This is a genomic window from Fimbriimonadaceae bacterium, assembly GCA_019638775.1.
Classification (GTDB): domain Bacteria; phylum Armatimonadota; class Fimbriimonadia; order Fimbriimonadales; family Fimbriimonadaceae; genus JAHBTD01.
In genome coordinates this window covers 456,885-514,555 of the sequence record JAHBTD010000001.1, presented here as the reverse complement: position 1 = coordinate 514,555, position 57,671 = coordinate 456,885, and the positions used below count along the sequence as shown (strand labels likewise).

At 52.4% G+C, this 57,671-nt stretch carries 55 protein-coding genes (1 of these 55 only partly in view); 36 read left to right on the top strand and 19 right to left on the bottom strand.

Going from position 1 to position 57,671, the window contains the following annotated elements:
• Window positions 1-7: 7 nt before the first annotated feature.
• The 3 genes from KF784_02385 to KF784_02375 all read right to left on the bottom strand — a co-directional run bounded on the left by KF784_02385 (window position 8) and on the right by KF784_02375 (window position 2,030).
• Entirely contained in the window at window positions 8-958 is a 951-nt protein-coding gene (locus tag KF784_02385; protein ID MBX3117885.1) for a putative sulfate exporter family transporter, read from the bottom strand.
• Complete coding sequence (locus KF784_02380; GenBank protein MBX3117884.1) at window positions 955-1,527, bottom strand: cysteine dioxygenase family protein; 573 nt, start codon at window positions 1,525-1,527, stop codon at window positions 955-957. The genes KF784_02385 and KF784_02380 overlap by 4 nt, the downstream gene beginning before the upstream one ends.
• 86 nt (window positions 1,528-1,613) lie before the next feature.
• Window positions 1,614-2,030, bottom strand: a complete 417-nt coding sequence (locus KF784_02375; protein MBX3117883.1) for a DinB family protein — start codon at window positions 2,028-2,030, stop codon at window positions 1,614-1,616.
• A gap of 284 nt (window positions 2,031-2,314) precedes the next feature.
• On the opposite strand from KF784_02375, the gene KF784_02370 reads away from it, so the two are divergent.
• Both KF784_02370 and KF784_02365 read left to right on the top strand, forming a co-directional pair.
• Entirely contained in the window at window positions 2,315-2,932 is a 618-nt protein-coding gene (locus KF784_02370) for a hypothetical protein (protein ID MBX3117882.1), read from the top strand.
• Between the two features lie 77 nt (window positions 2,933-3,009).
• On the top strand, window positions 3,010-3,351 hold the full coding sequence (locus tag KF784_02365; GenBank protein MBX3117881.1) for a hypothetical protein: 342 nt from the start codon (window positions 3,010-3,012) through the stop codon (window positions 3,349-3,351).
• A 1-nt stretch (window position 3,352) separates the two neighbouring features.
• On the opposite strand, the gene KF784_02360 is transcribed toward KF784_02365, so the two are convergent.
• The 5 genes from KF784_02360 to KF784_02340 form a co-directional block, all read right to left on the bottom strand.
• A complete protein-coding gene (locus tag KF784_02360; protein MBX3117880.1) occupies window positions 3,353-4,402 on the bottom strand; it encodes a galactose mutarotase in 1,050 nt (349 codons plus the stop codon).
• A gap of 108 nt (window positions 4,403-4,510) precedes the next feature.
• Window positions 4,511-5,218 (bottom strand): 50S ribosomal protein L1, encoded by a 708-nt coding sequence (gene rplA / locus KF784_02355; GenBank protein MBX3117879.1) that lies wholly within the window; start codon window positions 5,216-5,218, stop codon window positions 4,511-4,513.
• Between the two features lie 141 nt (window positions 5,219-5,359).
• Window positions 5,360-5,671 (bottom strand): hypothetical protein, encoded by a 312-nt coding sequence (locus tag KF784_02350; GenBank protein ID MBX3117878.1) that lies wholly within the window; start codon window positions 5,669-5,671, stop codon window positions 5,360-5,362.
• On the bottom strand, window positions 5,661-5,939 hold the full coding sequence (locus tag KF784_02345) for a hypothetical protein (protein ID MBX3117877.1): 279 nt from the start codon (window positions 5,937-5,939) through the stop codon (window positions 5,661-5,663). Before KF784_02345 ends, KF784_02350 begins: the two co-directional genes overlap by 11 nt.
• Before the next feature lie 131 nt (window positions 5,940-6,070).
• Window positions 6,071-6,736: a LexA family transcriptional regulator gene (locus KF784_02340; GenBank protein MBX3117876.1), complete on the bottom strand. Its 666-nt coding sequence runs from the start codon at window positions 6,734-6,736 to the stop codon at window positions 6,071-6,073.
• Window positions 6,737-6,817: 81 nt separating this feature from the next.
• Here KF784_02340 and KF784_02335 point away from each other — a divergent pair, with 81 nt between their 5' ends.
• From KF784_02335 to KF784_02305, 7 genes are all read left to right on the top strand, one after another.
• A complete protein-coding gene (locus KF784_02335; GenBank protein ID MBX3117875.1) occupies window positions 6,818-7,024 on the top strand; it encodes a hypothetical protein in 207 nt (68 codons plus the stop codon).
• Between the two features lie 87 nt (window positions 7,025-7,111).
• The gene (locus KF784_02330) at window positions 7,112-7,441 is read left to right on the top strand and encodes a hypothetical protein (GenBank protein MBX3117874.1); all 330 of its coding nucleotides are present in this window, start codon (window positions 7,112-7,114) and stop codon (window positions 7,439-7,441) included.
• A gap of 106 nt (window positions 7,442-7,547) precedes the next feature.
• Window positions 7,548-8,048: a hypothetical protein gene (locus KF784_02325; protein ID MBX3117873.1), complete on the top strand. Its 501-nt coding sequence runs from the start codon at window positions 7,548-7,550 to the stop codon at window positions 8,046-8,048.
• Window positions 8,049-8,237: 189 nt separating this feature from the next.
• On the top strand, window positions 8,238-8,513 hold the full coding sequence (locus KF784_02320; GenBank protein ID MBX3117872.1) for a hypothetical protein: 276 nt from the start codon (window positions 8,238-8,240) through the stop codon (window positions 8,511-8,513).
• Between the two features lie 250 nt (window positions 8,514-8,763).
• Window positions 8,764-9,753, top strand: a complete 990-nt coding sequence (locus KF784_02315) for a hypothetical protein (GenBank protein ID MBX3117871.1) — start codon at window positions 8,764-8,766, stop codon at window positions 9,751-9,753.
• Window positions 9,754-9,965: 212 nt separating this feature from the next.
• A complete protein-coding gene (locus KF784_02310; GenBank protein ID MBX3117870.1) occupies window positions 9,966-10,202 on the top strand; it encodes a hypothetical protein in 237 nt (78 codons plus the stop codon).
• Window positions 10,168-11,292, top strand: a complete 1,125-nt coding sequence (locus KF784_02305) for a hypothetical protein (GenBank protein ID MBX3117869.1) — start codon at window positions 10,168-10,170, stop codon at window positions 11,290-11,292. Before KF784_02310 ends, KF784_02305 begins: the two co-directional genes overlap by 35 nt.
• On the opposite strand, the gene KF784_02300 is transcribed toward KF784_02305, so the two are convergent.
• On the bottom strand, window positions 11,276-12,346 hold the full coding sequence (locus KF784_02300; GenBank protein ID MBX3117868.1) for a hypothetical protein: 1,071 nt from the start codon (window positions 12,344-12,346) through the stop codon (window positions 11,276-11,278). The two genes, KF784_02305 and KF784_02300, sit on opposite strands and share 17 nt — an antisense overlap.
• A 124-nt stretch (window positions 12,347-12,470) precedes the next feature.
• Here KF784_02300 and KF784_02295 point away from each other — a divergent pair, with 124 nt between their 5' ends.
• Entirely contained in the window at window positions 12,471-12,773 is a 303-nt protein-coding gene (locus tag KF784_02295; protein MBX3117867.1) for a hypothetical protein, read from the top strand.
• 103 nt (window positions 12,774-12,876) lie between these two features.
• Here the strand turns inward: KF784_02295 and KF784_02290 are convergent, their stop codons facing one another.
• The gene (locus KF784_02290) at window positions 12,877-13,908 is read right to left on the bottom strand and encodes a hypothetical protein (GenBank protein ID MBX3117866.1); all 1,032 of its coding nucleotides are present in this window, start codon (window positions 13,906-13,908) and stop codon (window positions 12,877-12,879) included.
• A gap of 311 nt (window positions 13,909-14,219) precedes the next feature.
• Between KF784_02290 and KF784_02285 the strand changes: the two genes are divergently transcribed.
• From KF784_02285 to KF784_02255, 7 genes are all read left to right on the top strand, one after another.
• Window positions 14,220-14,462 (top strand): hypothetical protein, encoded by a 243-nt coding sequence (locus KF784_02285; GenBank protein ID MBX3117865.1) that lies wholly within the window; start codon window positions 14,220-14,222, stop codon window positions 14,460-14,462.
• 340 nt (window positions 14,463-14,802) lie between these two features.
• Entirely contained in the window at window positions 14,803-15,048 is a 246-nt protein-coding gene (locus tag KF784_02280) for a hypothetical protein (protein MBX3117864.1), read from the top strand.
• Window positions 15,049-15,052: 4 nt separating this feature from the next.
• The gene (locus KF784_02275; protein ID MBX3117863.1) at window positions 15,053-15,346 is read left to right on the top strand and encodes a hypothetical protein; all 294 of its coding nucleotides are present in this window, start codon (window positions 15,053-15,055) and stop codon (window positions 15,344-15,346) included.
• 347 nt (window positions 15,347-15,693) lie between these two features.
• Entirely contained in the window at window positions 15,694-16,356 is a 663-nt protein-coding gene (locus KF784_02270; GenBank protein MBX3117862.1) for a hypothetical protein, read from the top strand.
• A complete protein-coding gene (locus tag KF784_02265; GenBank protein ID MBX3117861.1) occupies window positions 16,353-18,782 on the top strand; it encodes a hypothetical protein in 2,430 nt (809 codons plus the stop codon). Before KF784_02270 ends, KF784_02265 begins: the two co-directional genes overlap by 4 nt.
• A gap of 1 nt (window position 18,783) precedes the next feature.
• The gene (locus KF784_02260; protein MBX3117860.1) at window positions 18,784-19,197 is read left to right on the top strand and encodes a hypothetical protein; all 414 of its coding nucleotides are present in this window, start codon (window positions 18,784-18,786) and stop codon (window positions 19,195-19,197) included.
• 380 nt (window positions 19,198-19,577) lie between these two features.
• Window positions 19,578-20,441 (top strand): hypothetical protein, encoded by an 864-nt coding sequence (locus KF784_02255; protein MBX3117859.1) that lies wholly within the window; start codon window positions 19,578-19,580, stop codon window positions 20,439-20,441.
• 607 nt (window positions 20,442-21,048) lie between these two features.
• On the opposite strand, the gene KF784_02250 is transcribed toward KF784_02255, so the two are convergent.
• Window positions 21,049-23,235, bottom strand: coding sequence for a DUF2961 domain-containing protein (locus KF784_02250; protein ID MBX3117858.1), 2,187 nt, complete (start codon window positions 23,233-23,235; stop codon window positions 21,049-21,051).
• A 107-nt stretch (window positions 23,236-23,342) separates the two neighbouring features.
• Between KF784_02250 and KF784_02245 the strand changes: the two genes are divergently transcribed.
• From KF784_02245 to KF784_02235, 3 genes are all read left to right on the top strand, one after another.
• Window positions 23,343-25,121 (top strand): hypothetical protein, encoded by a 1,779-nt coding sequence (locus KF784_02245; protein ID MBX3117857.1) that lies wholly within the window; start codon window positions 23,343-23,345, stop codon window positions 25,119-25,121.
• Window positions 25,122-26,219: 1,098 nt separating this feature from the next.
• Complete coding sequence (locus tag KF784_02240) at window positions 26,220-27,068, top strand: hypothetical protein (GenBank protein MBX3117856.1); 849 nt, start codon at window positions 26,220-26,222, stop codon at window positions 27,066-27,068.
• 277 nt (window positions 27,069-27,345) lie between these two features.
• Complete coding sequence (locus KF784_02235; protein MBX3117855.1) at window positions 27,346-27,597, top strand: hypothetical protein; 252 nt, start codon at window positions 27,346-27,348, stop codon at window positions 27,595-27,597.
• Window positions 27,598-27,790: 193 nt separating this feature from the next.
• Here KF784_02235 and KF784_02230 read toward each other — a convergent pair whose 3' ends face one another.
• Window positions 27,791-28,762 carry a hypothetical protein gene (locus KF784_02230; protein ID MBX3117854.1) on the bottom strand — a complete coding sequence of 324 codons (972 nt, stop codon included), beginning with the start codon at window positions 28,760-28,762 and terminating at the stop codon, window positions 27,791-27,793.
• Between the two features lie 23 nt (window positions 28,763-28,785).
• Here KF784_02230 and KF784_02225 point away from each other — a divergent pair, with 23 nt between their 5' ends.
• A complete protein-coding gene (locus tag KF784_02225) occupies window positions 28,786-30,264 on the top strand; it encodes a hypothetical protein (GenBank protein ID MBX3117853.1) in 1,479 nt (492 codons plus the stop codon).
• A gap of 85 nt (window positions 30,265-30,349) precedes the next feature.
• Entirely contained in the window at window positions 30,350-31,339 is a 990-nt protein-coding gene (locus tag KF784_02220) for a hypothetical protein (GenBank protein ID MBX3117852.1), read from the top strand.
• 86 nt (window positions 31,340-31,425) lie between these two features.
• Here the strand turns inward: KF784_02220 and KF784_02215 are convergent, their stop codons facing one another.
• Window positions 31,426-32,307 carry a DUF4349 domain-containing protein gene (locus KF784_02215; GenBank protein MBX3117851.1) on the bottom strand — a complete coding sequence of 294 codons (882 nt, stop codon included), beginning with the start codon at window positions 32,305-32,307 and terminating at the stop codon, window positions 31,426-31,428.
• 160 nt (window positions 32,308-32,467) lie between these two features.
• Window positions 32,468-33,454 carry a YHYH protein gene (locus KF784_02210; GenBank protein ID MBX3117850.1) on the bottom strand — a complete coding sequence of 329 codons (987 nt, stop codon included), beginning with the start codon at window positions 33,452-33,454 and terminating at the stop codon, window positions 32,468-32,470.
• 201 nt (window positions 33,455-33,655) lie between these two features.
• Here KF784_02210 and KF784_02205 point away from each other — a divergent pair, with 201 nt between their 5' ends.
• The 3 genes from KF784_02205 (at window position 33,656) to KF784_02195 (ending at window position 38,066) form a co-directional block, all read left to right on the top strand.
• Window positions 33,656-34,477: a DUF1449 family protein gene (locus KF784_02205; GenBank protein MBX3117849.1), complete on the top strand. Its 822-nt coding sequence runs from the start codon at window positions 33,656-33,658 to the stop codon at window positions 34,475-34,477.
• Window positions 34,478-34,500: 23 nt separating this feature from the next.
• On the top strand, window positions 34,501-36,318 hold the full coding sequence (locus KF784_02200; protein ID MBX3117848.1) for a hypothetical protein: 1,818 nt from the start codon (window positions 34,501-34,503) through the stop codon (window positions 36,316-36,318).
• 137 nt (window positions 36,319-36,455) lie between these two features.
• Window positions 36,456-38,066, top strand: a complete 1,611-nt coding sequence (locus KF784_02195; GenBank protein ID MBX3117847.1) for a hypothetical protein — start codon at window positions 36,456-36,458, stop codon at window positions 38,064-38,066.
• Between the two features lie 71 nt (window positions 38,067-38,137).
• On the opposite strand, the gene KF784_02190 is transcribed toward KF784_02195, so the two are convergent.
• Entirely contained in the window at window positions 38,138-40,633 is a 2,496-nt protein-coding gene (locus KF784_02190) for an NTP transferase domain-containing protein (protein ID MBX3117846.1), read from the bottom strand.
• An 84-nt stretch (window positions 40,634-40,717) separates the two neighbouring features.
• The gene (locus tag KF784_02185) at window positions 40,718-41,671 is read right to left on the bottom strand and encodes an FkbM family methyltransferase (GenBank protein MBX3117845.1); all 954 of its coding nucleotides are present in this window, start codon (window positions 41,669-41,671) and stop codon (window positions 40,718-40,720) included.
• Window positions 41,672-41,769: 98 nt separating this feature from the next.
• Between KF784_02185 and KF784_02180 the strand changes: the two genes are divergently transcribed.
• From KF784_02180 to KF784_02135, 10 genes are all read left to right on the top strand, one after another.
• Window positions 41,770-42,132, top strand: a complete 363-nt coding sequence (locus KF784_02180; GenBank protein ID MBX3117844.1) for a hypothetical protein — start codon at window positions 41,770-41,772, stop codon at window positions 42,130-42,132.
• A gap of 8 nt (window positions 42,133-42,140) precedes the next feature.
• The gene (locus KF784_02175; protein ID MBX3117843.1) at window positions 42,141-44,198 is read left to right on the top strand and encodes a hypothetical protein; all 2,058 of its coding nucleotides are present in this window, start codon (window positions 42,141-42,143) and stop codon (window positions 44,196-44,198) included.
• 85 nt (window positions 44,199-44,283) lie between these two features.
• Window positions 44,284-44,859, top strand: a complete 576-nt coding sequence (locus KF784_02170) for a helix-turn-helix transcriptional regulator (protein MBX3117842.1) — start codon at window positions 44,284-44,286, stop codon at window positions 44,857-44,859.
• On the top strand, window positions 44,856-45,749 hold the full coding sequence (locus KF784_02165; GenBank protein MBX3117841.1) for an SRPBCC domain-containing protein: 894 nt from the start codon (window positions 44,856-44,858) through the stop codon (window positions 45,747-45,749). Before KF784_02170 ends, KF784_02165 begins: the two co-directional genes overlap by 4 nt.
• Before the next feature lie 122 nt (window positions 45,750-45,871).
• Entirely contained in the window at window positions 45,872-48,070 is a 2,199-nt protein-coding gene (locus KF784_02160) for an ABC transporter ATP-binding protein (GenBank protein ID MBX3117840.1), read from the top strand.
• A 127-nt stretch (window positions 48,071-48,197) separates the two neighbouring features.
• On the top strand, window positions 48,198-48,815 hold the full coding sequence (locus KF784_02155; protein ID MBX3117839.1) for a hypothetical protein: 618 nt from the start codon (window positions 48,198-48,200) through the stop codon (window positions 48,813-48,815).
• Window positions 48,816-48,902: 87 nt separating this feature from the next.
• Complete coding sequence (locus KF784_02150) at window positions 48,903-49,988, top strand: Gfo/Idh/MocA family oxidoreductase (GenBank protein MBX3117838.1); 1,086 nt, start codon at window positions 48,903-48,905, stop codon at window positions 49,986-49,988.
• Between the two features lie 4 nt (window positions 49,989-49,992).
• The gene (locus tag KF784_02145; GenBank protein ID MBX3117837.1) at window positions 49,993-50,961 is read left to right on the top strand and encodes a glycosyltransferase family 2 protein; all 969 of its coding nucleotides are present in this window, start codon (window positions 49,993-49,995) and stop codon (window positions 50,959-50,961) included.
• Between the two features lie 60 nt (window positions 50,962-51,021).
• On the top strand, window positions 51,022-51,411 hold the full coding sequence (locus KF784_02140) for an OsmC family protein (protein MBX3117836.1): 390 nt from the start codon (window positions 51,022-51,024) through the stop codon (window positions 51,409-51,411).
• A gap of 130 nt (window positions 51,412-51,541) precedes the next feature.
• Window positions 51,542-51,802, top strand: coding sequence for a hypothetical protein (locus tag KF784_02135; GenBank protein MBX3117835.1), 261 nt, complete (start codon window positions 51,542-51,544; stop codon window positions 51,800-51,802).
• A 50-nt stretch (window positions 51,803-51,852) separates the two neighbouring features.
• Here KF784_02135 and KF784_02130 read toward each other — a convergent pair whose 3' ends face one another.
• From KF784_02130 to KF784_02120, 3 genes are all read right to left on the bottom strand, one after another.
• Window positions 51,853-52,824 (bottom strand): hypothetical protein, encoded by a 972-nt coding sequence (locus tag KF784_02130; GenBank protein MBX3117834.1) that lies wholly within the window; start codon window positions 52,822-52,824, stop codon window positions 51,853-51,855.
• A 10-nt stretch (window positions 52,825-52,834) separates the two neighbouring features.
• Window positions 52,835-54,553 (bottom strand): DUF1957 domain-containing protein, encoded by a 1,719-nt coding sequence (locus KF784_02125; protein MBX3117833.1) that lies wholly within the window; start codon window positions 54,551-54,553, stop codon window positions 52,835-52,837.
• A 74-nt stretch (window positions 54,554-54,627) separates the two neighbouring features.
• On the bottom strand, window positions 54,628-55,656 hold the full coding sequence (locus KF784_02120; GenBank protein MBX3117832.1) for an FAD-dependent oxidoreductase: 1,029 nt from the start codon (window positions 55,654-55,656) through the stop codon (window positions 54,628-54,630).
• 141 nt (window positions 55,657-55,797) lie between these two features.
• Between KF784_02120 and KF784_02115 the strand changes: the two genes are divergently transcribed.
• Window positions 55,798-57,671: the 5' portion of a hypothetical protein gene (locus KF784_02115; protein ID MBX3117831.1), read on the top strand. The gene runs 694 nt beyond the window's last position; 1,874 of the gene's 2,568 nt are visible here — the first part of the coding sequence; the start codon lies at window positions 55,798-55,800; its stop codon lies beyond the right edge, outside the window.

Genomic DNA, 57,671 nt, shown 5'->3' with positions numbered 1-57,671 from the left:
GCCCCTTTCATTGCGCTAGGAAGTTGAGACATGCGAGAGTCGTTAGGCTGATGAATGCCCAGAGCGCGATGCCCATCGCAAGTGGCCGCCAGCCGACTTTCTTTAAGGCTTCACGGGAGATGCCTCCGCCGATTAAGAACAACGTTAGCGTAAATCCGGCGACAGCGATGAGTTCTACCGGCTTCGTGTAGCTCTGCAATGCGGGCACGAGTGAGCGCAGGCCCGATGCAGCAACAAACATCAGAATAAACCAGGGGAATTTGAATCCACCCGATTGCCCTTCTTGATCTGATCGGCTTCGTGACCAGATGTATCCGATGGCGATTGCCATCGGCGCTATCCATAGGGCGCGGCTGAGTTTAACGGGCATTGCGATCTCAAGTGCATTCTGACCGTAGGCGGCGGCTGATCCAGCAACACTTGAGATGTCATGGATTGCGATGCCCGACCAGATGCCGAACGCATGCCCATCCAGTGCAAGGAGATGTCCGAGGGGAGGGAAGATGAACAGGGCGATTGCGTTTAGGAGGAAGACCGTTCCGATAGATACTGCGACATCCTCATCTTTTGATGAGAGCGTTGAGCTTACGGCGGCGATTGCTGAGCCTCCGCAGATTGCTGTGCCGGAAGAGACTAGGATTCCGATCTCTTGGGGGACTTTGAGCCACTTCCCAATAAGCCAGCCCAACCCGAATGTCGCGAGGATGGTGATGAGTGCGAATATAAAGCCTTGAGCGCCGACCTGGAGGACGGGCATGAGGTCGAATTTGAAACCCAGAAAGACGACGCTTGCCTGTAGGAGAGTCTTAGACAGCTTGCCCGAGGCTTTTGCCAGCGGGTTGCCGAAACAAAGCGCTATGGCGATTCCAGCCGCCAAGGCGATGCCTGCAGATGCCCATGGACTTACTGCGTAAGCGATAGCTAGGGTGAAGACCGCGTAGGGCCAGTATGTCTTCACTCGGTGTAGCAGAGTTCCTTTCGAACTCGTCGGAATGTGTTTTCGCCAGCAGGTTCAAACACGTTGCACCAAGTTAATTCGCCGCTGTAGACATGGATCGTCACGGTCGGCTCTTGTTCTGTATTTTCGATCGTGTGGTACTCGTAAGGTGGGATCAGGGCTCCAGCTTCGCCGACGCCAGCGTAAATCTCTTGTTGTGGCGCAAAGTGCAGCATGTCTCCATCCTCGCGGACGAGGTCGTAAGAGACGACTCGAATCCGTCCTCGATAGACGCATTCGACGCACCACTTGCCAGCGTGATCGTGGAGCTTGGTCCCTTGGCCCTTACCCCATACCATCGCAAGGATGGTGTAGCGCCCCTCTGGGTCGTTGTGCACGAGTCGTCGAGCGTATGACTCAGGGTGGGGCTTGAGGAGTTCGGCAGGGATGAAATCTTCGCCACAAGCCACGATCTGCTCTAGTGCGTCTTTAACTCGGTGGCATAGAGTGGAGCACTGCGCTTCGGCGACGGCATCGTCGAGGAGCGCGATCATTTCGTTGAGCTTCGAGTTTGGAGTAGTCGCTGCCATGGTTTACCGCCAGTAAGTTCGTCTCTTGATTATGAAGGCATTGATCGAAAGAGAAAAGCAGACACTTGAAAATCAAGCGGGAAGCACTACCAAGTTCCGACGATTTCACGCTCAATTACGTCGGCGAGCTGTTCGATGTGATAGAGGTCGTGACCTAGTAAGAGATTAGCTTGATCGGCGAGGCTTTGTGGCCCGCGCTCGGCATGCACCGCCGTCAGGTTCCAATCCTCAGCTGTGAGTGTTTCGAGCCACTTTTTCGTTTCGGCGCGAAGGGCAATGTAGCGATCAATCTCGACTCGCCAATCTTTTTGTGCGTAGTCCATGTCTAATGCACGTTGTCCTTCATCGTAGGGGACGATGGTCGATCCGGGCTGGTCTTTCGTCTGCTGCATACGCGCTCGGAGGATGGGCTCCCAGTCGGCAAGGTGAGCCACAACTTCACGGGGAGTAAATCTTCCGTCATGCGTTGGCAGGTCAATCTTTGAGGAGTGAATTTCGCTCATCAGAGCGCGAATGCCCCTGGGGCCCGCTAAAAGACCGGGCATTAGATATGGATTCATTGCTTTCACCGTAGGAACGAGTGTGGGCATTGCACGAGGAGACTGTGCCGCCCCCGCATCGTTACTGGTAGTCTACTATCAGACCGACCCGTCATGGGGGGAAGATGTCCAAAGTGAAACCAACCTATTCACGCCGTGAAGTTTTAGCAGCTGGGATGATAACCGCAGTTGCAGGACCTGCCCTGGCGCACGCGATAGGAAAGCAGAATTCAGTAGAGGAAAGAAATATGGAAACCACAATCGTTGCACCCGAACTCGTCCAAGTGCCTCAGGCAATTCCTGACAAGGTGTATACAACGGAGCGTGTTGGCATCAGTCGCAAGACGCATGACGAGCACCTCAAGCTTTGGCAGGGATATGCCAATCAGACAAACAACCTACGTAAGGCTATGTCTGAACTGGACACCGATCCAGCGAAGGCCAATCAGATCTACAGCATGATGCGCGCCTTGAAGGTTGATTACACCTTCGCTTATGAGGGCTTTATCAATCACACGGTGTACTTTGATACGCTGGGTGGCAATGGTGGCGCGGCCACTGGGAAGATCGGCGAACTGATCACGGCTGCGTATGGCAGCTTTGAAAAGTGGGCAGCCGACTTTAAGTCGACTGGCATAGCGGCCCGTGGCTGGGTTTATCTGGCATATGACCACGCCGAGAAGCGCGTGTTCAACTATATTGGCGATGCGCAGAACAGCTATCCGATATGGAATCACTCCTTGGTTTTGGCGATGGACGTGTATGAGCATGCCTATTTCCTGGACTTTGCGGTCGCCCGAGCCAAGTACATCGATGCGTATATGCAGGTGATCGACTGGGATGCGGTCAATAAGCGCATTCCTTAGGTTCGCCTAGCGGATTGTGCTGACGTATCATAGAGTCCAAGGGTGTTCCCCTTGGACTTTTTTCGTGCGAGGAGTCGATGTGGCGGGTTAAGAGCGAGGAGCCAAAAGAATATGTGGTGACTGTCGGCTTAGTAGGGCTTGAGCGTCACATCGCAAACCTGTTGCAGGTGAACATGGCGAGAAGCGCTGAGCGTGGAGCTGTCCTCGTTTCCGGTTTGAGCGAACTGCTGGAGCACTTTGTGGAGGTTGCTCCTGAAATCGTTATTTATGACCTTGACGAGTGGGAAGCGGATCAGTCTTTTCGCGACCAAATTTATGCGCTTGAGGGATGGCGTGGCGTTCGGTTGATCAATCTTCGGCTGACTGATAAGCGTGATTGGCCGCCGGGGTTTGGTGGCATGCTTGGCGGGCCGAGGTGAGTTATCGTGTGCCGAATTTGTAAAGCGTTGTTTGGCGATAGGTTTGGTCTGGCAGGAGGGTAACCGGCGGGAATTCGGGACGGTTTGGGGAGCCAGGAAAGTGTTGGCATTCTAGGCAAAGGCCTGCGTGTTGGGAGTACGACTTTCCCGCTTTACCTATGATGGTCCCGTCTAGGAAGTTGCCGGTGTAGAACTGAAGGCATATGTCGGTTGTCCAAGCTTCGAGTACGCGTCCGGTGGTGGGCTCATGGACCACGCATGCAAGTTTGGGAATACCGGTTGACTGACGATCAAGAGCGAATGCGTGATCAAATCCTGCAGGTGTGCCACCTATTCTCGCGATTCGTTCGCCGATGGTTGTGGGGGTGCGAAAATCGAGGGGCGTGCCTTCGACGGGGAGCAATTGACCGGTAGGGAGGATTTCGGGTGTCACCCCAGCGTATGTTTCGCTTTCGACAAGCAGTTCGTGGTTGAGCACCGTTCCGTTGCCAGTACCCTTGAGGTTGAAATATGTGTGGTTTGTGAGATTCAGGAGGGTTGGCGCGTCTGTGGTCGCTTCGTAGTCAAGCCTGAGCGTGTTGTCTTCAACAAGGCGATATGATGCATATACGGAGACAGTTCCCGGATATCCCTGGTCGCCATCTGGGCTGACAAGGGTGAATGCGACTCCATCTTCGAGACGGTCACTTCTCCAGAGCTTACGGTCGAAGCCCTCTTCGCCACCGTGAAGATGATGGGGAGGGGTGTTTGCAGTGACTTTGTGCTGCTTCCCACCAAGTTCAAATGTGGCATTCGCGATTCTGCCTGCTACCCGACCGACGGTGCTACCAAAGTAGGGATGTCGAGTGGCGTAATAGGGCTCAAGAGTATCAAAGCCGAGGATGATGTCGGCGAGGGCTCCTTTGTTGTCAAGAGTTGAGATTTCGATGATGGCAGCACCGTAATCCATTACGGCGACTCTGGTGCCTGCAGAGTTCTCAATGTGGTACTTGGTTACTGCCCGACCGTCGGGCAGTTCGCCGAAGGTTGAATTGGAGACGTGGACAGCCATGAGTGTTCAGTATACGGGTTTGCAGGGAATGCTCTGTGTGTGAATCAGTCTGTGACAAAAAAAGCCGAAGGCGGTTGGCCTTCGGCTTGATTTATGTTCTTGTTGGGATTAGAGCGTGAACTTGGACGCAGCGGTGGGGTCTACCTTGATCGCCGGTCCCATGGTTGAGCTGAGGGTGACGCTCACGATGTAGCGGCCTTTAGCGGTTGCGGGCTTTGCCTTAACGATGGCGTCGAGGGCAGCCTTGAAGTTCTCCTGAAGCTGACTCGCAGAGTAGTTCACTTTGCCAATGCCGAGGTGCACAATTCCGGCTTTGTCGACCCTGTATTCGACGCGGGTGGCGGCTTTGATCTCTTTTACAGCCTGACCGATCTGGTTTGTGACTGTCCCGTTTCGTTTGTTTGGTGTTTTGGGTCCGAGCATCTTTCCGATCTTTCCAATGCTTGGCGCCATATCTTCCGTGGCGAGTACGACATCAAAGTCTCGGAAGCCACCTTGGATCTTTGCGATCAGGTCATCGTCGCCGACATGGTCTGCACCGGCGGCCTCTGCTTCTTTGGCATAGTCCCCTTTGGCGAGGACGGCGATCTTCTTGTTCTTGCCTGTTCCGTGCGGCAAGCTCGTAAGACCTCGGACGTTTTGGTCGCTTTTTCGGGGGTCAATACCGAGTCGTACGGCTAAATCGACGCTTTCAACAAACTTTGCGTTTGCTGACTTTTGAACGAGGTCGAGAGCGGAGATAACGTCGTGGAGACTGTCGTCAGAATACTGTTTGGCAACTTCGACGTACCGCGGTGAACGCGGATTTTTTCGTATGTTCTTTCTCAATTTGAATCACCTGTGGTGCAGGCGGCCTTTCGGCCTCCCACGGATTGAGATTGGATAATACCCCGTTGGGGCGTTGGGGCGTTGGGGCGTTGGGGCGTTGGGGCGTTGGGGCGTTGGGGCGTTGGGGCGCTAGTGAGAAATGATATAGGCTCCTACGTCTTGTACTTCCCAGGTGGCGCCGAGTGAGGTGAGGAGTTCGACCGTGTGTTGCAAGCACTCGTTGTAAGTGTGTGCTGTGATGAGATCGGCGGTTGTTGCACGATAGGGCCGGAGTTCCCCGCCGGGCAAACGTTCGGTTAGAGATGCTTGCCACCACTTCATCATTGTGTTGAAACGAATGCGAACAAGGGTTGTGGCTCGTTGGCTTTGACAGCCGAATTGTTGATCGGACCTAAGCTCCGGCTCGTTAGATATCTGGTTTTGGCTGGGGTCAAAGCTCATCGTTCGTCTCCATGATGCGATTATCTTTCGGGTCATCTTGGTCTGAGAAACTGCCAGCAAGGATTAGATCAACAATCTCTTTGTACTGTGGAGTCTTCATCGGGCGATCGTTGCCGCTGACGACTCTTTCGTTGATGAGCATCGTTAAGAGCCCACCTGCCGTGACTCGGGTTACGATGGGGCAATCGAGCAGGGAGGCTTCGAACATGAGCGCTAAGGATGCTTCGAGAATCTCGGCTCGTGAGTATCTTTCAAGGAGAAGCGTCATCGTAGACCCTCCTTTAGACACTGAAGCCATATTTGGATGGATGCAGGCATTGGTTGTCTCCTGTTTGCAGTAGTTCTGCGCATAGAGATATGTTACCAAAAATCTTCACAAAATGTGACCCTTTTTCACATTTATCGAAAACGCCACATAAAACCATATGGATATTCACGTGTATCGACAATGCCACGTTCTTGGTGCCTTATACGCCGGATGCAAACACCCTTGACCTTCCAGCCATCGGCATCTATAGGTTGGTATTCGGAGTTTATCGGCCATAGTTCGAATTTGCCATCGATTTGACGGACGACCTTGAAGGAGTCTTCTCCATCGTGGAAGGCGTGGACGCCGTGACCAATTTCGTACCTCCGATTTTCGAAGATGGCGATGTCTCCTTCCTCGAATTCTGGAGCCATGCTTTCGCCGGTGATGACTCGTCCCCACCGTTCGAATGAGGCTCCCCATTCGGGCATTTCAATATAATCAATGGCATCGGCGATGCTATAGGAGGGTTGGCCAGCGGTGATAGCCCCGTAGATCGGGACCATGCGGTGACCCGTTCGGGCGACGGGAATTTCTTGCCCCACATTGATGATTTCGAAGTTACGAGCGGAGTCTTCAATCCCTGACATTTGCATGACCGTCTGCATCTGCTCCCAGACCGGCAAAGGCGGTTTTGATCGATTGACTTCGTATTGGGCTAGCCGCTCTCGAGTAATGCCGAGTTTATCGGCAAGTTCGTGCTGAGTCCACCCCTTGGCCTTCCGGGCTGCTTTGATCATTTCGCCATGTGTTGACATCAAGGGGATTGTAACATATTTTCTGTGACGTTATCTCATTTTTCTGTCACATTTACAAAATTTTTTGTCTATAATGTGACCATGGCTAACACAGTCGCAAGAACAGATACCAATCCGAACCGTCGAAAGCTGACCAAGCAGGAGGAGCTCTATGTGCACCGCTCGGTGACAACGGGCGAATCTACAAAGGAGGAGCTAGCTGTGCGGTTTGGTGTTCATTTCAACACTATCGGCAACATTGTCAGGCGTCAGGAGGAGCGCCGCCGAGCCATTGAGGGTGAAGTATAGCTTGATGAGCCTCGTGGAGGATTTGCTATACGAGGCTCGAGCTCTTTTTAGGTTTCGCTTATTCATTCCTAAGGGGTGGAGGGAACGATGAAGACAGAAAGATACTCGGACGCGGAGTCCGTTGAGGGTGCTCTTTTTGGGCAAGCCGTTATCGACAAGCAGCCTCATGACCTTGACGAAGACCAAATGGTTGAACTGCTTGTGAAGCTGGCCCCTGTAGTAAACAGCTATGGAATTGGGCAGGTGACACGAGCTATGAAGATCTTCTGCTGCTCATCGGCTCGCCTGCTTGAGGAGCAGGATGCAGAGACGGAGCCGCAAGTTGCGATGATGCTTGCTGTTGAGGGCTTTGAAGCGATTGAGGAATTGCTTGAGCCGTTTAAGGTTGCCTTTTTGAGTCGTGAGATTGAGGGTTAATCGTATTGCCCGGACAAGTTCCCGCAACCGGATTGACAGGACACATCGGCTTGTATGTCGGTGTGCTTGTTTTTGAGAGAAGTTAATAGAAGATAAGAGACCGAGCGTGGAGACGATGCTATTGCGTTGGGGGATGGTGAAACGGGTTCGCGCAGTCACGGGTGATGACACAGCTTTGCCGAAATCCTCTGACATGGAGATCTTTGGGAATGCGCCCGGAGCATCGTTTTCGGGGAGGGAAACTCTGAAGGCGCTTGCATTGGATGCAGCAGAAATTGATTCTGAGATTCGGTCTGCGAAGGCTCCGATGCTTGAAAAGATGCTTTGGGCTAAGTATGTGTATGGATGGGAAGAAGTCGAACTGACTGAGGACGCTGTGATGCCAAAGTCTGGTGAGACTCTGCAAATTTCGACGGGTAGAAGCACTTACCGCTTTACGTTTGAACTTGACCGATGGGCTCGTGACCTTGCCTTTGATGAAATGTCACAAGTGTCCGCTAGTTTTGGAGTTCCAAATTGGTACTTTGCTGATCGGGCTTTACGGTTTTTTCAGTGGAGGTTAGCAAGAAGCAAAAGTTGGAAATGCTTTGAGAAAAAGCCATTGTGACAAGTAACCAATCTTGTCAAACTATCGTATAATAGTTTTGTAGGCAGGCGTTCTTGCATCTGGCAGGAGCGCCTTTTTGTTTGTCTACACCTTCGTTCCTCCCCTCAAACAATGGGCCGTCAAAAATGACCGTGGCGGCCCTATTACTCTGCAAATGATTGTAACTGCTGTTGCGGGCTTGGTGATTGAATGACGACTGCTGAGAGCAAGAAGCTTGAGAAAGTTGTGACTTATGGGCCCTTCTTTTGGACTGTCGGCGTGGCCGTGATCTCTGCTGCATTTGGAATAGGCGCGACCTTTACAAGTATGCGAGCTGGTCAGGAGGAGGCTAAGGCCAAGATTGAAAAGTTAGAGGAGAGACTTGGCAGGTTTGAAGATTTGATGAGGGATGTACGCGAGAGGACAGTTCGGACTGAGGAGCAGGCGAAGGCAATTCGGGATCTGGTGGAGCGGATAGCGAAATAGTTATATGTGAGTGTTGCGTAGGCTTTGTGGCTACTTATGCTGGATAAATGGATCCGTTGCGATATCAAGGGCATGTTAGGTGAGTTTTATGGGCAATCAACAATCAAATCTGGGGCGAAGTCAGGGCAAGTCGTTCATGGGGCCAGTGTATGTGAATCCCTCGGCTCCGATTCGCCCCAGTATTCTTGATCTGCCAGGACAGATTCGAGCTCAAAGGGCTAAGGCAGATCCACAAGAACTTGCAGGGGCGATGGAGATCGTCAGAAGCAAAATCTCTGACCTCAAGACTTTGAAGATGGTGCAGGATTATCTTGCTGCACAGGGGCCAAGGGTTGCACCTGAGAGGCTAAAGCGGGTTCTAAACCTTATCGACGATAGGCGGTTTGAAGATATTGCTTACTGGCACGCCGGTTATGTGCACGAGGCCAAGATGGGCGTACCGGCACAACTTCGCAATACAGAAATTCAGCTCAGGATTGCTCCTGTTACGCCACATCAAAGGCAGCAGCGACAATTACAACTTTCAAATGCGAAGACAGAGGCGCATGATCGGAAAACTCGGCCCGGAACTCTTGAATATTCAATGAAGCAGGTCATGGCTGTGCTGCCAGGGCTTGAGGGGAAGAACCGCCAATATGTAAAGGACTTCCTGTTTGGTGCAGGCGGGATGAGCCAGGTTCCTCAGGAAGCTATAAGAGCAGCCATTGACCTTGCTCGAAGGGGTGAATTCGGAGAGCTCAAGCGGCTCGGTGGCCAATTGGGCGCGAGTCGCGATCCGGGAAGAATTGCCCGCAAGTTTTACGAGAGCGGGTACCACGTTGGTCATCTTCTACAGGGTGCACAGTCCATGCGTCATGCCGGCATTTCGGAAGTGGCGCTGGTACGTAATGGGCAAGGTAAATATGTCCTCTATGGAGATGCCCTTAACGACCTTGCAAAGCGAACTGGGTTTTCTCAGGGTGAGCTTCATCGCCTTTTATCTGGCCAAAGTGAACTGAAGCAGCTTTATGGTGTCCTCAAGGAGATTGCAGGCGAGCAGTTCTCCAGTGATAAGAATTGGGGTCTTACAGAACGTGACCTTGCTTACGGCGAGCAAAAGGGAACTCTTGGTGATGATTTTTTCACAGGAGTTCTAAGACACACGATCCGGAACAACCCTGACCTGCATTTGTTAGGCGATGCAGAGACGGGTTGGAGGTATTTCTCTCAAGGCTATAACGACCCGACGGGGCTTTACTAAGCTCTGTCGATTCTCGCCGTCCGGAGGAATTGGCGGAGTGGGAGAAGGTGCTGCGATTTGGCTTGAACAGCGCTATCCAGTTTGCGGCACCTGCTGGGGCTGGACGTCTTCTAAATTATTCAACAAAAGCTTTATCGGCTGCACCTAAGATCAGCTCGGCTGTTCAGAAGGCTTCTGAGGGCCTTAGCTCCCTCAGCAAAGCTAATAGTGCAATGGAAGTCCTCCTCAAAGGGGGTTATCAGCATGTACTGGGCATGTTGCCAGACACTGTAACTCAGGCGCGGATTTCTCAGAACACCACGGGCAAGGGCTTTTTGGAGGCCTTTGGTGAGGCAGGAATGGGGCAGCTGAGAGAGCTTGTCTCTACCAAGTATCTGACGGGAGTCGAAGAGAACGGGGATCGCTCGGCGGGCGATGCAGGCGGGAAATGTTGCGGTTCCTTGGCCTAAGGAGTGGCTGGCGGCGAAGGCGCGGCAGTTCAAGGTTGATCCTTCGGTGATGAAAGGGATGCTGGATAAGGCGGTTAATTATGTGCGTAACAAGACTGAGCACAGGTTAAATGCTAATCAAAACTATAGCGGCTCATCTACAGCAGATAATACAAAAAGCAACTACGTTGACCAATCGAAAGGTAATAGGGACAAGCGACAACGTCAGCACAAGGGAACTCCGAGTGACGACTTCCTTAGGAATAAGAGAGCCAATTTTTCGGGTGTCATTGACCAGCGTGATATCACGGAGAAGGCACACACTCTTGAAACACCAATACGCGATAATTCAGCAATCACTCTTGAGCATGGCCTAAGCTATGATTCAAACAATATTCCTAAAGTGTTTGAAGTGCAAGAGAAAAATGGTCGAGCGCATATCGTATTTCATAAGTCCATGGTAACTTTGTCGAATATGCCTGAGATAATGATAAATCAGGTCGATGCAACCGATGCTCGCTGGCTAACACTGGAAAAAGCAAGAAGTCATAATCTTGATGCGGAGTCATACAAAAAGCATCGCCTGAAGGAGATGAAAGAGCACATCCGCGACTCAATGGTGTATGTTTTCGAATTCCCTGCAAATGGCCCAGTGACTCATTTGGCGAGTAGCGGGATTGATAAAATCACGTCAAAAGTTAGAAATCCGCTTAGCATAGTAGCTATCGAAAATATAAAGGAATTAGCTGATAATGCAACTCTGATATCCAGCAGGAAGCCCAAAGAAGGTATAGATGACACCGTCAAAAGAGTCGATACTTACGCAACTGCCATGAACACTCACGGAAAAAGAGTGTTAGTAGTATTTACAATAAAAGCCTTCAAGGGTGAAAGTAATGCGCATCGAAAAGCTACACAGGCTTTGCACCAAATGGACGTGCTCGACTTTAGGGATGGGCTTAAATATCTGTTTGAAAAAGGCCGGGATTATGATCCACTAGTCAAAAAGGCTAACCAATCCTCAAGAATTCCTTTATATGAAGTGCTGGGTATAGGCCCGCTAACAGATCAATCTTTTAATTTTCTTGATCTTGTCAAAAAGAAAGTGTGATCTTGTGCTGGTCAACACTAAACTCTTGATTTAGCGTGTTTGATTCCAATGCAAGAATCTCTTTTCTGTCCACTAAATACATTTCTTTAGCGGCTTTCTTTCGGTGAAACGGATAAAAAATGAAATTAAAGTCTCTCCCTTCTTCCGCATCCCAGAGTTCATACTCTGGTGGCAGCAATAGCGTAGGTCTATTAAGGGAAAGTCCTAGTGCCGGTTTCGACGTTTCATCGCCTATAAGGGTAGGTTTGATTGTGACATGCAACTCAACAATGCCGTAAGAAGCCGTGCGTGATCTAGGCGAGATGCTCTTAAAATTGTCAAATTCGATTTCTGAATGATTGTGTGTAAATAGGGCATCCCATTCACCAGTGGCGACGTCTGCGAACGCATAATATTTGTCATAAATGATAGTGATGCTACCGTTGTGTTCAACTCTTAGAGCTTCGCATACTTTGTTTTTGGTGCAAATAATCTCAACCTTCTTGGAAGTCAGTAGCTGACCAATATCCTCAGCAAATGGAAAAATGAACTCGGCAGGATCTCGCAGAGTGCTCAAAAAGGATTTGTCGTGAAGAAGTGTGGGTTCAACATATGGGTACATATGTTTTATGTATTCCGATTTCGAATAATAGTCGCAAAGTACGTTGCTGTCAATAATTACACTGGCATTAATGCCGCACATTGAAACTAAATGCAAAAAAAGCGATTGTAACTTGTCTCTAACGGGACATGTGATAACAATTAGGAGCTTGTCGCTCTTTCTGATGCGAGTACTAATGTGCTGAGTGATGCGTTGTACGTCTGATTCACGAATTGTATGAGCTCTAATGCAACTTATCAGCCAGCGGCAGCCATGACCATCTGGCTCAGTTTCACTGTGGCCTATCCAGTCGATATATGCATCAAGATACTGATGGTCCGCACGCTCGAAGGATTCCCAAACGCGAAAATTGATTAGCAGCGCTCGTGTCATGGAAACAATACCTGGATATCCAATCCTGTAGAAATCTGGCTTGTTTTGGGCCATATACAAAACCTCTGCTCGCTGCTGCATTTATCTTGGTAGCAGATCAATCTTGCAGAACAGTATACATGACTCTACTACACGGGCTGTGATCTGGGGCTTTCGCTAATTGAGAATTGCTGGGATGACCTACATATGAGGGGTTTATGCTGAGTTGAACTCCGAGAAGACTCGGTGGCGGGGTAACGGCTTGGGAGTGCCGACGGTTGAGCAATTCGTGCGGCATTTCGAGCGTTATGTCCGCGACGGGAAGGCTTCAAACGCGCGGCTGGAGTCAGCATTTCGGAACTTTCGGGTCTGGCTGAAGGATATCTATCTTCAGCTGAAGGGGACTCCGCTGGAGAACAGGATTCCGCGTGAGGTTAAGGCTAAGTTCGACGAGCTTCTTGGCGGGCATCTCCCTGGCGGGAAGGATTATTTGGCGTGGCAGGAGCATGGGCGGATGCAGTTCCTGTGAGGCTGGATTGGAATGCTATTCAAGGCGGAGGCTCCATGGCCTCAGGATTAGGTGGGTGTGGGATAAGTTTGAGGACGTGATGCAAAGGTCCGATAGGATCACTCTAGATATCAGGGTGAAACAACTGTTTGAATTGTCTTTCTTGCGGCTCAAATACTTGAATTCTGGCGCACTCTGGCAGGCATAGAGAATGACTTCGCTTTTTTAGCGGGTAGCCAATGATAGAAGTCTCACTGAACGTAAAAATAGAATCCTCGGTTTTACGCATGTGTATCGTAGGAAGGTAAATACCATCCTTTGGCGAAGGGGCTGTGATTTTTTCTATAGCAGAAACCTTTATAAGAGCTTCGATTTCAATGAGATGCCGATGTGGCTTCGGTTGTTTTAAGAATTGATTTAGCACCAGACTTTTGAGCGTGGCGTCCTCTGATACATCAGGATTTGAAAGATCGAACGAAAAAATGGCATCCCATTTTAGCGTTATAGGATCAACCGATGCGTAGTATCGTCCATAGATCACAGCAAGGTCACCATTAGGCTCTCGTCTAATCAGGTTATATTCGAGTTTGTGAGAGTCATTAGTGTGTTTGCCGGTGTTTATGTAAATTGAATAGTCAGCAAAGCCGATATCACCGATAATTGAGGAGATTTCGTCTTTTCCTTGTGTCAATGACTCAATAAAGAGATTCTTTTCAAGGTTTGCCATCTCTAAGAAGGCGCTGGCAATATTCCATTTCTTGACGTCCAGTCCTGATGACAGGAGATTTGACTCCGACAGAATCGTGACTTCAGTCTGATCATTGTCAGTAAGCAACGATCGTATGTAGTGTTCAATGTTGGGCTTGAGACTGCATGTGAATGCTAACACTAGAGAATCATAATTCGAGCGTGCGTTTCTGAGATTGCTGGCGATCCGGTCACAATCTGAACGTCTGACATAGTGCAGTCTATGACAGCTTATGGCCAATCGCTTGACGCATGAGTGAGTCTCGTCGCTCGTGTGCGCAACGATATTGATGCCTGCATCTATCAGGTCGGGGGGAGCCTTTTCGAATGTGATGCCAGGATATGTTTCTGACAGCAGGGCACGAATGAGCTCGAGAAATCCTCGAAAGCCGAGTTTGAACAAGTCCATTGTTGCGGTCCTCGCATGGATTGGCAGAGTCAGTTTGCTCAAGCCAAATTGCAGGCACACTGAGTTTAGCGCAACAAGTCCGTTGCAGTATAGTTCTGTCTGCTATTATAGGATGGCGTGTTACAAGGTGGATGTTGAGGAGTTCCAGCTAGCTGAGGTCACAGCCTTTTTCTTGGTCCGATAGTATGGGTGGAGCAATTCTTATAGGTCCTCGATCCTGGGGAGAAGCGGGCGATGGCCTCAGGATTAGATGCGTGCGGGATAAGGTGGTAGAGATGCGTGTTCGGGGCAGCTGATATGAGGAGTAGCATATGCAGGGAAGGAGAGAGTACGAGATTTCGAATATGGACTACCATATGGTGAAGTATCTCCGATGGCTTTACACGAGGTCAAAAAAGGGTGTGAGGGCGGGGTTTTACGCGGATTATCCAGAGGTTGGGAAGCTAATCGGCCTGCAACCGGACGGAAGTCTGACAAAGAACTGGGTGAACCCCAATCCGGAGACTCCCTCATTCAAGGAGGAACTCGCTTCCAGGCGTCAGGAAGAGGAGTAAAGGGAGCCTTTCTATACCGAGCGCCGACGGCTGAGAGCAGTGCTCAGGTAAGGCTTTTCTGCACCAAGAGGTGGGCGGCGGTTTGGTCTTGGAAGGGGGGCGGGATAGGACGTATAAGACGAATAAGACGAATAGGACGGATAGGACGGATGGGATAGATAGGACGGATGGGATAGATAGGACAGTTAAGACTTATAAGACATGTAGAACATATAGGACATAGGATTGATTAGGAAGGCAGAACATGCGGGCAGGCAGGTTATGTAGGGCAGAGATACAGATGGGCGAATAGGCGATGTGAGAGATGTCAAGAGAATTGACCAGTCGCAGAGGCGGTTGGATGCAGGAGAGACGAGGTCGCTTTAAGGCGGCCTCTTTCTATTTTAGGAGCATTGAGATGGAGATGAGTTGGAGGGCAGTGGTCGTTGGTGCGTTGGCAGGGTTATTGAGCGCGGCAGTGGTCGACGTGAACGCCTGGGCGCGGGCGGAGGGAGATTTTGACTGGAGTTTGGCTGTGCGGAGGTGGGTGGCGGGCGCTGTCACCGGAGCTTCGGCGGCCCTTGGGATATCAGCAACGGGAGTGTAGAGCAATGAAGATCGATATGGTGTTTCGACAGATTCCGACGGCGAACAAGGACGCGCGTCGGATTGCGATGTTTGGTGCGGCCGTCTCTCAGAAGGCGCTTGAGATGGGTGTGGCAGGGGGGGATTTGGAAGCCTTCCTTTCGGCTGCGGCTGTGCTTGTCTACAAGTGGATCGATCGGGGGAGGAAGCTTAGTTTGATGGACTTGTTCCGCGATCCTTACAAGGAGCTGCGTGATGAGACGCGGCGGTTTGCTTTGGAGTGGGAGTTGGATGAGGGGTTTCGGAGGGAGATGGGGTGAGGCCGATTTACGATTTGTGAATTACGATTTTTGATTGAGATGGGGAGATTTGTTGCGCGGTTGTGGGAAAGTTTCTCGCAAAGGCGCAAAGGCGTGAAGGCGAGGGCAAGCGGATAGAAAGGTAAGACATATAGGACATGTAGGACACATGGGACATGTAGGACGTGTAGAACATACAGGGGAATAGAGAGGCAGGTTTTCGTCCGGCGGCTGGCTTCAGGCTGATATGGCTTGCCAGAGGGAAGTGGATTATGCGGGACAGGGGCTGATATTTAGAGAGCTGAGAATAGGTTGCAAGGCAGAAGGGATGAGCTTCCTTCTGCCTTTTTGCTGCGCGAGGGGTACTGATGAATTTATCGATCTATGCGAATCTGGGCGTTGGGGGCGAATCGGGTGTTGGGGTTGAGGATGCCGTTCGGTTACGGAAGCGATTTCCTTCTTTGGCGACTGCGGCGGAGAGTCGGCTGCGGAACCGAAAGCAGCGGCTGGAGAAGCAGATACGCCAGCTTGAGGGCACTGGAAAGTCGGCAACGGCGCTACGGCAGGAGCTGGCGAACGCGTACAGCGCGCTCAAGCCTTTTGCAAGCGATCCTTTGCGACAGGCGACCGCTGAGGAGAGGAAGAGATATCAGCGGTATCTGGAGATCTCGCGCAGCTCAGCGGATCAGCTTGGCATGCGGCTGCACCGAGCGAACCTCGACCTTGAGGACTATCGGTCGGAGACGAAGGCGGGGCGAGCGTCGGGGTTTGGCGGTCGGACAGTGCGAATGGTCGACGGGAGCGTGGAGCGCTGGGACCTTGTGACGGACCAGATAGCGAAGGCTCTGGGCGTTGCTGTGCGGGATGTGCCGAGGCTGGTTGGGGGGATCGTTATTCGCCGCGAAAGCCTTGCCCAGGCTGAGAATAGACTAAAAGAATCTGCAAGACAAACTTCTCTACAACAAGCTCATGAGAAGCTTGAGCGATTCTACCGAGAAGCTGGTGTGCCGTCCAACTTCGCGAGAAGATGAAGAAAGACTCAAATCGGCAACAGCTTATTCACGATGCGACAAGCCCTGTTATTGGAAGCAGCGTCACCAAGCAGGACAAGCGCGATATTGCGATCGCAAGGGCACGATTGGCGCTGGACAATTTCTACGCGCAAGCAGGGGTGACGAAAGAGGCTCACGAGCAACTTAAGCGCAGCCCATTGAGGCAACAACTCACCCACAATGCGACAAATGGCTATACAGGTCCATACCCGTCAGAAAAACAGAAAGCGCTGAATCGGAAAAATGCGGTTGCTAATGCACGCAAACTTGCAGACGACTTTTATGCGCGAGCCGGCCTGAGTACAGAACAGAGAGCCGATGTCAAACGCAACGCGCAACGGCTTTCTGAGGCGACCGCAAAAGTTCGTGGGCAGGACCTGACTCCTCAAACCAGTTTTGAAAGAAAGTTTGGCTCCGGGCGTGTTGGCGAGGAACTCGCGACCAAACTAGCCAAACAAGAAAGGGCGGAGTATGAATATAGAGTCAGAAACTTAAACAGTCGTGACTTCGATCCTGAATGGAAAAGTCCGACGGAGCTTGAAATTGACAGAGAAAACTTGCGCCGCTATATGACAGGCGAAGACTCAGTCCAAGAAAGTATTGAACAAGCGTATCGAGAAGGCAATTTCGCCGCAAGGCCTGTCTACCACAGCGCTCAAGCCCTTGGCTTTAGCGATGAAGATCTAAGAGGCAAGACTGTCGGACAAATGGCAGAAATGGCTTCTGACCGGATGGTCGATTTGCTGCAACTCAGTGGAAAAATTCAAGACCCGCTCCTAGGACTCAAGGAGACTCTCCCTGGAGGCAAATGGGCCAACGATCTGGCAACTCATCTAGGGGCACAGTTAATAACAAGTCCGGGTGATGTGGCCATGGACATTCTGGCATTCGCTGACCCAAGCTCGAGTATTCAGGATCGTGCTGGAGCGGCAGTCAACTTACCGCTCAAGGTTCTTTCGATTGACGTTGGTGGGCCGCTGCTGAAGGGTGGAGGCAAGGCCCTTAGGTACGTTATCAACGCTGGGGACATAGAGTTAGCTAGACGTGCAACGGGTTTAGGCCGAAAAGAAGTTGCGAATGCTATCGATGATCTTTGGAGAGCGCAACGACAATCACATCGATCTTTGCCAGACCTACCCGTACATGCTCCATTCACTAAATCAAAAAATCAGAAAAATGAAATAGCTAATTCGCCAGTTAGGAAAATCACTGACGAGCTTATTGCGGGCTATAAATCTCACTTACCGCCAAAAGTAAAGAGCACTTACCGCGAACAAATCGAAGCTGGAAGACAACTTGAAGCGTTTGGTCCAACAAAGCGCAGCACAAATGATTTGTCGGTTTCAGGAGCTTACGATTCAAGTGATGCAGGCAAAAAATCGACAATCTTTCCGGGAAGTCCCTTTCGATCATGGGACGACGCAGTGCCTGTGATTAAGACCTATTTGGGCGGCAAGGTTGAAGTCCTGTTTGATTCCGTCAAAGAGCCGCTAGTCAAAAAAGGCTTTGCAGAGCTAATAGGACTCTATGTGCCTACTACTCGCCATGTCCTTGAAGCAGTACAAATTGTACGGGACGGTGCCGTGGAAAAAACATTCATAGTCTATATGAAAAAAGGTAGAATCATTGACACTGAGGTATACTCTATGCGGATTCCCAGGAGAACAGTGCATATCGAGGCAGGATATGTTAACGAAAGGTCCAAAGCGTTAGGCGCGGACGAAGTGTGGATTGGACACAATCATCCAGGCGGAAAAGCCCGTGCATCAGAGAAAGACATTCTATCGTCGATAATGAATGCGGAGGGTATAGAGAATTACAAAGGAGATATCATCACGAATCATAATGAAGTAGCGCACATTAAGAGTGATGGGTCTGTGCATATGTATAAAATTAAAAATGAGAATCTTAGGAAGGGCTTTGCCCTTTGGCCAGGGTGGCTGAAAGCAATAAATCCAGATCAAGCTACTTTCGAAGTTATGCCGGAGGTTGCAAGAGTGATAGCATCGGTTAAAAAGATAAAGGATAAGATTGTAGTCGTGGCAACTACAAGCGAGAATGAAATAGGAACGATGTTTACATTGAAAGAAGGAGTTTTGTCGACAGATGCGGAGGCACTTATGGCGGGGGCTATTTCTGGCAGGGCGAGACACAGCGGCAGCAGTAAAGTTTTCATATATCTGCCTGTTGACAATCCAGCACGTTTAAGCAGGATTGAAATGGAACGTTTAGCTCGTTTATATAATGATAATATTATCGATACTGTATATAGCGCGAATGGTATTGACGTTATCGAATATATAATGTATAATACTAATATAAAGGTTGAAGTGAAGCCAAAATATCTCTACGGTAGACTTCAGAAAAAGCTAGAAAGCCGCGCATTAAGAAGAGGTGGGCGTTGAAATGAAGAACCGTCCTCTTGTTTTGGTAATGTATAAGCAGTGGAAGACTTTCAGGAAAAATAAGCTTCCTACAAGCAGCAAGAAAATGCCTAAGTGTGTTAATTATTATGCAGATGATGAGCCACATCCTATTAATAGATATCCCAAATTGCCTCCGCCGCGTAGCAAGGCAGAGATTATAAAGGATATTTTTACAAATTACGAGATTCGAGGTTGGTTTTTGTTGATGTATATTCCATATCGGTTTCGACGTTTGATGTATCCCAATCGCGACAAAAAAATTTTTCGGTTTCTTTGGAAGCTAGGATTGAGACAGCAAGCATATTATTTTTATCTTTGCACAGCTTCAGGGGGGTATTCTCTTGTGTTTGAAGAAGAGTGGAGTGATGATAATATATTTTTGTCAAAATTGTAGTGGTAGATTCGTATATTGTCTTTTATTGTTTTTATTGGAGGATAGAATCGCTAAATGTAGAATCTATGATTCGTAAGTCTGGCATAGTACAGTAAGTGTCATGCACTTAAAAGTGCTTTTGTGTTTTTGCCTAAATATAGAAGTATAACTACAGGCTAAGACGAGAATCTGAGTAGGCACTTATGCGGCACATCAATAGGCATCAATTTTAGCAATGCTTTTTAGTCCGGTGAGCAGAAGTCTATAGTCCTGAAGATTGGCTGGTCTTCGTCATGATGGTTTGAGTTAGGACATACAATGCGTCAATCGTTGACATGATGCCAACGATTGACACTCGCATACTTGCTCAAGTAATGAGGCAGGTCAACTGGAAGTGTTGTATGGCAAGGGGTCAAAGGCATCATCTTAAGAAGCTTGCAGAGGAGGCGTTGCGGGAGGCGCTGCCTTCTTTGCGGGCGATCGCGGTGGAGGGGAAGACGCCGGCGGAGCGGATGAGGGCATTCGACCAGCTGAGGCGGGTTGGGTTTGACGATGAGAAGCTGAGGGCGGTCAAGGCGGAGACAGAGGCAGCCGCTGGCGAGTTGGAGAAGCCGATCTGTCTGTGGCCGGAGCCATATTGCGAGCCTTGCTTTGAGAGCGCTTGGGGATTTCTTTGCGAGCTGCAGACTTGGAATGAGGCGGCGGGGGAGGAACAGGACTTCCCTCAGTTTGACTATCTGAGAGAGTTTGCGCGAGAGTGGTGGGACGCTTGTGAGGCGGGGCGGATGCTGGTTGTAGAGAAGAGCCGGCGGATGGTGGTGACCTGGGCGGATCGAGGGCTGACCCTGTATCGGCTTGGGCTGAGGCGGACCGACTGGCTGCTTGCGGGCGAGGACTTTGAGAAGGCGGCGGCGCATGTTTGGCGGCTTCGGCACTACTATGAGAACCTTCAGCGCCGACGTCCGGAGTGGGGGCTTCCGGACTGCTTTTCGCTGCGCTATGAGGGGTCGCGGTATCTGAAGCAGTTTGGTCTGACGAACGGCTCGATCTGCAAGGCGATCAACAGCGATCCTGAGGGTGTGCGGGGCGATGGGGTGGCGGGGGTGACGTTTGAGGAGGCTTCTTCGTATCGCGAGCTTTGCAGCATGGTGGCTCAGGCGAAGATCATCACGCGGAATGCGGCGGGGCAGAGAAACGGGTTTGTTTGCCTGATTGCGAATGCGAGCTTGAGTCCGGATTGGCAGACGGTTAAGGGGGCAGGCTGAGGCCGGAAACCCTTGGCGCGGCGGGCGCGTTAAAGATTGACGTGAAAGTTCTCACTACGGCAGGTTGGATAGTTGGAAGCTTTGCCCTACTTTTTTGGCTATGTGGCTTTACGTGCAATGCTTTGGATCGATCGCTTATGAGTTGGGAGTTGAGGGCTAAATATACGTCTCCTCGCAGAGATCACATTCTGGGCGTTGCTGAGCAAGCAGGTTCCGCGACTGATGGCTACGACACCAGCATTCACTTGCTGTCTCCGGGTGAGCAAGTCGATATAACAAATCGAGTGTATGTTGTTCCAGAGTTGCAGGAGCTGCGAGTGGCCTGGGTGTCAGATTCAGTGGTTCATGTTTTTGTTCGCGACGATCGCATTAGAGGGAGTGAGACGCTTGTGTGGGATGGCGTTACGATTAAGCTATTGTCGCAGGAATGATTGGGTGGGGCTGCTGTGTGGGATAATGTCCTTTAGATAGGACAGATAAGACAGATAGGACAGATAGGACAGATAGGACAGATAGGACAGATAGGACGGATAGGACGGATAGGACGGATAGGACAGATAGGACAGATAGGACAGATAGGGCAGATAGTTTATTGGGGGGCATGCGATTATCCATACAGTGTTGGGTTACTGCGCCAGTCTTTGTCTTTGTCGTGACCGAACTTGATGACGCGGGGGCGGCGCTCTCGGAGCCGTACGGATTCAATACCGAGGTAGTAGCCGGTTGAGAGCGGGTTCTTGCCGACACATTCGAGCCGGAGGATGTAGATGCCGGGTTCGGGCCAGAAGTCGAGGAGGTGGACTTCCGTGCTGGCGATGTCTTTGGAGTAGAGGTCGATGGGGTTGCCAAGCTTTACGGGAGTGGGGCGGAGTTGGAGATTCTTTTCACCAGAGCTTGTTGCAAAAATGGATGAGATTGCTGTAAGCCACACCCTCTCCCTGTTCACTGCGTTCTTAGCCTCCCCCATCAAGGGGGAGGAGAGTTCCCAGCCCGCTACCGCCCGATCAGATATTTGCACTGGGGTTATGAGACCTCCCACCCCTGCCCCTCCCTCCTCCGACTTCGTCGCAAGAGGGAGGGAAGATGGGACTGGGCCGATCAGATATGCCTGGTATTGGCCGAAGTCGTAGGAGGTGGTGAGGTTGAGAACGAGGCGGAGGGGCTCCTTTTTGGTCACTGTGATTGGGATTTCGAGCCAGGCGTTGCCCGGATTGAGAGTTGAGCTTAGAGTGTCAGATATGGAACGGAATTTTTTCGTAGAAGCACTAACGTGCCAAGGGAATGTAAAGGCGTAGGCTTGCTGATCACCCTCACCCAGTTCGCTGCGCTCACTGCCTCCCCCCTCAAGGGGGAGGAATTGGTCACGAGAAGATTGGGGTGATGTGCTTAGAGTGACTGATCGTGCGTTTTGACCATGAGCGAGACGCTCATGGGACACACGGGCGGGACGCCCGTGCCACGCCATACCGAGAGCGAGACGCCGGTGCCAAGGTTCGTCAAGAGCGGGAGACCCTTGCCACGCGATGTCTGACTCAACTTCCTCCTTTGGGGGCATGTAAAGGAGTTGGGGGCCTTCGTAGAGGCTGAGCTGCTGGATGACGGCGGGGCCGACGCCTCGGTATTTAGGGTCGGTGAAGTCGCGGGCATAGGCGATCACTCTTTCCAGCGATGGAAGTTTGCGTTCGGGGCCGGAGGGTGCTCTGGCTGTGAAAGTGGACGGGCCAGCCTGGTACCAGAAAGCGACGCTTGAGTAGTCGTCTTCGCGCTCGTTCCAGCTGGTCGATTTGTAGTCGGGGTTTTCGTCTGGGGAGATCCAGCCGAAGTGTTCGAAAGTGACTTTGATTCCTTTCTCGAAGACGATCGGGTCGGTGATGTGCCAGCGGTAGGCGCTGGTGTGACCGCCGACGATGCCCCATTGGTCGAAGTAGGGGACGCCGAAATAGGGGGTGCTTGTGGTTTTGAGGCCCCAGGCGGAGAGGAAGTAATCCTCGGTGCCCGTTCCCCAGATGGAAGCGCGGGATTCGCAGTCGATGTAGATCTTCTCGTCGCCTTCGCCGAACCAGGATGGCGAGCGCGTTCGGACGGAGAGGACTGTGCCGACGTAGTGGCCTTTGCCTTTGGTTTCGAGGACGGTGTAGTCCTTGCCGGTTTCGACGGGGTACTCCTGTCGGTATTGAGCATAGAAATAGGGCGTGTCGGCGGGGATGGACTTCTTCTTGATCCAGTCGATATTGTAGTAGAGCAGGTTGATGGGCTTGTCGCTTTGGTTGACGACTTCGACCTTGGCGGACTTTTTGAAGGGCATGTGCCAGAAGCAGTTGTAGGAGTCGGCGTCTTCGACGATGACGGGGAGGCTGACAACGGAGCTCCGCTTTCCGAAGGCGTTTGCGAAGAAGTCGCCGACGGGGGCCTCGACAGCGGGTTTGAGGTTGCCGTCCCAGTAAATTCTCAAGAGCATTTCCGAGTGATTTGCAGAACCCTTTGGCGCCCAAGTTTGGGGTTCGGGGCCGAGAAATGTGAACCACATGTGTGTGATCACTCCGGGGCCTTGCTCATCCATGAGGACGTGGGTTTGGCCGGGCTGGACACGGAAGTTGTCCCAGTTTGATTTTTCTTCAAGGTCGCCCTTTGGGAAAGCTCGAGAATCGTATTTGCCATCTTTGCCTTCTCGGAAGGAGGATGTTGCACGACGGCTTTGGCCCTCTTGGGGCTTTGCCAGTTCGGAGAGGGAGCCGCTTTGTGCGATGGCGAAGACCGCGCAGATAAAGGCTAGGGCGATGAGTGCGTTTTTCATCGGTGGACACCTGGTCGTATGAGTGTAGCGGAGGTCTGTCCTCGCCGGGAAGGGGTTATCCGGATTCGGCTACCGTGCAGTGAGATTTGAGAGATAGAAAGGAGAGAATGATGCCAAATCAGGGAGTTTATAGTGGTCGGAGGGTAATTGGGCTGGTGTATGGTCCGCCTGCGAAGAAGGTTGAACTGGACCCGGTGTTCATGCGGTTCGCCGGTCGGACGGAGACGGAGCGGCGGAAGGCCGATCCGCGTACGCTTGAGGGTGCGATGGCGGTTGTGGACCGGAAACTTGGGCTGAAGGGTGAGCGGCGGAAGATTGTGCGTGAGTTCTTGGTTTGGGGTGGTGAGAAAGTGACCCCTGAGCGTCTTGAAAGAGCCGTTCATATGGCGCAACTCGGCCGGTTTGATGTCATGGATGACTTTAACAAAGACTATCGTCGTGCTAAGATTCCACTTGAGATTCAACAAACTGGCAAGTCTGCTGACAAGTCTACGGTCACAAAGGAACCCGGACAACGAGGTAGAGATGTCCCAAAGTCCGTTGAGGGAGGAATCGGTCAATCTATCGGTGGAATCGGTTCAGCAAACAGTAGGAATAGTATTGTCACTCTTGAGCAGCTGACAGGCAGAGGACCATCAAGAAAGACGCCTTCGCCATTTAGCACCGCTGCGGCGAACGTCAGCCGCAATCTTGGGACCGGTTTGGTTGACTGGGCTCAGCTTACGGGAAATCCAGACGCCGAGACAGTTGCTCGGAATCGTGTTGGCACGTTGGCTCATGCAATTGGCGAACTGGATCGCGTCTATGGCGCGGGTTCTTCTCCGATGGCTCGCGAACAGATTATAGATCAGCTTGTACGCTATTCGACTGGTGAACTTGGCACGCATATGGGTCTCAAGCGTGCCGCTCGTGGCGAGATTAGCTTGCTTGATGCGTTTGAACAAGACATGCCCAGCATCAAGTTGGGCATCGACCTCGAAAATGAGCCCTTAAGGATCAAAGAATTGCTCAAGCGGCAAGGAATTGATCATCCTGCCACCAGCGCTGCGGTCGATACTATGTACGGCATTGCTCGATCTCCTGGCAGCCTGGGGCCAACTGCCAATGCGCTCATTGAAGATCCTGCGGAGTTTGGGCGAAATGCTGTACGGTCCTTTACGGATGTATCCGGCTGGGAGCCGTTCGACAACAAAAGAAAAGTGACTCCAGAGGAACAGTATGGCTCGGGCTACAACTGGCTACTCGCTTTAACTGGGGCTTGGAGTAAGGCGAGAAGCACTTACAAGTTAACCCACATACCATTCGGCAAGGAGCCGGAAGTCAACATCAATAGACTGCGATCTGGCCTGCCAGTAGAGAGCAAAGACATCACGGTCAACAAGCCCATCATAGCTCAGGTCATCCGTAAAGCAGCCTTATCAGATGGAGCAATTCAGATAGTAAAAGTAGATACAAAAATATTTGGAAGCCTAAATGATCCTGAAAGTGTATTTTATAATGCTAGGAGCTATATTAGACATAAGATTCCGGAAAATCTTAAAGTTACCATTAAATCGACTGGCGAAGAAATCGAAGTATCAAAGAGCGGCTACAAACATGGAACAGCGCATAAGAATCCAAAGAAAATGGTGTTAGTACCGTACATTAAAAGTCTAATGGAAAACGCACGCTACCTGTACTCGGTGCCTCTAAAGCCCGGTCAGGCTTCGAATGTTGTTGCATTTCACATCTACGGAACTCTGGCGTCAGATGGGAGCAACTTGTTTAGCGTAATTCTTAGAGTAAAAGAATATACAGATGGACGCAGGTTTTTACGATTGGGGCGGGGAGCAGATACTCAGTCCATTCAAGCAACCTTGAAATGGTGCAGTGTATCTAAGCAATGATGCCAGGCGCGTATCGCACCTCTCGGGTGAACCCGAATCAGGTATGCACATCTGCCTGGCATGTATAGCGTAGCAGAAAGTATATACGGATCAGGACTTAAGTCATGCCGCAAGAATCAACCATTCCCCCTATGCTTTGCATCATTTCAATCTTGGCGGCGTGGGGCTATCTTGGTCTTACAGGTTCTGCCTACATCAGAGAAGCATGCGATTCTTGATCAGAAGAGCATCATTGACGATTAATAAATATGCTACGTAACAATCAATATGAAGTGAGACCGCAATCCCAAAAGGACGAATATCTTATCAATGCATGAGGTAGGAAGCTAAGGAGCTATGAAATGAGGAGAACGATAGCGAGGCCCTTGGATTGAGGACTCAACACCGACACCTGATGGAAGACTTGCATAGCCCCCAGGCAGACGTCCGAAACGACCCGGCGTCATTATTCTATCGCATCGCGCACGAAATCTCTCGAAAATCCGAGAAGCTTAGGCGAATAGAAGCCAGCTCGCCTGACGCGCAAGGAACGCTTGAGTAGGCGATGGGTCAGATCACCTCAATTTTAATAGTCTGACTCCTCAGCACAGACAACAGGTCAAAGATTATTTGCACAAATATGGCTGAACAGACAACATGAGTCAACTGTTGATTGATGATGTACCTGAGCTTCGGACCCGGGAAGGCTTTGCCACAATGCCTGAAATGGTATGCAGCTACAGTCAGATCGTTGAACATAGGTGTCTTAGTGGAAAGACTACGTTAAAGGCAGTTAGCCCGGCGACGCTTCATGACCTTGCGGCCCTTGGGCAGCACGTCCCAAACGATCGCCGGTGCAAAGACACTGTACATCAAAGCCCGATCGCAAATGACAGCATAGGGGCGGTAAGTGGGTATTAGTACCGGCGTGACGGAATGAAACGCGAAGCTTCCCTCAGTAGAACGACCCAAAGGCATCGCCTGGTAGGTGCATTTTACAACATTCGCGTATCCGCGTCATCAATTTTGAGACCGTGGTCTCAGTGGGGCTAACCTTTGCCTTGTCGAGCCGTGTTGCAGTCAGTCTGGTGCCTGAGTTCGCAGTGATCCCTTATTGTCATGGATGAAACCGATACGTCAGCCGTGCCTGGATTTGAACGGTTTGACCTTGCAACGGGGGCGCGGTATCTGAAGATCCATTACTATGCCGATCCATCGAAGGATGAGGCTTGGCTGGAGCAGGTTAGGCGAGAGATGGCGGACACCCCAAGGGAGTTTGAGGTTGAGATACTGATGCGTGAACTTGTGATCGACGGCAAGCCTGTCTATTTGCCCTTTCGAGAGGACTATCACGCTCCGGCCCACTATGCGCAGGAGCGGATTCCTCCGGTTGCCTATAGCAAGTATGTAATGGGTTGGGACTGTGGAACCGCTTCTATTCAGCCCGCTGCAATCTTATTACAGCTCACTCCTAAAACCGATACAGTTGGGCGTATGGTGCATGCTTTGCTCGAGGTGACCAGTGAGCCAGGGACGAGTTTGGAAGCTTTTGTGCCGGCTGCTTTGAATGCAGTACGGGAATTGTATCCCGAGATTTTGTTGGGGGTTATCAGGCATGGCGGAGATGAATCGGGGCGGGCCAGGAGTGGGGTGAACGGGGAATCTGCATTTGACGTGATGCACAAGCATGGCGTTACTTGCCACCCGGTGAGCAATGCTTGGCAGGCTCGGCGAAGCGCCGTTGATCGGTTGCTGATGAGCGAATGTGGGGGAGGAAGGCCGATGTTTATTCTCTCTCGCAAGCATTGTCCGTCGCTGTTCAAGGGGTTTTTGGGCGGGTACCGATTGCGCAAAGTTGCGGGGATGGGGAACAGCAAGTTATATGGCGATCCGGTTAAGGATGAGTTTTCGCATCCGCATGATTCGTTGCAGTATGCGGCTGTGCTTGCTTGGCAGCTTATGAAGTGATAGGAGCTGGGAGTGAGTAGTGAGTAGTGAGTAGTGAGTAGTGAGTAGTGAGTAGTGAGTAGTGAGTAGTGAGTAGTGAGTAGAGAGTAGGGAGAGACTTAGAGAGGAGTTGTTATGAGTATCCATGAGTATTTAGGAAGGCAGAATGGCGAGTTTCGCGAAAGTGAGAGTTTTGAAACTGACTCCGACACAGATTTTGTGGCTGATGATTGGGATTCTGAAGAAGACATAGACGAAGCAGATTCTGATTACGAAGGGCATGACTTTGAATTAGAAAATGAACTGGACTCGGAAGATTTGGATGCATCTGACGACTCTTACGACGAGGATGATGATTTTGAAGGCGCAGAAGGAGAGGGAGATCGAGACTCCGAGACCTCACCACGGACCGCAGTGCGGGACCCGCACCCGGTGGAGTTTGCGGCGGAGAGCCAGCGGCAACAAGTGGGAATCTACGCTGCGCAACAAGCGGAGCGATTGGCACAAGACTTTGTGCAGCAGTTTGGATATGAACCCAGCGACGAAGTGAAATTTGGCTGGATGAAGCAGGCTGAGGACCAAGCCTGGAATTTTGTAAAGACGGAACAGTCTCGGTGTGCTCAGTTTCGAGCAAACGTTGCCGATCACAGGCAGAAGTTCCGGCAGTGTGGATTTCCGGAAGCTGCCGCAGACGAGCTTGTTCACATCGTAGACGAATGCGGAAGCGGCGTCATGGAAGACCCCTATCTCAAGGTCCTTGCTTTGGAGCTCGCTATAGGGCGTGCTGTTACGCGAGGCAAGCGGCAGTCTGGGCAAAAACGTGGCAGAAGGATCACTTCACGAATTTTCTGCCTGAGCGAGTCACTCCGACCAGGCAGGAATTTTCTTGCCCAAAACTTGTCAGACTGTTCTATTTCAGAAAAGTCATCTATGCTAAGTGTTTTTGGGTTTGGCTCGTTAGGATGCAGCTTCGGGTCTAACCAGCGTACAAACCGCAAATCATTTGTTGCGATACGCAAAGTATCTGTGTTGCCAAATATTGTGGCAGGCAATGCTTCGTCAATGATTTGCCGTTTACTAAACCATCGAATTAACTTATTATCGCCCATGCCTTGCTTGAGCGCTAAAGCCGCAGCTCTGTTGCCGGAGTAATAGGTTCCGCCCGAGCGGCAGGCGTAAGATGGGCTAAAGGGAACATCCTTGCTTAGAAAGGGTAATGAAAGATACTTGTACATTAACTTGAAATTGCGTGTCAAAAACGGAAGTCTTACAAATGCACGGACGTATCGCTTTTGCATTTCCAGCTCCCAGGCTGTAGGTTTAATAGTGGGGTATATAGTCGATTGATGAATATATAGATCAAAATCAGATGCATCAAAAAAATTATTAAAAGATGAAGCTGATTTAATAGGATAACAATGACCTGTGATTAAGTGGAACCACTCAGGTGAATCTTGTCTGCTCATGAGATGCTCAATAGTGCTACTCATTGCTTTGCAAGTGCCTATCGTTCCCCATCCAGTTATAAAATGCTGTGGTATATGAGATACATTGGGTTCCAAGGAAGAAACATCAAAATTCGAATGCCTTTCATCATGATGAATCGATATGGGTGGGTAGTCGAACATCTTGTTCAATACTTCAATCAAATCAATTACTTGACCAACGTCTTTGTAAGTGACAAGTGCAAATCCGTGCTTGGCATTCAATGACATGAGCCCTCACATTGAGCAACATTATGGCAAATCTTGGCTTTAATCAAACGCCCATTGAACCTTACTTCAACGTAAATGGCCCGATCACATTGCCCGCGGAGGACAAGATGCCGGAGCGTACGGCTTCGCGACGAGCGATTGCATCGGCATTGGGCGTTCGTGTTTGGAGGATCGGGGACTTCTTGCAAGATGGCTTTCCGCCCAGTGTGACGACCACGGTCGACAATCTTGAGGAGACTGCGATTCGCGCACTGTGCGAGTTTTTGATAGTGAACGGTCACAAAGCCGTGCTGGTCTTTGGCAATCAGGCGATCCCGAACAATGCCGCCTATCGGTCTGCAACCGGGGGAGACAGTGTTTGGGCGCAGGTGAACTTTGGTGATCACAACATGGTTCGGATGCCGGCCGCGGCATGGGAGACCCGTTGGGCGTATCAAAAGGCGATTCTTGACCGCTACAAGGATTACTTTTTGAGGCGTGAAAAGAGGTGGGAGGACTATATCGAGCTCGAACTCACCAATGAGCCCTCAAAGATTACGACCTTGTCGCCTATCTCAACAACGGTTACGGGCAGTCATACGACTGCGGCAACTGTCCTCAATGTCGCTTCGACTACAGGACTCTCTGTGGGAGAGTGGGTCACGGTTCAAGGATCTGGGGCATGGCAGAGCTTTAAGATTGGCGCGCTTGGTGGAACGACGTTGACTATTGCGGCGGGTACTTGCTCTTCGACCTATGGCAATACGAAGTCCAGCACGCTTGCAGTGGCTGTAGAAGGAGGGGTAACTGTGACGCGCTGTCAACATCGTGCTTCGGACTCCGATTACTTTGGAGTTTTGGATTCGGCAACTTACGATGAGATGGATTACGAAGCAGCGAATGTGAAGGCAGCGTATCCCGAACTCTTTTTGTGGGGGCCGGGGTTGGCGGGCGGACATCCCGACTCGATGGAAGCTCTCTTTACGTCGGGCCGTTCGTTCGTTGGGCTTTGCGATGGGTTCAATTACCACGCTTATTCGATCAATTCGGGCTATTACGCTGGTGATGAGCAATGGCATTCCGGCGTCAATCTTCCCGACGATTTAGGCAACGACCCGTTTGCACGGGAGGTTTTGGCCCTGCATTTTAAGTGTCTCAAGGCCTATCGTTCATTTACGAACAAACCGGTTATGTGCAGTGAGTGGGGCATCGCTCCGGCAACGGCAAGATTTGGGACAACAGGCCATCGAGCGTATACACCGCAAAAGTTTGCGTATCTCTTTGCGGCAGCAACCAATATTTTGACGACCCTTGACGTTCGTCACGTGATCTTGTGGGGGCCGGATCGTCAGGGCTTCGGGAACCATGTGAATTCTCTTGATCTGATTTCGCAAGAGTCGGACATGGAGGCATATGCCGCCTTGCTGATGCAAGGTGCAAAGGCGATGGAAAGATCGGGAACGCCTGCCACAACCGTGCCTGCAGGGTTTTCAAATACTGGGGCCTCGACCGGTGTCTATTAGCCTCTATTAGAGTTTCCTTTGGTCAGTACGACTGTTTTCGTATAACGGGGAGACCTGCGTTTCATCCGTCGCGTATGATATGCCGATGGTTACTATCGCGGCTATTGTGTGCTTGATGAGTGCGCCTCAACTGAGGCTGGAACCGAGCACCTTCAGTTCTCATTACGCAACTCTGAAGACGCTGGCGATTGAAGAGGAAAAGTTGGAAGTTGGGGATTTTCGGGTAGCGCTGAAGATTCTTCAAGAGCTTGATAGATCGTTGCCAGAGCGAATCCACCTGCCGTCCCGGGGCGAGCGAACTGCAAAGTCTCCTGATGATCGTTCTGTGAGAGATCTCTATTGGACGATTCTTGATTCCTTAGTTTTCTCTTGCACCAGTATCACGGCGTTAGAGGGTCGCCTTGAACAACTGCCTGAGAAGATTGGCGGGCACTTGGATGCCAGATCGTCGGTGCAAAAGATCGTTGAAGCGATGAAAGCGTCGGCTAAGGCGTACTCGTCTGGCTGGGCCGTAAAAGACGGACGGTCAATAGCCGCCGCCACCGATTGGTGGAAAGCCAACGGTGCGAATCGAACTCAAGAAATCTTTTCATGGCTAGACTCCATGCTTGGCGTTGAATCTGCGCCCGCCGAGATCAAGGTGATCCCTGTCCCTCGTTACCCAGCCCAAGGGGCGATTACTTTACGAACGATAACGGGTCCTCTTGTTCTTGTGAGCTGTGAAAAATTCAGAGGTGCAGACTTTGCGGAGGCTCTGCTTCACGAGTGCATTCATGCGTTAGAGGCGGGCTCAAAACGGGTTGAACTGCTTGCTGACCTGAGAACTCAGCTAAGGGCTAAGCAGGTGGATTCATTCGACGAAGAGCAGCTTCCTCACGCTTTGTTTTTCATAATCGCCGCCGAGGCCACCCGGCGGTTTATCGATTCAGATCATAAAGATGTCGGCCACAAGATCGGTACTTACAAGCGTGGGCTGGAGCCCTTTCGGGCGTTCGGCGCACCTATCTTAAGCGACCTGATCGATGGCAAAATCGACCGGCGTCAAGCCGTAGCCAAGCTATCCGCTTATCGATAGCATTTCAAATCTATATAGATTGACTCGCCCCCGGCATTATTGCCGGGGGCGATGTTTTTTTGTGCTCGACGAATGTGCTGTTGAGATCACATGTCGAACGTGGGTTTAGTCTTTGCCTTTGCGGATCGTTTCCAGACGAGGTAAGCCACAGGTGCCCAGAACGGTGCAAAGACGAGCGCGAAGAGTAGGAAGGTGCCGACCACGCGGAGGGCTGCGCCAAGTGCGGTCGTTGCTTGATTCCAGCTTTCTTGGACCCAACCTTGGTCGGTAGTTTGCGCGATAGTGCGTGTCTCACTCACAAGTGTGAGATCGATCGTCGAGAGGGAAGCCAACTCCCCGAGCGTTCGTCGCTGAGCTGTCAGGCTTTCGATTTCTGCTCGCAAGTTCATGAGGCGACTCTGCAAATCGAGCGCCTCCTGTGAGTTGTTTGACTCGCTGAGCATGTTTCGGAATGAGTCTTCCTGTGCCAGCATGATTTTGAGCCTGGCATCAAAATCGACCAGTTTGGAGGTCACATCCTCACCACTGATCTTCTTCTCAAGCCGTGCCCCTTGGCCCTCGAAAAACTCCATCGCTTTGTCAAATGAGTCGACGGGAACACGGAGCTTCATCGTCATCAACGGCGCTGTCGAGCTGAGATCGGTCGATTCACTTGAGCTGACAAAACCTCCAAGCCTCATCACATAGCTTTCAACCTCTTTCTCGGCTTTTTCAACGTCTGGGACCCGTACGCTCAGGCTTCCATTGCGAATGACCGCACGTTTGGGTTGGACGGCTGATCGAAGTTCGTTGTTGGCGATTGGTTGGCTGGCGAGTTTCGCCGCCTGTGGAGCTTCTGCATCATCGTAACTAGCAGACTCCATGCTCGTGGATGTATTTTTTGCGCTATCTCTTGCTTCGCCAGCGCTGCATCCGATCAAGACGACAGCAACGGCAACCAAGAAGATCCATTCCAGAACTCTATTCATCTTTTGCACCTCGGATCATGCAACAAACATTTAATGAGAAGTAGTGCCCACACTAAACTTAGAGCAACTCGGACCAAGCACTGCTTGGCGTGTCTGGGTTTTGCCTGATCGACAATTGAGACGAAGTGCCTCGTGTAGCTACGCGAGGCACTTCTATTTCTTAGGACTTCTCGGGCGGCGGGGGGCCACCTCGGCGTGGCGGTGGCTCGCCGCCTGGTCCTCGCCGCTCGAAGCTCTTATCCGGCGTGCCCTTGAATTGTCGCGGAATGTTGGGAAACTCGTAGGTCAGCACGTAGTAGTACGTTCCCTTCGGATACTCAGGTGTGATACCGAATCTGCCGTTACACTCGTCAAGCTGCCCGCTGCCTTTCACAAACTCGTAATCCGCCGTGAAAGTGCCGTCGTGAGTCCCACCAGGGCCGCCTGCCCTCTGGCCCTTCTTGAGCCGATAACTCGATTTCATCTCGATCAGCGGACTCTTATCATCCATCGGGTCGCTGTAGCTGTACGGTCCGTAAATCGGATAGCCATCTGCTGCATAGCCAAGCAACGCCATCTTGTGCGAGCCGTCGAGATTGTTCATCAGACCAGTCGGCACCCCATGATAGTGGTAAGCGCCCGTGGGTTGAACGTGGGCTTTATTCAGATCGACGCCAAGGTTTATCTTTCCTGAAAGGGCTTCATAATTCCATTGAGGGTCGCCATTCCAAAACTCAGCCGTCCCGGGGTCAAAGACAACCCCATTGATGGCAATACCAAACGGCTGATGCTGCAGAGGTGTCAGGCTAGCCGCAGGCTTAGGATCGGCAGTTACCTGAAAGCGATAGTTTTGCTCGGTGATTCTATTTGGATTTCCCCGGTTAGGGAAAGCGCCGGTCGAGTGATTCGGAATGCCGTTTGAGTCGATGTAACGTACTCCATCCTTGACTTCAATCTTGACGCGACTCTGCGCAAGCGCTTGCTCCTCGGCCTCCGTATGAGCATGAGTCGAACCGTCGTGCGAGTGTGTGAAGGAGCCAAGACCGCCAGCCGAATCATGCGAGTGTGCCGTACTTGAGTGCAAAGCTAAGGCAGCAGCAAAGACCAACCCCGACGTAGCAGCAAAGCAGCACGTGATCAACTTCCAGGAGACTTTATGGATTTCCATTTCTTTCACCTAAAGAACCGCATCCGACAAATTGGGCCGCGCTCTTAATCACAAGCATAAACGTCGTTTATGAGTTTTCTATTTGGAATGGCAATTTTTTTGGGCCAGCACCCTTGCCAGCGTTGAAGTCAGCCGCTTCGCAACCCTTGGATATCACCCCACGTAAAGCTATACTGAACTCCAAGGCAGGAGTAAATCACAATGGTTGGCGAATTTTTTAGAGCACCGGAAAACACGGCGTTCGTGATCGCGCTAGCTGTACTCGCCGCCTTGTCGATCCTTGCCGTGCTGGCTACCTTCTTAGGCTTTGTCGGACACGGGCACGATCTTGATCATGACTTCGATCACGGAGTGGACTTCGACCATGGCCTAAATGTAGACCACGGGCTTGACGTCGATCACGGCGTTGAAGTCGGCCACGACGTCCACATCGATCATGGCGCCGAGGTTGCCCACGATCCCGGTCTGGACCGCGACCTCCACGTGGACTGGGGTCACGGGAGTTTCGCCGCGAACCTGTTTGAATTCCTCGGGATCACTGCTATTCCGGCGAGCATCTTCGTAGTCATCAGTTCAGGCAGTTTTTTCGTAACTGGCTTTAGCATCCAGTGGCTCGCGATCAGCACTACCGGGGCATTCTTGCCAGGCTGGATAGCGATCATGCCCGCGACCGTGGTGACTGTCTTTATCTGCCGAACTATTGGCAAGGTGTTCGCACGCGCCAAGCTGAAGCTTGATACGACAGCGATCCACAGCAACACTTTTCAAGGCCGCATCGCCACCGTTACGCAAGGAACCGCAAAAAGTGGTTTGCCAGCTCAGGCCAAATTCGTCGATCAGTTTGGACAAACCCACTATGTGTTGGTGGAGCCTCTGCATTCGACAGAAACATTTTCCGAAGGGGCGGCTGTCGCGCTTATGGAGCGACAAGGCCCGAAGTTTTTCGTAGTAAGCGGAAAACTTGAGGACATTCTTGCTATGGACAGCCAGTCAGAGTCGCATGAAGCGATAGAAAATAAATGAACATAGAAACGCTACAACCTATCTTGGTAATAACTGGGACCATCCTCGGGGTGATCCTTGTCGTCGGAATCATCTTTTCACGGCTCTACAAACGAGCCAGTAAGGAACGCGCGTTTGTGCGCACTGGAATGCTCGGCCAAAGGGTCGTGATGAACGGAGGTGCGGCGATCTTGCCGGTCGTGCAAGAGGTGATTGAGGTGAACATGAATACCATGCGCCTCAACGTCTCGCGCAGTAACGAGCAGGGTCTGATTACAAAGGACCGCACTCGTGTCGATGTCCAAGCGGAGTTCTTTGTCCGTGTAAAACCGACCGAAGACGCGATCGCCGACGCCGCCCAAACGCTGGGTAATCGAACGATGCACCCTGAGCAGCTGAAAGAGCTCGTTGAGGGTAAGTTTGTCGACGCTCTGCGAGCAGTTGCTGCCGAGCTAACTATGGAAGAACTCCACGAAAAGCGTGTCGAGTTTGTCCAGCGTGTGCAAACAACGGTCTCCGAAGACATTCTCAAGAACGGTCTTGAGTTGGAGTCGGTATCTCTAACGGCGCTCGACCAGACGTCGCAGGACTTTCTCAACCCACAGAACGCATTTGACGCCCAAGGTTTGGCCAAGCTGACGGAGATTATCGAAGCCAAACGCAAACAGCGTAATGACATTGAACAAGAGACTCGCGTCGCTATCGAGAAGAAGAACCTTGAGGCGGAAAAAATGTCACTCGAACTCTCACGAGAAACCGAGTACGCACGCCTAGAACAAGAGCGAGAAGTTTCGATGCGCCGAGCCCAGCAATCGGCTGAGATTGCAACCGAACAAGCTGCTCGCAGCCAGGAGGCTAAGCAAGCTGAAATCGAAGCCCAGCAGAAGATTTCGTTGACCGATCAAGCTGCGAAGCAAAAGGTCGAGCAACAAAGAATCGAAATCGACAGAACTGTTGCTGAGCAAGAAATTCTCAAGCAGAGATCAGTCGAAGCTGCGGTCATCGAGAAGTCCAAGCAACTCGAACTCGCAGAGCAAGACCGTGCCGTGGCTATTGCACACAAAAGCAAAGAGAAGAGCGAAGCAGAAGCAATCGCTGCCGATGCTCGCGCCGAGGCTGTTCGCTCTGAAGAGCGCGTCGCAACCGCGCGCGATATCGAGGTCGCCGAACGAAAGAAGGCAATCGAGCTTGTGCAGGCATCCGAAGAAGCTGAGCGTGAGGCGATTAAGATAAAGGTCGCAGCCCAAGCTGAAAAGACAGCGGCTCTCGACCTTGCTGCTGCACTCACCACCGCTGCTGAAGCTGAAGGTGAAAAGGCACGAATCGCCGCGCAAGCTGCTGCCGACGCTGAGATGCTCAAGGCGATGGCTCAGGCCAAGACATATGAGGTCGAAGCCTCTGGTAAGCGCGCAATCAACGAGGCCGATAACGTGATCAACCCTGCGATCCTTGAAGCACGCATCAAGCAGATCATGATTGAGAACCTCCCGGCGATCATCCGCGAAAGCGTTAAGCCGATGGAGCAGATCGAAGGCATCAAGATCATCCAGGTCGAGGGTCTTTCGGGTGGACACTCCAGCGGCAACGGCTCCTCGGGCGATGGAGTGGGCGGCAGTTTAGCCGACCAAGTCGTCAGTTCAGCGCTGAGATACCGATCCCAAGCCCCTCTCGTTGACTCGCTCATGAGAGAACTTGGGTTACAGCCGGGCGACGTAAATGGCCTGACCAAGGCTCTAATCAGCCCGAATGTTGGCTCAAACCACCAAGAGCCTGCTCCACATTCCGAAACGAAGGTAGAGCATAAGCCGGAACCCAAGCCCCAAGCGCCCGCCAAAGCACCGGCTCAACCCAAGTCGGAGTAACTTCCGACAAAAAACTGCAGAAGGCAGCGCTCTCCATTGGGAGGGTGCTGCCTTTCTTTTCCGATTGGCTCGCACTCTGATCCTTCCGATTTCATTCCACGCAGGAACCACGCGCTCCCAAGCCGTATAATCTTTTCATGTTCGGCTTGCGCGCGACTGCTGTCTTTTGTTCGCTTTTGTTTCTACTTTCTGGAGCCCGATCCCAAGATTGGCCCCAAACCCGTGCTGAAAGAACCAACTTTGTCGAGACGTCCCACTATGCCGACGTCATCGCATTCATCAAAGGACTCCAGGCTAAAGGCTCCCCCGTCAGCCTGGTCTACATGGGAAAGAGCACCGAAGGACGAGACATGCCGCTCGTGATCGCCGCGCGCCCGATGGTACACAGTCCCGCCGAAGCCAAGGCATCAGGAAAGCCGATCATCTACGTCCAAGCGAACATTCATGCCGGTGAAGTTGAGGGGAAGGAAGCCATTCTTCAGCTCCTGAGAAAGTACTCGCAAGAAGAGAAGGGTCTCCTCGACAAGGTCATTCTTCTGGTCACCCCTATTTACAATCTCGACGGCAACGAAAAATTTGGCCCCATCGCCCGCAATCGCCCCGGACAGAATGGTCCGGATATGGTTGGCGTCAGGCCAAACGGGCAAGGCCTCGACCTCAACCGAGACGCGATCAAGGCCGTCTCACCCGAGATGAGCGCCGTTCTCCAGCATGTTTACAACGCCTACGACCCCGATGTGATGATGGACCTCCACACCACCGACGGAACGCGTCACGGCATCCCCATGACCTACTCGCCGCCCCTCAACCCAAACACCGACCCCGGCGTCCTAAAATTCACGCGAGATGAGATGCTGCCGCGAATCCGGAAAGATCTTCGTGCTGCACATGGGGCCGATCTTTTCGATTACGGCAACGTTGAAAATCGGGATGGCAAACAAGCTTGGTACTCCTTTGGCCCCGAAGGCCGCTATTGCACGAACTACGCGGGTCTGCGAAACCGAATCTCGGTCCTCATGGAAACCACCGTTTATTGGCCGTTCAAGGAGCGGGTCGAGTGGGCGGAGTGGTTCGTCGATGCGGTCCTCCAGTACATCGCCAAAAACGACAAACGGGTGGTCGGAATAAGCCGAGCCGCCGATAAACGGATGCTGGACTGGGGAACAAACCCGAGCAAGGCTCCCGAGCTTGGAGTCAGGTTTGATTTTGACCAGCGAGGCTCAGAAGAGATTCCCCTGGAAAAGCCACGAGAACAAGGCGCTCCCCGTCCAACAGGAGTTCCAACCGAACTTGTAAAAGTGAAGATGCCGATCTACGATCGCTTCAAACCTTCCCGAACAGCGAAATTCCCGGCAGCCTACATCATTCCTGCCGATCAGCTGCAAACGGTCGAACTTCTCACCAAGCATGGCATCGTTGTCGAGCAGCTTGAATCTGAATGGTCCGGAAGCGTTGAAGAGTTCACCATCCGAACCAAGGCTGTCGCACCCAGCGCATTCCAGAATGTCCGACTGACCACTCTTGAAGGCACATTCGAGTCTGCAAAGTTCACCGCCAAGAAAGGTGACTACATCGTCAGCACAGCACAGCCTCTCGGCGTCCTCATCTTCAATATGCTGGAGCCCGAAAGTCTCGACGGAGCGGCTGCTTGGGGATTCATGGGAGACACACTGAGCGAAGCGCAGGCATTCCCATTCCGCAAATCGTTTGAGAAAGTCATCGCCCCCACGCACCGCGTAGGCATCTAATCGGAGCAATTGGTCGATCCCTTTTCGAATGGAAGTCCCCTGCTTTGCCAGGGGTCGTCCGAATTGGCCCGCTATTCTTTCCCCAACTCTTCAATTTTCTTGGCGTAAGTGGTGACCAATTCTCGGCTTTCAGACTCTTCGCCACTCTCCGCATAAATATGGAAAACGGGCTCAACGGCATCAGGCAAAACTAAAACCCATCGGTCCCCATCAAAAATCTTGATGCCATCAAGAGTTTCCACAACACCATTACGTGACTCCTCCGTAATGTGCCGCATCACTGCTCCTTTCATCTCCCAAGGACAAGGAACCGACTCATACACCATCTCAAATTTGGGGATCTCCGCTTTCACTTCACTTAACTTGAGCCCCGTGACCTGCAGCATCGTCACCATCTGCGCAAAGCTATACATCGCGTCAAAGCCCGGATGGAAATTCGGAAACAGAAAACCTCCACGTTCATCTCCCGCGAACGTAACTCCCGCATCGAGAGCCCCGGTCAGCAGCGAGCGAACGTCCGCTTTTGTACGCATGACCTTGATCCCCCGCTTCTTCAAATACTCTTCAATACGGGTCGGGCCAGTAACGCTCATAGCAATGGTCGCCTCGGGATTCGTCTGCGCGATGAGTGTGCACATCACAGCAAAAAGCTCGCTCCCCCGCAACTCGTTTCCGAGATCGTCGACAACGGTGAGGCGCTCACCCTCGTCGGTAAAGAGAATGCCCATGTCGTAGCCCAGAGAATCGACGATGTTCTTCAAATTCTCGACATGTACTCGAATCTCATCAGTGGTTCTCGGAGCTAACTTTGCATCATTAAAGCTGTTCAAGCCAATCGGCTGAATGCCAAGTCTGGCAAGCATCGCCGGAAAGATCGAGACGAGCGCCGAGTTTCCATAGTCGCATACGACCCGGAGACGTTTGGCTGCCGATGGCGCGTTCAGTAGCCTGAAGAAGTCGTCTTGGTACCCCTCTAAGGCGCGACTCCCATATTCGAGCACTCCCAGATCGTCAGGATCGGTGCGCTTGAAATCCTCACGCGAAAAAGTCGTTTCGACCTTGCGCTCCATACTCCGTGGCAAATACGCGCCCCGACTGTCTAAAAACTCGATAAGCGTCACTCGAGAGTTTCCTGGGAGTTTGCGTACGTTGATAGCGCCCATCGCCCCACTGGCCTTCACAAAGTGCCGCGCAACCGGAGCCGCAATGCTGCGCAGGTCGATAATGTTGCTCCCTACGCCAAGCAGCGATGCAATGATCGCCCGTTTGATCATCCTCGAACTCCGGGTGCTGTCCCGACTTGTAATCACACGCGAGCCCTCCGGGAGACACGATCCAAATGCCGCACCCAATCTCGTGGCGAAGTCGGGCGTGATTTCGATATTCGAAAGGCCAGCAACGCCAAGATCGCGGAACAAGTTGCCCCGCCACTTATTCCCCCAAACCAAAGACATCGTGACAGTCGATCCGCGCTCGATCATCTTGTCTGGCCAAAGCTTGATCCGCGGTCGAATAACGCAGCCGACATCCAGCAAACACCGGTCGCCCACTACCGCATCTTCGTTCACGACAGAGTCGCGCTTGATCGTCACGCGCGACCCACAAATCGCGGAATGCACACCAACGTTCGGCCCGATATAGGCGCTGTCCCAAAGCACACTGCGCTCAACGACAGCCTCCGAATCCACAAATGCGTTATCGCCAAGCACGGTGTAAGGCCCGATCCGAGCCCCGGCTTTGATCTTGCAATTACGGCCTAAACAAACCGGTGGCACCAGCACTGCCCCTTCGTCAATGTTGCAGTTTGGTCCTGCCCAAATACCATCGGCGATCCGCGTCCCCGGCATTTCAAGGTCAACCATGCCCGACAGCAAGTGCTCCTGAGCTTCTCTGTATTGAGTCAACGAGCCTACATCGGTCCAGTAACGCTCCATGACATAGCCATAAATGGGGGCTCCTTCCCGGAGCATCGCGGGGAAGATATCCTGGCTCCAGTCGTACTGAATCCCAGGCTCCATCCTGTCGAAAACTTCGGGCTCCAGAATGTAAATCCCTGTGTTTACCGTGTCGCTGAAGACCTCTGACCAGCTCGGCTTCTCAAGAAATCGCTCGACGCGTCCTTCTTCATCCGTGATCACGACACCGAACTCAAGCGGATTCGCCACCCGGCTCAACACAAGGGTCGCCGCGCTGCCCTTGTCCTTGTGATATTGAATCGCTTTGGTAAGGTTGCAATCCGTCAGCGCATCGCCAGAGATAATCACAAACGTTCCATCGCGAAGTTGATTCTCAGCCTTCTTCACCGATCCTGCGGTGCCCAAAGGCGTGTCTTCGATGGAATAGGTCATGTTCAGACCGAATTCCGAGCCGTCACCAAAGTAGTTCTGAATTTCGTCGGCCATGTAGTGCAGCGTGGCGACGATCTCGTTAATGCCATGTTGCTTAAGCAAGTGGCAGATGTGCTCCATGATCGGACGGTTGCAAACCGGGACAAGCGGCTTCGGGCGATTAATCGTCATCGGGCGCAAGCGTGAACCCTCACCGCCCGCCATCACAACAGCCTTCATTGTTTCGCCCCAAGAGTCATCTCACTTCGTCCTTGCACGGCACAACCCGGTCAGGTCAACGCCAAATTCATTATAGGTTCAAACTTACGGGTGTGACTTGTAAGCGCCGATGAACCCTACTGGTGCATCCGGGTGAAGACGCTCCATCCAGCAGAAACCGGCCTCTCTTAGCAGGCTCCGGATAGAGTCGGGATTCTGACCATCCCGTTCATGCCACTCCAAAAGCAGCAGATCAATTCGCGATAGCAAGCCCGAATATTGCAATCGCTCCAGAATCTCGTACTCGGCACCTTCAGCATCCAGTTTCACGACTAGCTTGCGTTCCCCCAAGACCTTCAGGGCCTCTCCCAAAACCACTGTCGCATCACGCACGGTCACACGCTCAACCTCCTTTGCAGAACCGACTATGGGTTGGTAGAGGGAGTTGCTCGGCCGGTGATCTGGATCGACGGAAATCTCCAACTCCTGATCCCGATCGGATAGTCCGTACGCCTGTAGTGTGATCTGATTTGCGAGATCCGGATTCAAAGCAAAGTTCTGCTTGGCTCGTTCAGCAGTCGAAGGCACCAACTCATAAGCCCAGACTTCACAAGCGTAACTCTTAGCAAAGAAGAGCCCCGTTGCACCGATGTTTGCCCCGATATCAAGGATCAGCCTCGATCCCGGCATGTCAAACCGATACATCTGTTCGGCAAAAACCTCAGCGACGACGGCTATATCATCGCTGCTCGAAGCCAAGATCGAGAGATCGTCTATCCGAATCAGGACAGACTCCTCGTTAATCTCAAATCGAGCACCCACCTGCAAGTGCAAAGCCTGAGCGACCCTCAGAACGCGCAGCAGCATCAACGCCCCGTTGCTTGGCTTAGCAATGGGATCACCTAAGCCGTCAACGATCAGCTGCCCGCTTGGGCCGAGTCGGGCTCCCATTAGCGGCCAGATGTTGTTCTCGACAAGAGCCTTCGCCCAATCATTACCAAACTGTCGCCGATACAGGAGCAGCTTTGCACGACGCTTTAAAGACTCAACGAAGCCCATGACCCCCTATTCTAAGGCATAGTAAGTTGGCAAATCGCAAAAAACGCTTTCGTGAATCTCTTCGGATAATTATTCGTCCGACCTGTACAATGAAAAGCATGCTGTTAGGGATCCTCATTGCCGCTTCAGCCGGGTTTGCCGACCCGGGTGATATCGCTGGTCAAGTGAGCATCGGGCCGCTGACGCCAGTGCAAAAAGTAGGAGAGCCGGAACCGCCCATTCCACCCGAGCTCCTAAAGGCGTGCAAGGTCATCGTCACCAGTTCTGATGGCAAGACGGTCGTCGCCAAAATTGCCCTGAAACACAAAGGCTTTTTCCGGTCCAAACTCGCCCCAGGGGAGTACCTGGCCCATGCGGAACTCGCCAATGCTCCCAATCGAATGAATGACCCGGTCAAGGTCGTCATCAAGGCAGGAGAAACGACGCGGATCGAACTCCACGCAGACACCGGAATCCGCTGAGGTGGCCTATGCAGTTGCTTGCGCTCGTATGTGGGAGTTTGCTCCTGAACACTCAGCCAAAACAGGCTGACTCCATCACCTTTTCATGCCCCGGTGCGACCGTCGAAAACGCTCTCAAACAACTCAGTGAAGCTACATCCCTCAAGCTCGACGCCTCGAAAGAACTCCAAGGCTTGCCTCTTATAGTATGCGTCAAGGAGATGAAGCTGCAGGCTCTCTTCGACGCCATTGCGGACTGCCTCTCTGCCAGATGGAACGAGAATGACAACCGCTGGACCCTCGTGCCTGATTCTTTTAAAATTAGAACCCGAACCGAAGTTGCAAATCGTCGAATGATTGCTTCACTGGCACAGCAGCTAAGTGTGTCTTTTAACGAAGGCGCGTTGCAGAGGAATATCGACAGCACGGTTGAGCGTCTTGCAAAGGCCGCTAAGGCGACCTCCAGTGATGAACAGAATGAGTTTCTATCAGGAGGTTGGGAACTGCCCGTGAACTACTTTTCACGCAGGATTCTTGGAGCAGTGGACCCACGTGATATTGCCAATCTAATGCCTGGCAGTCGCATGGTTTACTCAACCAAACCAACGAGAGCTCAGCGCCCTTTTACTCATGACATGATCCGGCTTTTGCAGAAGCAGGAAGACTTGAATCGAAGCTTCCAACGGCGACTGGATGCAGCTGGATTCAAACCTAGTCTCATCCTTGACGCCGGGATGAGACGATACTTTGAAGAGCGGTTTAAGCCTGTTGAGCCCATCAGCGGAGGAACTCTCATCATCGTCCATCCAGAGTATGGTGGCTCCGTCACAGCATATTTTCGAGATTCCAGCGGCCGACAGGGGCACGAAACATCCATTAACCACGACATGCGCGCGGATAACGAAACGATACGTGACCGCTCCCTAATCCGGCAAAAAATCCTAAGTCGAATCCCGTCAACCGCAAAGTTCGACTTTTCCGACCGGGCGCTCCTCATGGCAAGGGCAGTGAGGCCGGATCCGTCGGTCATGAAGATGACGAGCGGACAAAACAGCACACGCTTTGAACGCTCCTTAGCCACTTATCGTAAGTTCTCTGCGCAGGACTTGCAAGATTGGGCCTCGCCAGATCGAGTGGATCCCACAAATTGGTACGTTGGGGAAGTAATCGCCAAGCTCGCCGAATACGCAGACTTGGATGTGATTGCAAGTCCAGCAGACCGATGCCTCAACGATATGGCAAACGTCCTCGGTCGCTCCCCGATTCAGGCCGGTTCTCTTATCCCTAGCCTCGTGTCGTACACGATCAACGTCCTTCCAGACCTCCTGCATCTCGATGGAAACACGCTTATTCTCCGGCAGGACATGACGAACGGTGTCTTTTCTGCTCAAGCTGTTAACCGCAAATCCCTTGCGAAAGTCATGCCAGCGATCATTGTAGTCCCGTTTCTTTCCGTAGATCATTGCCGGATGCTGGGTTGGACCAACATGTATCAAACCCCCTTGTGGATGGGTTGGCTCCAGGCTGGAACACCTGTCCAGATTAGCCAGACTTACTTGAATATCCCGATGATTGATCTTTCAAGGAGCTTGTCCGAGACTCAACTCAGAGCGGCCTCATCGGCTCAAGGATTACAAATTTCCTCCTTACTGCCGGAACAGAGGTCTGCTCTTCATCAGATTGTTTACGGGGCGAGTACCCAGGAAATCCAAAATGTTCCTTTGAACGTACAAAGAGATGTTACAGACGTCTTTGAGAACGGAGTCCCCACCGAAGCCGTGCTTCTGATAAACAGTCGAAAAACGCTCACCACTCTTGGCTGGTCCGTACTTGACGAGATAGGAGTCAAGGGCTCGTTTGCCATGTTCGGGTCAAATCCGCAAATCATTGCCGAGCTTGAGTCTTACAAGTCGTTTATGCCCTTCTATTCCGAGAACATCACTTTGCAGATCAAGTTCGGGGACTGGCTATGGCGCACCGCGCCGATGCAGGCCGATTCTGGATTATCAGGTCCACCAGTCGACAGTTGGCAGAAGCTCCCTGCCGAATACACGGCAGCCATCCGAAAGATTGCCGTAGGCAACTGATAACGGAGCATCTCAGATGACCAAGCAAATAGAATCTTGTATCAACTCTTGACAAAATAATTTTTCTATAATATTATTATTGTCAATGGGCGAAGCGCTTCAAATCCTTAATGAGCCAGAGCAGATTGCCGTGCTGGGCACTCAGCTTCGGCTGAGAATGCTAGAGCATCTATCTGTTCCACAGTCTGCTACTAGCCTCGCCGTTTTGCTTGACCTCCCTCGCCAACAAGTGAACTACCATTTGCGAGAGCTGGAAAGAGTTGGATTGGTTGAGTTCGTTGAGGAAAGACGTAAAGGCAACTGCATGGAACGCCTATTTAAGTGCTCGGCCGAAGCATTTGTTGTCGCTCCATCTGCTTTGGGTGAGCTTCGTGCAAGTCCAGAAAAGATCCAAGACCAACAAAGCTCCGACTACCTCGCGTCTATCGGAGCTCGGCTCATCGACGACGTATCTCACCTCCGCCAACAAAGCGGAGCAGTCCCGACCCTCACCATCGAAGCCGATATTGCCTTTGAATCTGATGAGACACGCGGAGCTTTCGCCCGAGAACTCGCCGTAGCCCTCGCCAGCCTCGCCGAAAAGTACCACTCTACGAACGGCCAAACAGCATTTCGATTAGTCACTTTTTCACATCCAATCGCTATGGAGACCAAATCATGACAACACGAGATATCACTAGAGTCACCCAATCCCTGACCGTTGACGCTTCGGGTGAACGCGTCTTTACAGCCCTAACCGATGCTGGGCAATTGCGCACCTGGTTTTGCCCAAACATGGAGGTTGACCCGCGTCAAGGCGGAGCGTTTCATTTTTGGGGTGATACCGTTTACATGTGCCCCACTCGCGAAGAGGTAAATCAAAGGATCACACGCTTCGAGCCGAGCCATACACTGGCATTTTCGTACGACTTTCGCGGCATCACGTCGGAGGTGATAGTCACTGTTCAACACCTGCAGCACGGAGCAGAAATCAAGATGAGCTTTAACCTCCGAGACAACGCATCAGAAGAGACTTTCTATGTTGCCAACGACATGCTGTACTGCTGGCTGCACAACCTTAGAACTTTTCTCGACTCCGGTCAGCCCGTACTGATGCCCTCACACCGTCAGGCCGGCGGAACGATGCGTCTTACCATCCATATCGATGGCCCAGCCGATGATGTGTTCCGTGCCCTAACCGACCCCAAAGTGATGGACACCTGGATTTCCAAGACCGCAGAGGTTGAGCTGAAGGAAGGCGGAGTCTACTCCTACGGCTGGAGTGACATCTTTGAAGGCGTAGACACACCAAACGGTCCCACCAAAATCCTCCGCTTCGAACCAGGACGCTTGCTGGAACACGATTGGTTTTACATGGAAGAAACTCCGACGCACGTGCGCTGGGAGATTCAAGGCAGTGGCGGCTCATGCACGCTCAAGATCACACACAGCGGATTCGTCGAGGACCAAAAGCTCATGAGCAACTACGTTAACGGTTGGTCGGGCTTCCTTTGTGTCCTTAAATCCTTGATCGAAGGTAAACCGATGACCAAGAAGCACCCAGATCAGTAAGCCGAGGGTCAACTGTAAAGGGTCTGTGGAGGCGTTGATCTCAAGATTGCAACGTCTCTTCAGGCCCAAACTACGAGCAATGAGAGGCGCGGCAAACGCCTGACAGGTTAAGCTTAGGACACATGTCTCTTGCCCCGGCAAAAGCCGATCGATTGCCGGAATTTCAAGATGCCTTGTTTGTTGTCGAAGCAGACTTGAATTCGGTTGGACGGCTCGGATCCGCTTACTTGGCCGTAACCCGCCTCGCCGCCACCCGGTATGAGCAAACACCTGCCGGTCTTCAAGAGCTCGGAACTTGGGAAGTTTCCAAGCTCAAGAACCTCCGTGTTGATGATCTCGTTGATGCATGCGCGTTAATGGCGGTTGTAGAGGGCAAAGAGGTTGAGCTTATTCGGGGCACCGGATCGCAGCATAAGTTCCTCAACTCTGCGCTCAAACAACTTGAAGCCCTGCGTGATGGCAAAGACAACTTGGAAGCAAGCGAACTCCCCCGAGTTTGCCCAAAGTGCAGCCGGCCCCTGCCTGAAGACAGCGAACTCTGTGTCGCCTGTATCAACCGAGGCAAGACATTAATACGGCTCTTTGGCTTTACAAAGCCGTATCGTGGGCGCCTCTTTTTTGGCACGGTCCTTATTCTATTCGCGACTCTTCTCGAACTGATCCCACCTTATCTCACCAAACTGTTGGTTGATCGGGTGCTCACGAACAAAGAGGTCAGCCTTTTTATCAGTCTGATCGTTGGTCTACTCATCTCTAGGGTGATCCTGGCGGGCATCCAAGTTGCCAGGGGCCGCAACGTCGCCTTCCTCTCGATGGGTGTGGCCGTCGATATTCGTACCCAACTCTTCAACAAGATCATGAGCCTGTCGCTTTCGTTCTTCGACAAGCGAAACGTCGGGTCCATCATGTCGCGTGTCACGAACGATACGGGTGCCCTGTACGATGTCCTCGTCGATGGCGTGCCCATCATCGTCAACCAAGGCGCGCTTCTCATTGGCATCCCCGTGGCGATGCTGCTTATCAACTGGAAGATTGCAATCTGGGTGTTGCTCCCCATACCTTTTGTTGCTATCGCAATGCGGTTGTTCAGACGCAAAATGATGCGCGTTTGGAGTCGGTTCTGGCATAGCTGGTCGCGGATGAGCAGTTCGCTCAATGGAACTTTGCAAGGCACGCGCGTGGTGAAAGCTTTTCACGGTGAGAATCGAGAAGAGGACAAATTTGAGCGTCGCGTTCGTGATGTCGCTAACACCGGTTATCAAGCCGAGGTCAGTTGGGCGACCTTCTTCCCACTCGTGCTCTTTACGATGGGGCTGAGCACGATCGTCGTCTGGTGGGTCGGCGGCAATGCAGTGCTCAGAAATGCGATGACGCTCGGCGAGCTCACTGCATTTATCGGCTATATCGCAATGCTCAACCAACCGCTGATGATGATCCAGCGCATCATCGACTGGACGAGCCGGTGTCTGACTGCCGCGGAGAGAGTGTTTGAGATAATGGATACTCCCGCCGATGTCGCAGATTCGGCGGACGCGGTTGCGATGCCTGATATCAAGGGCGATGTGAAGTTGACCGACGTTCACTTCGGCTACGACAAAGCCCGGGAAGTACTGCACGGCATCGACCTGGAAGTTAAAGCTGGAGAAATGATCGGATTCGTCGGTCACTCAGGTGCAGGAAAGTCCACGCTCATCAACCTCCTTCTACGGTTTTATGATCCGACACAAGGCAGCATAGAAATCGACGGTGTTGACCTTAAGAAAATCAAGGTTGACGATTATCGCCGTCAAGTCGGTGTTGTCCTCCAAGAATCCTATCTCTTTCCCGGCTCCGTCAAGGACAACATCGCCTATGGACGTCCGGAGGCCACGCTCAAAGAGGTTATGGAAGCGGCCAAAGCGGCGAATGCTCACGACTTTATTGTCAAGTTCCCTGATGGTTATGACAGCTATGTTGGCGAACGAGGACAGCGTCTAAGCGGCGGCGAACGCCAGCGAATTGCGATTGCCCGAGCCATTCTCCACAACCCAAGAATTCTCATTCTGGACGAAGCCACTGCCAGCGTCGATACTGAAACGGAACGCATGATTCAGGAAGCGCTTGAGCATCTCATCGAGAGCAGAACCGTTTTTGCAATTGCTCACCGCCTTAGTACTCTCCGCAATGCCGACCGACTCTTTGTCCTCGACGGCGGCAAGATTGTCGAGTCGGGAACTCACGACGAGCTTATGGCGCTGGATGAAGGCGTTTACGCAAAACTCGTCGCGATGCAGAGAGAGATGACCAAGGTCCACGAAAACTTCGTCTTCGCGGAAGAGTAGGCAGGGAGGGCAACGCACTGCCGTGTCATTTGAATGTGTCGATTTTCGATATTTTTAGGCTGACAGCAAAGCAGGAAAGGGCTCGTTACTCGCAGAATTCCAGCAAAGAGGAACCCTACTCGCAGCCATGGACAAAGAGACTTTCGAAAGAGGCGCAACTCTCCTCGCCAACGAGTTTGACCAAGAACAGGCGACAGATGCGCTTGAAGTGGCCACCGCGTATTTAGCTGGAGAAGACACTGGCATGGCCCACTACGTTTGGGGAACTCCGATCAGGAACATGCTTCGTCAGTGGGGCATATCCAGAGACGATGCGGAGCTGGATGACACTTGGGCGCTATATATGAAGAGGGCGGCAGAGATTCGTCTGGACCCCGCGTTTGTCCCCCTTGAAAAGCCCACAGTCAGAGACCTCAGCCAAGATGATTGGGGCGGAAAGGAGACGCATAGTGTGTGGGTTAAGCCGATGGGAATGCTCAGTGGAGACGAGGTCTACCGTGTCCTGCACTTCTTCACAGACGGAACTTATCTTGAAAAGCAAATGATCGGCGCTAAGGATGAGCTCAAGTCCAACTCTAACCTTGAATGCGGCTTCTTCGCGATCGAAAACAACGCGTTTCAAATCGTGCCAGGTTGGCACGAGGGGACCATTCTCGCGGCAGATGGAGAGCCCTTTCCCTATGAGATTTCAGCCGACGGTTCCCAGATCAGCTACAACGATTGGGTCTACCACCGTGTGGAATGATCTTTGAAAGCGCCGTTTCCCGACCTTCCGTTTCCAAAATCCAAAATCTAAATCCAAAACCCAGATTTGCCGGGTTTACTTAGCGCCATGCCCTCAGAGCCCATGCGCATCGGCGTCGTCGGATGCGGAGCCATCAGCGGAATCTACTTCCAAAACCTCGCGACCTACGCCGAAACCGAAGTCGTCTCCTGCGCCGACCTCGATGTCGACAAAGCCAAAGCCGCCGCCGAGAAGTACGGCATCGCGCAGGTTCAGTCCGTCGACGCCCTGCTCGCGAATTCTGAAGTCGATCTTGTACTCAACCTCACCGTTCCCAAAGCCCACTACTCCGTGAACATCGCAAGCCTGCAGGCGGGCAAGCATGTCTATGTCGAAAAGCCGCTTGCCGTGGAAAGGGAGGAAGGGCAGGAGATGATGAAGCTGGCTCAGGAAAAGGGGCTTCGCGTGGGCTGTGCGCCGGATACGGTCCTGGGGGCGGGCATCCAAACCTGCCGCAAGCTCATCGACGACGGCCTGCTCGGCAAAGTAATCGGAGGCAACTCCTTCATGCAGTGCCCGGGGCACGAAAGCTGGCACCCCAGCCCCGAGTTCTACTACGAGAAGGGCGGCGGCCCCCTGTTCGATATGGGCCCCTATTACCTCAGTGCTTTCGTCACGCTCCTTGGTCCCGTCGAAGCCGTCACCAGCGTTGCCAAAACCACCTACCCCACGCGCACCATCACGAGCGAGGCCAAGCGCGGCAAGGTCGTCGAGGTCGAAACTCCCACCCACATCGTCTCCATTCTCGAATTCGCCAACGGCGCGGCAGTTCAACTCACGACCAGCTTCGACGTTCAAGCCTCCCGACTGCCGAACATCGAACTCTACGGCACCGAAGGAAGCATCAGCGTTCCCGACCCGAACGGATTCGGCGGCCCCATCCAAATCCGCGTCAAAGGCCAGAGCGACTGGCAGGACCAGCCGCACACCCACCCGCATCCCGAGAACGGACGTGGTCTCGGCGTTCGCGATCTTGTCCAGGCAATCCGCGAAAATCGCCCGGCTCGTGCAGGCGGCGAGGTCGCCTTTCACGTCCTTGATATCATGCACGCCTGCCTAGAATCGGCCTTGTCCGGGCATCGGGTCAAGCTGCAAAGCTCAGTGCCTCAGCCCGTACCCATGCCTGCTCATTAGACTGATGGAACCGAACGTCTCAATCTATCTCGCCACCTACGCCAATGAAGGGCCACTTTCCAAAACGCTGGAGAGTATGGTCTCCGAGATAGCGCGAAACGATGAGCCCGTCGAGGTATGGATCGTAGATAATGCCTGCCGTGAAGAGACCAAGGCCCTGGTAGAGTCGGTCACTCATCCATTGATCCAACTCCATTACTACGCAGAGGCACGCCAGGGCAAAGCCCGGGCGATGAATTCCGTAATCCATGCCTCAGAGACGGAGTACATGGTTTTCACAGACGACGATGTCCTATTCGGCCCCGGGTGGCTAATGGCGATTCTCGAACCACTCAAGAGAGGACACAGCGATACTGCCCAAGGTCATGTTGAGATGGCAGACCATCTCAAGCGTCCATGGATGTCAACTCTTCTTCGGAGCTTCATGGCTGATACGACGCATGTACTTGAGAAACGGACCGACCTCGTTGGGGCGAATAAAGCGTGGCATCGCAAGGTGATGAATGTGGTTGAGGGTTACGACCCTGAACTTGGACCTGGAGCGCTAGGATTTGCAGAGGACACACTTCACGCCTACCAATTGCATAAAGCTGGTTGCCGCATGGCTTACTGCTCAGGGGCTATCGTACGTCACCATTTCAAACCGGAGCGACTCCAAGCTAGTTCTCTCGTCACTCGTGCCGCTAACCAGGGGAAGTGTCATGCATATATCGACTATCACTGGCGGTACCGTCAATACGATGAAGCCCTCTGCAACCGCGCCTTGGACCTTACAAGGGATGTAGCCGAGAAAGCTTTCGCTGATGCTCCAGACGAGGAGATGCCCATACCCGACGAGATCCTCTTAACAATACAAAACCACGCTGAATACACGATGCTCAAGGACCTTTTGGGCCAGCCGAGGAACTACCACCGCGAAGGTCTAGTTAAGATAGCGGGGGAAATGCCTGTCTTCACATTGCAGGCTGGCTGAAGTCGACAAGACTTCGATTCACGACTCACGATTATGCTAACTGTCAACTGGAAAGGAAACATGGCCTTTGAGGCCAACCCGTCAAGCGGGAACAACTTTGTGATGGACTCCCACCCGGATTATGGCGGGCAAGGTCTTGGCCCAAGCCCGGTTGAAGCGTTGCTCGGCTCCCTTGCCGCTTGTTCGGCGATGGACGTACTATCCGTTCTTCAGAAGAAACGACAGAACGTTACCGAGTACCGAATTGAGGTTGACGGTGACCGCATCCCCCCAGGTGAGTGGCCCAGACCCTTTACAAAGTTAAGGGTCAAGCACGTTATCAAGGGAGAAAATCTCGACCCTGTTGCCGTCGAAAGAGCGGTCCAACTTAGCGACGAAAAGTACTGCACAGTGCTCGCAACTCTTCGTGGACAGCCTGAAATTACGTCCGAATGGACTATCGAAACGTGATAATTGGACGTTTTCCACGTTTTTTGTCGATTGGGAACGCCTTAACAAGCATCTGTGTTCGTCTGTATTGAGGCATGGACTCAACACCGTGCGCTCAACATCGGAGGTTACAAACGAAATGAAAAAATGGATGAGCCTGTTAATTGCAGGCATTTTCGCATCAATGGTCCTGATCGGCTGTAATAGCGACCAGGGTGACACCACTCCCGCAACCCAACCCGAGACTAAAGGCGACACAAGCGCAGACACCAAGACTGCGACCGACACCGCTAACCCGGGAACGACTGACGGCGACAAGCCGGCTGACGCTGGAACAACTCCTGCAGCTGGCGATGCCGGTGCAGGTGATGCTGGTGCAGGTACAACCCCCTCGGCCGGCGAAGGTCACTAATTCCTTTAGCCAAATCTAAAGAGAGCCGGGCTTTGTCCGGCTCTTTTTATTTAGGAAGAGCTAGGACGCAAATCAAACTGACGTGGCTCAAATTGCTGGTTGAAATCCCATCCAGACGACCAACTAGACTGAAAGAGAATCGCATTGGATGGATCGCGTGAGTCGACACGGAACGTCACCGGCACAAACATCTTCCCGTCAAAGACAACCTCAATTTCAAAGCTGCCATGTTTCTTCGTAGCTGCCTCTGTGCGTGACACGAGGAACCGGTAGTTTCGAACAATCGTGCCTCTGAAAGGGAGGTCGCGTTGCTCGGTTTTCAAGACGTATCCTTGCTTGGCGTCGCTGAAAGCACGGACGAATTCAACCCACGCATCCGCACCATCGAAAACCCCACGAAACATCATCTTTGCGTAGTCGGTGGTCCATCGTTCAGCCAGCTTGTCCGCCGGGATGCTCGCCAGCCAAGTCTTCTGCTCAAGGGACACTGGTCGCCCGATCCTGCCCTTATGAAAAGACTGCTTCTGCGAGCCGTTTGAGGTAATGTTGCCTACCGAAATCAGACCGGTTAGCTCGGGAAGATCGATGCTGTAGGTTGTCGAATTCTTAATCGCATACATCGCTTCGCAGTGCCCATTGCCCTCTTTGTTTTGGACGAGAATAGTGGCTTTTCCGTAGGTATTGCGAATGCCCTTGAGAGATGACGCAACGTTCTCAGCAAGCTTTGTCGGCGTCATGCTTGTCTTAACCCAGTCTGGATTGCCAGCATCCACCTTGTCAGGCTTCTGGATGTTTGGAATTATAGGCCTGTCAGGCGGCGCATCCGGTGTTGTTCCAACGGCACCCGTTGTGCCTCCTGTGCCCGTTTGGGGTGTAGCACCTGTCGGGTCAGCCTTGTCGGGATTGGTTTGGGCGACACTTCCTCCGGTCCCGGTGGTGGCTGCCGGTGCGTTGTTATCTTGTCGACACCCGGCTAAGAAAATGCCCGAGGCAACGAAGGCGAGAAAAATGGCACGCTTCACGATTAGATTATTACACTTGAGGAGAGTCAAGCGTTCCCAAGAGTGGACGGTCCAAGGTCGCCCAACAATTCAGATCAAGCTCACGAAATGCCGCATCTTTGGCCTCGCACTCCTCGATGAATCGCTTGTCCACAACCGACAGCTTGCCGCCCTTGTGCACTGTTGACGCGAGCGCCGACAACCGCTCAAAACGGTCGATGTGATCCTGGAATCGGATTTCTGCATAATCCCGGGCGGACTCTGTCGAGATCAAAAACTGCCAGTCGGAGGCCTCTGCAAGCAATAACTCACGGGCACACTGCCTGACGATCGACTCGGCAGGACCGCCAGCAAACTCCTTGGTCATCTTGCGCATCGACCTCTCGCAGGGATAGAGCTTGCTCCAAGTCCAAGAGTTTTGCTCGTTAAGCCAAATGTAGTGATATCCACCTTCTCCCCACGACCCTTCGGGCATCGTGATCATGTGCCTAGCCGGATCTGTGTCCAGAACATCGCCACCCGAGACGCACTCAATGTCCGGTTCATGGGCCAGTTTTCTACCAAGCTCATAAAGAAATTCCGGGCCCTCCCACCACCAGTGCCCAAACAACTCCGTATCGTACATCGCGACGACTGTCCCCGCCCGATCCGACATTCCCCGGTAGCGAGCCAGAGTCCCCTTAAGAGTTCGGACCATGTCTTCCGCATGCGTGCTGATGTTTTCAAAGGCTTTCCAAGGATCATAGGGTTGTTTCTTCCCAAGGTCACGCTTGTCCTCACTGATCCGCCAATATCGATGCCTACCCGGATAGAGCATCTTGTGAAACTCCAGATAATAAGGATCGCCAGGATAGCCTTGCTCGCCCGACCAAACCTTTACGGTCGTCTCAGGGTCGCGCGCAAAGACCGTAAGCCCGTTCGGCAAGAGATAATGCTCGTACTCGCTTCTCATCTCTTCCGGAGGCGAGAAGTATTTGCTGCTTCTCGCGAAGAGTTCTGCAAGCTGAGGAAAGTTTGCGGCATAGGTGCCGAGCGGCTGCCCTCCGCGGATCATGTGCGAATCCACAAAAGTGTATTCGATCCCGTTCTCAACGAGAAACTCCTCAACACCCTTGCGCGGCCAAGCCTGCTCGTCTTCGTTCACCGGAGACTTCCAAGAGTACGCAGGTCGGTACGCACATTCGGGCATCCAGATGCCCCTAGGCTCCCGACCAAACGCCCGTCGATAAGTGTCTACTCCGACCTTGACTTGAGCCTGACACGACTCTTCAGTGCCGAGCAATGGCAGATAGCCGTGGGTGGCGCAGGAGGTGATGATCTCGATGAGCCCCTCATCCTGAAAGAACTTGAAACCGTCGACAATATCGCGTCCCCATTTGTGCTTGAACTCGACGAGCGCCTTTGTGTAGGCTCGCTGCCACATCGCCGCGAGGCCTTGTAAGGACAACTCTTCCTCCATGGCAAAGCGCTTCTGGTCCTCAATCGCGTAGTCGATCTTCGACTGGCAGTACTCTTCGAACTCATCCTTGAACGCGGGATCGGTCAGTTGCTCCACGACGATCGGAGTGACATTGATCGTCCAGCGCGGCTTAATGCCTTCGGAATGGAGGCGGTCCAGAGCATTCAGAATCGGCAGATAGCATTCCGCCGACGATTCCATGATCCAATCGGTTCCGTGGGGTGACTTGCCATGGGAAAGCACATACGGCATGTGTGTGTGCAGACAGAGTAGAAACCTCCCAACTGGCATGCACCATTGTGGCATGGGGCCATTGTCAGTTCAGCCAAAGGGTGTTGCTGGCTGTGTAGCCAATCCACATGCTGCTACTTAGAAAACCGGGGAAACTCGTTGATGCTGCGCTTGTCCTCAATGACGTCGGTCAAAAACTTGCCCACCCAGGGGCCGAACTTGAACCCGTGCCCGCTGCAGACAGACGCATAAATCGTCTTCTCAGAAATTGCTCCGAAACGAAAATCTTCATTAGGCGTGTTGGTATAGATACACGTCTGCACACGGTCAACCGTGGCATTTTTCACTCCGAATCGTCGCTCAGCCAAATCAGCGACTTTGCGTAACACTTCGGGGTCTGGGCTAGCTTGCGTAGTCTGATCGGTGTGTTCGCGACCCTGCGCATGCACGCCGATCTTGATCCCCCGGCCGTTATGCTCGGTCGGAAAACCGTACATGTAGTCCCCACCGTCCTCAATCCAAACCGGACCTGGTTGATTGATCTCCACATATCCAAACGTTTGGACGGTTGGCCGAACGTCCACATCAGCCCACTCATGAATCCAAGACCCGGCACAAACAACAACCCGATCAAAATCCTTTTCGAGGACCTCACGCGACGGTGCCCTCTCCTGTCGCAACTGGGCGCCGTGCGACTGAGCGATCTTCAATGACCACTGGACGGCCTCATCCGCGATCACGTAGCCCGCATCCTTTGTAAAAACCAACACCTCTCCCGTATCCAGCCGAAGGTTGCGGAAGACCCGATCCTGCTCACCAGCTGACAAGGTTACAAACGGTACGCTCAGCGCTGTGAGGCCGTCGATCATCGCGCAGACATCTTTCGAATCCTCGCGCCCAAAATAGGCGAGGCCACACTCGAAAATCAGTGGCTCGGGCAGGAGTTGCTGCAACTCAAACCACATTGGATATCCGTCTTGCATGATCTCCGTATAGAAGGCGTCAGGATAGGCCTTGCGGATAATACGCGACTTTCCGTGCGAACTCCCTTTCGTATGCCCAACGGGGAACTGCTCGAAAATTGTGACGTCATGCCCACGCTGAGCAAGAAAACGTGCGGTGCTCACACCATGAATTCCCGCCCCGATCACCGCAACACGCATGACTCCATTATGAATTCGTCGTGCCTGCTTTGGCTTTCAATCTTGCTTCTCCCCCAAACTCACGATTAACTGCAGACCACTCACGATTCACAACTTCATAGTAACCAGGCCTACCCTTCACCAGTCGGTAAACTCCGAACCATGCTCACCGTTGCCATTGCGATGCTGGCCTTCAGCGCGCCGCCGACCCAAGGCCCCACACTTGTTCTCTATCGCGGTGCGCACATCAGCGGGCAGCCGCTGCGCTACTGGGACGTGACCGATACCACCCTCAACACTCTCGAACCCGAGAAGCTCTTTGGAGGGATGCAAACGGTACCCGTAGGCTCTGGCAAGGCCTTCCTTATCCGCTACGGCGACCTCCGGCGAGTAATTGGCCCAAACAAGAAGATCGTCAAAGCAAACTTGCGGCTCGCCTACTGGGGCACCCAAGCCCCAGCCCTTCGCGAGGCAGGCGTCCTCTTGGCTCCCTGGGGAGAAGGCCCATTGGACGTGCAAGCTCCTTGGGCTCAGCCCGCGCTCAAACCAGGCGAGAAGCCTAAACCTGTTCAGTGGGCATCAAATTGGCGCTTCCGACGGACAGGCGAAAACTCTTCGTCGTGGCAATCTCCTGGTGCGCAAGGCCCCCGCGATTTCAGACAAATTCCCGACGCGCGACAATCGCAACCAGACAAAGACCAGATCCTCATCACCGGCCTCGAAGAAGCGGTTCAGTCTCAGTACGACAGACCTGGCACAAACTTCGGTTTCGTTCTCCGTTTCGACGGGGTCAATGAAGTCTCATCAAGCCAATCGTCGGACTCCCGCCCGCGCCTCGAACTTGAAATCATTGATGCACCCTCTCCGTCGAAGGGTGACCTGAGCATCACACACATCGAATTTTCTCCTCAACCAGCTGGAAAAACCGAGACCAGAACGACTGAACAGACGGCAGATCAGGACGGGCATCCCGTGGCAATTCAAACGGCTGCAAAGCAAGCCCGCCCGTGGCCCAACGATGGCGAAGCCATGACGGTGACAGCCTATGTCAAGAACGTCGGCGAAGCCCCGATATCAGGCTACACCTTCAACTGGTGGACTCGAGAACAGCCCGGTATCGTGTCGGAGAGCGCCCGAGAAATTAAGCCCGGAGAAACGGTCAAAGTAACAACGCAAGTGCCATTCCGCTCCTACCACACAGACCATCGCATCAATCCGATTGGGTTGCATATCAAAGCCAAGAATGAAGAAAAAACCGAGGCGAACAACGCACTTTCTGTCCAGCTCAACGCTCTCAGTCTCAAAGTTGTCATGGACCAAGCCACCTATGACGCCCTCAGCAAGCCGAACATGCTCGGTTCAACTTCCGCCGAGGATTACTTACAGGCCCACACAGAGTTCATCAATGACTCGGTATTCCCCAACAGTGTGTTCGCAACGGCTCTCGAAGGCGTGTTGGAACGCATTCGCATCCAAAGCATCCAGGTTGTTGCTGACGAAGCACAAGCCAATCAAGCTTCAATTGATCCGACCGTCGATGGCGTCGTAATGCTCATTGGATTTTCCAGCGACCCCAAGCAGGTATCTCCAGAACTGCTCCGGCGCATGCTTACCGCGCTTGGCCTGCCAGATCTACGGTCGGTGACAAACACCGGCACATTTGGTCCTGCCGCTCCAGACGTGTACGGAGGATTGCTTGGCGGAGATACGCGAAACAACGCTTATCTGCCACCCCAAGTCCTGCTCAGTAATAAACCCGCTTACGACCCCTTCTTAGACGCACTCTTTTCCGAGAACACCGACCTGCTTTCTTGTACTCATGCAAACCTAATCAATGACACGCTCGGCAAACGTAACGGATTCCCAGCGCACCCGATGCTGCCGCTTCCAGGAGTAGTTTTCCTTCAGTTCATCGACAAGGGCGGCAAGAAGCTGCAAGATGCAACGCTCACTTTCTACCAAACCGCGGGCGGAAAGCTCGACGAAAACCGTGTGCTTGCGACAATGAGAACCGATGCCGATGGAACCGTCGTCGT

What these genes read in the sequence shown, in the direction of transcription:
- KF784_02380 (MBX3117884.1), bottom strand. Translation starts at nt 1,527, where the DNA reads ATGGCAGCGACTACTCCAAACTCGAAGCTCAACGAAATGATCGCGCTC.
- KF784_02375 (MBX3117883.1), bottom strand. Translation starts at nt 2,030, where the DNA reads ATGAGCGAAATTCACTCCTCAAAGATTGACCTGCCAACGCATGACGGA.
- KF784_02370 (MBX3117882.1), top strand. Translation starts at nt 2,315, where the DNA reads ATGGAAACCACAATCGTTGCACCCGAACTCGTCCAAGTGCCTCAGGCA.
- KF784_02365 (MBX3117881.1), top strand. Translation starts at nt 3,010, where the DNA reads ATGTGGCGGGTTAAGAGCGAGGAGCCAAAAGAATATGTGGTGACTGTC.
- KF784_02360 (MBX3117880.1), bottom strand. Translation starts at nt 4,402, where the DNA reads ATGGCTGTCCACGTCTCCAATTCAACCTTCGGCGAACTGCCCGACGGT.
- KF784_02350 (MBX3117878.1), bottom strand. Translation starts at nt 5,671, where the DNA reads ATGAGCTTTGACCCCAGCCAAAACCAGATATCTAACGAGCCGGAGCTT.
- KF784_02345 (MBX3117877.1), bottom strand. Translation starts at nt 5,939, where the DNA reads ATGACGCTTCTCCTTGAAAGATACTCACGAGCCGAGATTCTCGAAGCA.
- KF784_02340 (MBX3117876.1), bottom strand. Translation starts at nt 6,736, where the DNA reads ATGTCAACACATGGCGAAATGATCAAAGCAGCCCGGAAGGCCAAGGGG.
- KF784_02335 (MBX3117875.1), top strand. Translation starts at nt 6,818, where the DNA reads ATGGCTAACACAGTCGCAAGAACAGATACCAATCCGAACCGTCGAAAG.
- KF784_02330 (MBX3117874.1), top strand. Translation starts at nt 7,112, where the DNA reads ATGAAGACAGAAAGATACTCGGACGCGGAGTCCGTTGAGGGTGCTCTT.
- KF784_02320 (MBX3117872.1), top strand. Translation starts at nt 8,238, where the DNA reads ATGACGACTGCTGAGAGCAAGAAGCTTGAGAAAGTTGTGACTTATGGG.
- KF784_02315 (MBX3117871.1), top strand. Translation starts at nt 8,764, where the DNA reads ATGGAGATCGTCAGAAGCAAAATCTCTGACCTCAAGACTTTGAAGATG.
- KF784_02310 (MBX3117870.1), top strand. Translation starts at nt 9,966, where the DNA reads ATGGAAGTCCTCCTCAAAGGGGGTTATCAGCATGTACTGGGCATGTTG.
- KF784_02305 (MBX3117869.1), top strand. Translation starts at nt 10,168, where the DNA reads ATGCAGGCGGGAAATGTTGCGGTTCCTTGGCCTAAGGAGTGGCTGGCG.
- KF784_02300 (MBX3117868.1), bottom strand. Translation starts at nt 12,346, where the DNA reads ATGCAGCAGCGAGCAGAGGTTTTGTATATGGCCCAAAACAAGCCAGAT.
- KF784_02290 (MBX3117866.1), bottom strand. Translation starts at nt 13,908, where the DNA reads ATGGACTTGTTCAAACTCGGCTTTCGAGGATTTCTCGAGCTCATTCGT.
- KF784_02285 (MBX3117865.1), top strand. Translation starts at nt 14,220, where the DNA reads ATGCAGGGAAGGAGAGAGTACGAGATTTCGAATATGGACTACCATATG.
- KF784_02280 (MBX3117864.1), top strand. Translation starts at nt 14,803, where the DNA reads ATGCAGGAGAGACGAGGTCGCTTTAAGGCGGCCTCTTTCTATTTTAGG.
- KF784_02275 (MBX3117863.1), top strand. Translation starts at nt 15,053, where the DNA reads ATGAAGATCGATATGGTGTTTCGACAGATTCCGACGGCGAACAAGGAC.
- KF784_02270 (MBX3117862.1), top strand. Translation starts at nt 15,694, where the DNA reads ATGAATTTATCGATCTATGCGAATCTGGGCGTTGGGGGCGAATCGGGT.
- KF784_02265 (MBX3117861.1), top strand. Translation starts at nt 16,353, where the DNA reads ATGAAGAAAGACTCAAATCGGCAACAGCTTATTCACGATGCGACAAGC.
- KF784_02260 (MBX3117860.1), top strand. Translation starts at nt 18,784, where the DNA reads ATGAAGAACCGTCCTCTTGTTTTGGTAATGTATAAGCAGTGGAAGACT.
- KF784_02255 (MBX3117859.1), top strand. Translation starts at nt 19,578, where the DNA reads ATGGCAAGGGGTCAAAGGCATCATCTTAAGAAGCTTGCAGAGGAGGCG.
- KF784_02250 (MBX3117858.1), bottom strand. Translation starts at nt 23,235, where the DNA reads ATGAAAAACGCACTCATCGCCCTAGCCTTTATCTGCGCGGTCTTCGCC.
- KF784_02245 (MBX3117857.1), top strand. Translation starts at nt 23,343, where the DNA reads ATGATGCCAAATCAGGGAGTTTATAGTGGTCGGAGGGTAATTGGGCTG.
- KF784_02240 (MBX3117856.1), top strand. Translation starts at nt 26,220, where the DNA reads ATGGATGAAACCGATACGTCAGCCGTGCCTGGATTTGAACGGTTTGAC.
- KF784_02235 (MBX3117855.1), top strand. Translation starts at nt 27,346, where the DNA reads ATGAACTGGACTCGGAAGATTTGGATGCATCTGACGACTCTTACGACG.
- KF784_02230 (MBX3117854.1), bottom strand. Translation starts at nt 28,762, where the DNA reads ATGTCATTGAATGCCAAGCACGGATTTGCACTTGTCACTTACAAAGAC.
- KF784_02225 (MBX3117853.1), top strand. Translation starts at nt 28,786, where the DNA reads ATGGCAAATCTTGGCTTTAATCAAACGCCCATTGAACCTTACTTCAAC.
- KF784_02220 (MBX3117852.1), top strand. Translation starts at nt 30,350, where the DNA reads ATGGTTACTATCGCGGCTATTGTGTGCTTGATGAGTGCGCCTCAACTG.
- KF784_02215 (MBX3117851.1), bottom strand. Translation starts at nt 32,307, where the DNA reads ATGAATAGAGTTCTGGAATGGATCTTCTTGGTTGCCGTTGCTGTCGTC.
- KF784_02210 (MBX3117850.1), bottom strand. Translation starts at nt 33,454, where the DNA reads ATGGAAATCCATAAAGTCTCCTGGAAGTTGATCACGTGCTGCTTTGCT.
- KF784_02205 (MBX3117849.1), top strand. Translation starts at nt 33,656, where the DNA reads ATGGTTGGCGAATTTTTTAGAGCACCGGAAAACACGGCGTTCGTGATC.
- KF784_02195 (MBX3117847.1), top strand. Translation starts at nt 36,456, where the DNA reads ATGTTCGGCTTGCGCGCGACTGCTGTCTTTTGTTCGCTTTTGTTTCTA.
- KF784_02190 (MBX3117846.1), bottom strand. Translation starts at nt 40,633, where the DNA reads ATGAAGGCTGTTGTGATGGCGGGCGGTGAGGGTTCACGCTTGCGCCCG.
- KF784_02185 (MBX3117845.1), bottom strand. Translation starts at nt 41,671, where the DNA reads ATGGGCTTCGTTGAGTCTTTAAAGCGTCGTGCAAAGCTGCTCCTGTAT.
- KF784_02180 (MBX3117844.1), top strand. Translation starts at nt 41,770, where the DNA reads ATGCTGTTAGGGATCCTCATTGCCGCTTCAGCCGGGTTTGCCGACCCG.
- KF784_02175 (MBX3117843.1), top strand. Translation starts at nt 42,141, where the DNA reads ATGCAGTTGCTTGCGCTCGTATGTGGGAGTTTGCTCCTGAACACTCAG.
- KF784_02170 (MBX3117842.1), top strand. Translation starts at nt 44,284, where the DNA reads ATGGGCGAAGCGCTTCAAATCCTTAATGAGCCAGAGCAGATTGCCGTG.
- KF784_02165 (MBX3117841.1), top strand. Translation starts at nt 44,856, where the DNA reads ATGACAACACGAGATATCACTAGAGTCACCCAATCCCTGACCGTTGAC.
- KF784_02160 (MBX3117840.1), top strand. Translation starts at nt 45,872, where the DNA reads ATGTCTCTTGCCCCGGCAAAAGCCGATCGATTGCCGGAATTTCAAGAT.
- KF784_02155 (MBX3117839.1), top strand. Translation starts at nt 48,198, where the DNA reads ATGGACAAAGAGACTTTCGAAAGAGGCGCAACTCTCCTCGCCAACGAG.
- KF784_02150 (MBX3117838.1), top strand. Translation starts at nt 48,903, where the DNA reads ATGCCCTCAGAGCCCATGCGCATCGGCGTCGTCGGATGCGGAGCCATC.
- KF784_02145 (MBX3117837.1), top strand. Translation starts at nt 49,993, where the DNA reads ATGGAACCGAACGTCTCAATCTATCTCGCCACCTACGCCAATGAAGGG.
- KF784_02140 (MBX3117836.1), top strand. Translation starts at nt 51,022, where the DNA reads ATGGCCTTTGAGGCCAACCCGTCAAGCGGGAACAACTTTGTGATGGAC.
- KF784_02135 (MBX3117835.1), top strand. Translation starts at nt 51,542, where the DNA reads ATGAGCCTGTTAATTGCAGGCATTTTCGCATCAATGGTCCTGATCGGC.
- KF784_02125 (MBX3117833.1), bottom strand. Translation starts at nt 54,553, where the DNA reads ATGCCAGTTGGGAGGTTTCTACTCTGTCTGCACACACACATGCCGTAT.
- KF784_02120 (MBX3117832.1), bottom strand. Translation starts at nt 55,656, where the DNA reads ATGCGTGTTGCGGTGATCGGGGCGGGAATTCATGGTGTGAGCACCGCA.